Source organism: Nonomuraea sp. MG754425, assembly GCF_021699195.1.
Classification (GTDB): domain Bacteria; phylum Actinomycetota; class Actinomycetes; order Streptosporangiales; family Streptosporangiaceae; genus Nonomuraea.
Genome location: NZ_SSXE01000060.1, coordinates 1 through 47,394 on the forward strand (window position 1 = coordinate 1; position 47,394 = coordinate 47,394).

Here is a 47,394-nt window from a genome sequence, read left to right on the forward strand (position 1 = left end):
GCTCGGGACCGGTGGTGTCTGGGCGAACGTGGGGGCCACCGTGCTGGGCGCGGTGGTGGCACTGGTCGTGGGCGGGGCCGTCATGGCCTTGGTTGACCGGGACGACGCGGCGGCGGTCACCGGGCTGCTGCGGCGGGGCGCGAATGCCTGAGGCCCGCGGGCGGGCTCGCTGGGCGGGCTCGTGCGGACAGGCTCGTCCGGGCAGGCTCGCCGGGCGGGCTTGCGCGGCCGGGCTCGCCGGATGGGCTCGCCGGGCGGGCTGGTGCGGACGGGCTCGTCGGGCGGCGCGGCGGAGGCGTTCGGGTGGCTGACGGGGCGTCGCGGCCGAGCCGGGAGGGTGGCGCCGATCGCGTGTCCACGGGTCATGGGGCTGGAAGGTCGCCGGTGGTCCGGAGCTGTGGGCCCGGAGCGGTCAGGGGCGGCTCGTCCGCCCGCCGATCCGGGCCGGATCTGATGGCGGTACGAGGAAGGAGCGGGGCGTGCGGGTGGCTTTCGTGCTGGGCACCACGTCGGGCGGCACCGGGCGGCATGTGCTGATGCTGGTGGACGGGCTCGTGCGGCGAGGGCACCAGGTGGTCGTGATCGGCCCGGGGAGCGTCGAGGAGCAGTTCTCGTTCGGCGGGGCGGGGGCCAGGTTCGCCGAGGTGCCCGTCTCCGATCGGCCGCATCCGGTCAACGACCTGCGGGCGGTGCTGGCGATCCGGCGGCTGACCCGGGGAGCCGACGTCGTGCACGCCCACGGGCTGCGCGCCGGGTCGCTGGCGGCGCTCGGCCGGCGGGGGCCGGTGGTGACGCTGCACAACGCGCTGACCGCGGGCGGTTTCGTGGGCCTCGTGTACGGCGTGCTGGAGCGGATCGTGGCGCGGCGGGCCGGGCACGTCCTGGTCGTCTCGCCCGACCTCGGCACGCGGATGGAGCGCCTCGGGGCTCGTGACGTGCGCGCGGCCGTGGTGGCGGCACCCGTGCCGCGTGCTGCCACGCGGACGCGTCGCGAGGTCCGCGATGAGCTGGGAGCCGGGGACCGGCCGATCCTGCTCACCGTCGCCAGGCTCGCCCAGCAGAAGGGACTGGAGACGCTGCTCGATGTGGCGGCCGGTCCGTGGGGGGCGGGCGATGACGGTGGGCGTGGTGGTGAGCCGTTGTTCGTGGTGGCGGGCGAGGGGCCGCTGCGGGAGGAGTTGCAGCGCAGGATCGACGACGAGGGCCTGCCCGTGGTGCTGCTGGGCAACCGCGACGACGTGCCCGACCTGCTGGGGGCCGCCCTGGCGTTGCTGATGCCGAGCCGGTGGGAGGGCCAGCCCCTCACGCTCAGGGAGGCGCTCATGACCGGAACCCCGGCCGTCGCCTCCGATGTCGGAGGGATTTCGGAGATTCTCGGGGACGCCGGGAGGCTGGTGCCGTACGGGGACGCGCAGGGGTTCCGCGCGGCCGTACGGGAGCTGTTGGAGGTGCCCGGAACTGCGAGAACGCTGGCGGCGGCGGCCGAGCGGAGAGGGCGGGAGATGCCCGGAATCGACGAGGTCCTGGCGAACGCGCTCGCGGTGTACCGAGCGTGAGGCCTTGAGGATGATTACGCGCGCTGGACACGTTCTCATATACTGCCTGGGTTAGGGAGGGGAGTATCCCTTCGCGACAGCCTCGTCATCACGGTGCAGCCCCACTCCACGGGGCCCCCGGGGCTGCCGGTCCGTGGCTCGCACGGGCGGGAGAGACCTCCGGCAATGAAGCATGCATGCCGGAGGGTCTGAGTGACTGAACCCCTGTGGGCCTGGATCGCCGTCATCGGCGGTCTCCTTGTCGTCCTCGCCATTGACTTGTGGATCGTCGACCGCGGAGAAGCCCGCGAATTCTCCATGCGGCAGGCCGGATATTGGGTGACGTTCTACGTCGCCCTCGCGGTGGCCTTCGGATTGTTGCTGTGGAGCACCTCCGGAGCCGACCGGGCCGGGGAGTTCTTCGCCGGTTACATCACCGAGTACAGCCTGAGTGTCGACAACCTGTTCATCTTCTTCATCATCATGAGCCGGTTCGCCGTCCCGAAGGCGTACCAGCACAAGGTGCTGCTCGTCGGCATCCTGCTCGCGCTCGTGATGCGCGGTCTGTTCATCGCGCTCGGGGCCGCCGCGCTCGAGCGGTTCAGTTGGCTGTTCTACGTCTTCGGCGCCTTCCTCGTCTATACGGCGGTCAACATCGTCCGCCAGCACCTCAAGGGCGATGAAGACGAGTTCAACGAGAACGTCCTGCTCCGGTGGGTGCGCCGGGCCTTCCCGACCACCGAGGGCTACGTCGGCTCCAAGATCACCGTCAAGATCGACGGCAAGCGCATGGTGACGCCGATGCTCATCGTGATGGTCGCCATCGGCAGCACCGACCTGCTGTTCGCGCTCGACTCGATCCCGGCCATCTTCGGGCTCACCCAGGACGCCTTCATCGTTTTCACGGCCAACGCGTTCGCCCTGATGGGGCTGCGTCAGCTTTACTTCCTGCTGGGCGGGCTGCTACAGCGGCTGGTGTACATCAGCTATGGTTTGGCGTTCATCCTGGGGTTCATCGGGGTTAAGCTCGTATTGGAGGCGTTGCACTCCAGCCATGTCTCCTGGGCGCCCGAAATTCCCATCTGGGTGTCGCTCTCGGTCATCGGCGCCACCATGGTCATCACCACGGTGGCGAGCCTGGTCAAGGCCCGCATGGACGCGCGTAAGGGCGAGGAGCCGCACCCGGAGCAGGTCTAGCGGAACGGGGCTTGGAGGCGCTTTGTTTGTGTAGTTTTGCCGTGGAATTGTCGCGGGTTCTGTAACATCGCGGCAAAGCGCCCAGTCCAGTCCACCACCAAAGGTTGTACGTGTCAGACGATTCAGCTAAGCCGAGCCGTATGAGGCTCGCGCGCGGGGTCTCCCCGTGGCTCCTCCCGACGGCGGCCGCGGCGGCCGCCTCTGCTCTGCTGACGCGCCGGGACCGGCGATGGACGCTCGCGGCGGTGCCGCTGAGCGCTCTGACCGGGGCCATGCTCTGGTTCTTCCGCGACCCCGACCGCACGCCGGGTGCGGGGCGCGTCCTGTCGCCGGCCGACGGCGTGGTGCAGAGCATCGACCCGTGGCCGGACGGCCGCACCCGGGTGGCGATCTTCATGAGCCCTCTGAACGTGCACGTCAACCGTGCCCCCCTTGCGGGAAATGTCACCTCCGTGCAGCATGTCGCAGGTGGGTTCCTGCCGGCGTTCAACAAGGACAGTGACCAGAACGAGCGCGTGGTGTGGCATTTCGAGACCGCGCTGGGCGACATCGAGATGGTGCAGATCGCGGGCGCCGTGGCGCGCCGGATCGTGCCGTACCTGAGCGCAGGGGCGAAGGTCGAGCAGGCCGAGCGGATCGGGCTCATCCGGTTCGGTTCGCGGGTCGACATCTACCTTCCCGAACGGATCTCTCCCGCGGTGTCCGTGGGCGAGAAGACAGTTGCGGGGGTGACCAGAATTGACCGCGGCTGACGCCGGCAGTTGGCAGGCGGATGAGGACGAGCCCCGCGGGCCCGTGGGCAAGGCGTTCCGCCTGTCCGCCGCGGACTCCCTCTCGCTCGGCAACGCCGTCTGCGGGTTCCTCGCGGTGTGCGTGCTGGCCTACTCCGCCATCCAGCAGCTCCAGGTCGACGGCGGCCGGTTCACGCCCGCGCCCAGCTATTTCGCCACCGCCATCGTGCTGCTGCTCATCGGCGCGACCTGCGACCTGTTCGACGGGCTCGTGGCGCGGCGGTTCCGCGCCTCGGCGATGGGCGCCGAGCTCGACAACCTGGCCGACGTCATCAGCTTCGGGTTCGCGCCCGCGTTCATGGTCGTGATCTGGGGTGGTTTCACCGGGCAGGTGCCGTTCATGGCGGTGCTGGCCGCCGCGGCGACGGTGCTCGTCGCGGGTGTGGTGCGCCTGGCCAGGTTCGCCTGCGTCAAGACCAAGAGCGGCGACTTCATGGGGCTGCCCATCCCGATGGGCGCCATGACCGTGATCTCCATCGTGCTGCTGTTCCAGCCGAGTATCTGGTCCCTGCTGGCCGTGCTGGGCGTGGCCTGGCTGATGGTCAGCCGCATCGAGTACCCCAAGCCGAAGGGGCAGCTCGCCGCGGTCGTCCTCGGCTGGATCCTGGTGAATGTGGCGTTCCTCACCTTCTGGGTGGCCTGGCCCGAAGGTGGCGACCTGCCCATCAAGATCGGGGCGACCATGCAGATCGCGCTCGTGGCGGCGATCCCGCTGCGGATGCTGTTCTACAAGCGCGAGCAGCGCAGGGAGTCCCAGCGGGTGGGGCACTACAAGGGCTGACCCGCGGCGCTCCGCAAGTGACGGGATTTTTCGTCATATTTCGGCTTTGATGGAGCCATGTCGGCTACGCCGCGCGAGCACACGCGTACGTACTACCTCGGCAAGCTGGCCGCCGAACTGGAGCAACGCGGGCTGACCACCCTGCTGCGGCCCTATCCGCCCGCGTTGCGCGTCAACCACCCCGACGCGGTCCTGCTGGCCGAGACCGTGGACTGCGTGCCGGCCGCCGACGGGTGGTTCTACCGGTGGTCGTGGGGCGAGCTCGTCGGACTGGCCGACGACCCCGCCCTCGCGGCCGAGCGGATCGTCCGCGTGCTGGCCGCGCGCCGATGAAGCCTGACGTGCCCGGCTTACCAGCCCCTGGCCTGCCACTGCGGCAGTGAGGGGCGCTCCGCGCCGAGCGTGGTGTCCTTGCCGTGGCCCGGGTAGATCCAGGTCTCGTCGGGCAGCCGGTCGAAGACCCGCTCCACCACGTCGGTGTAGAGCTGGGCGAAGCGCTCGGGGTCCTTCCAGGTGTTGCCGACGCCGCCGGGGAACAACGAGTCGCCGGTGAACAGGTGGTGGCCGGCCGGGCCGCCGTCGTACAGCAGCGCGATCGAGCCCGGCGTGTGCCCGCGCAGGTGGATGACCTCCAGGGTGATCGCGCCGAACGTGATCGTGTCGCCGTGCTCGACCGTGCGGCCGGCGGGCAGGGGCAGGGCGGGCGCGTCGAGCGGATGCGCCACCACCTGCGCTCCCGTCACCTTGGTCACCTGCTCCAGCGCCTGCCAGTGGTCGCCGTGCTGGTGGGTGGTGACGATCGTGGAGACCGGCCGGTCGGCCATGAGGGCCAGCAGGCGGTCGGAGTCGGCGGCGGCGTCGATGAGCAGGCTCTCACCGGTCTCGGCGCAGCGCAGCAGGTAGGCGTTGTTGTCGTACGGGCCGACGGCGAGCTTGGAGATCGTCAGCGCGGGCAGCTCACGCACGTCGGCGGGGCCGCCGACCTGGACGTCACCTGTGTAGGTCATGGATAGTCCTTCGGGGGCGTCGCGGGTAGATCAGCGGGGGCCGTCAGCGACAGCCACGGTGGCGGCTCGGGAAGACTCGCGCCTCCGGGATCTGACGTGTGCGACTGCCCCACGGGCAACAGACTAACGCCCTCGCCCCCCGACCGGCCGGTGAGCCAGGCGAGCAGGTCATGTGGTGTGCCCTCGACGGCCGGGCCGTCCGCGATGAGCTGCCTGAGCCGGCCGATCCCGGCGTGTCCCGGCGGCCACGTGCGGACGCAGTCGTGCAGCTCCCGGCGTACGAACGAGTCCGGCCAGTCGGCGGGGCCGTACCCGGCGGCGAGATCGACATGGTGGAAGCCGACCTCGCGCAGGCGGCGCACCAGGACGTACCAGGCGGGGTGGGGCGGCGGGCGCAGCCCCTCGACCGTCGCCGACCAGGCGGGCGCGGACATGTCGCGGACGGCGGCGGCGAAGCGGGCGGCCCCGTCCTCGAGATCGGCCAGGAGCCAGGCCGCCGGGCGGGCCGCGGTGGCCTCGATCTCGGCCGCCCTGGCCTCGGAGGAGGCGTACTGCGGGGTGCGGACGCCGGTCCTGGCCCAGGTCAGGAGGTTGACGTAGGAGTCGCCGCTCCTGGCGACGTGGGTGAGCACGTGCCCTCTGGTCCAGCCGGGCAGGAGTGACGGAGCGTGCACGTCGGAGTCGGAGAGTGACGCCGCCGTGGCCAGCAACTGGTTCGTCGCGGCGGACAGCTCGGCCTGCAACGCGGCAAGGACGGTCATGTCTGCAGATTCTGTCATCTCGGGCGGCAGGGCCAGGGTGGGCATAAAAGAGCAGGTCAAGAGGTTGAATCTGGAACAGGTCCGTCCTGCGGGGAAGTTGGCCGTAACCTGTGAGGGACGGATTTTCGGGGACGCGAAGCTGCTCACCGAAATTGTCGGAGCCGCCGTCTACCATCCCCCGTGGACCTATCCGCCCTTTCGACTTCCGGGAACGCCGTGGCAGACCGCCTCATCGTGCGTGGTGCACGAGAACACAACCTCAAGGACGTCTCGCTCGACCTTCCGCGAGACTCGCTGATCGTCTTCACCGGCCTATCCGGCTCGGGCAAGTCGAGCCTGGCCTTCGACACGATCTTCGCTGAGGGCCAGCGGCGTTACGTAGAGTCGCTGTCGGCGTACGCCCGGCAGTTCCTCGGCCAGATGGACAAGCCGGACGTCGACTTCATCGAGGGACTGTCACCGGCGGTCTCCATCGACCAGAAGGCCACCAGCAAGAACCCCCGCTCGACCGTCGGCACGATCACCGAGGTCTACGACTACCTGCGGTTGTTGTGGGCGCGCATCGGGAAGCCGCACTGCCCGGTGTGCGAGCGTCCGATCGCGCGGCAGATGCCGCAGCAGATCGTCGACCGGGTGATGGACCTTGAAGAGGGCACCCGGTTCCAGGTGCTCGCGCCGGTCATCAGGCAGCGCAAGGGCGAGTACGCCGAGCTGTTCCGCGAGCTGCAGACCAAGGGCTTCGCCAGGGCCAGGGTCGACGGCACCGTCGTGCGGCTGGAGGAGCCGCCGACGCTGAAGAAGTACGAGAAGCACGACATCGAGGTCATCGTGGACCGCCTGTCGGTCAAGGAGTCGGCGCGGCGCCGGCTCACCGACTCGGTGGAGACCGCGTTGCAGCTCTCCGGCGGCACGATCACGCTGGAGTTCGTCGACCTGCCCGAGGGCGACCCCAACCGCGAGCGCTTCTACTCCGAGCACCTCTACTGCCCGTACGACGACCTGTCGTTCGAGGAGATGGAACCGCGCTCGTTCTCGTTCAACTCGCCGTTCGGCGCCTGCCCCGAGTGCACCGGCCTGGGCACCAAGATGGAGGTCGACCACGACCTGGTGGTCCCCGACCCCGAGCGGACGCTCGGCGACGGCGCCCTCCACCCGTGGTCCGGCGGCCACACCAGCGAGTACTTCGCCAGGCTGATGGAGGCGCTCGGCCACACCGTCGGGTTCACGCTCGACACGCCGTGGGACCGGCTGCCGAAGAAGGCGCAGAAGGCGCTGCTGTACGGCCACGACGAGCAGGTGCACGTCCGCTACAGCAACCGCTACGGCCGTCAGCGCTCCTACTACACGACCTACGACGGCGTCATCCCCTGGGTGCAGCGCCGGCACGCCGAGGCCGAGAGCGACGCGACCCGCGAGCGCTTCGAGGGCTACATGCGCGAGATCCCGTGCCCGGCCTGCAAGGGGGCCAGGCTCAAGCCGGTCAGCCTCGCGGTCACCGTGGCCGGCAGGTCGATCGCCGAGGTGTCGGCCATGTCGATCGGCGAGTGCGCCAGGTTCCTGGCCGAGCTCAAGCTGTCCGACCGTGACATGCAGATCGCCGAGCGGGTGGTCAAGGAGATCAACGCCCGGATGGGCTTCCTGCTCGACGTCGGTCTCGACTATCTGACCATGAACCGCGCCGCCGCCACCCTGGCGGGCGGCGAGGCGCAGCGCATCCGGCTGGCCACGCAGATCGGCTCCGGCCTGGTCGGCGTCCTCTACGTGCTGGACGAGCCGTCCATCGGCCTGCACCAGCGCGACAACATGCGCCTGCTCGACACGCTCGTGCGGCTGCGCGACATGGGCAACACGCTCATCGTGGTCGAGCACGACGAGGACACGATCGCGGCGGCCGACTGGGTCGTGGACATCGGTCCGGGGGCGGGCGAGCACGGTGGCCAGGTCGTGGTCTCCGGCACCGTCCAGGACCTCCTCAGCAGCGAGGAGTCGTTGACCGGGGCGTACCTGTCGGGCCGCAGGAGCATCCCGGTGCCCGCCAAGCGCCGCAAGCGCGACAAGAAGCGGCAGATCACGGTCAAGGGGGCGCGCGAGCACAACCTCAAGGGCGTGGACATCGAGTTCCCGCTCGGCGTGTTCACCGCCGTCACCGGGGTGTCGGGGTCGGGCAAGTCGACGCTGGTCAACGACATCCTGTACAACGCGCTGGCCAAGGAGCTCAACGGGGCCCGTACGGTGCCGGGGCGGCACTCGCGGATCAACGGCATGGACCAGGTGGACAAGGTGGTCCACGTCGACCAGTCGCCGATCGGGCGTACGCCGCGCTCCAACCCGGCCACCTACACCGGGGTCTTCGACCACGTGCGCAAGCTGTTCGCGGCCACGGCCGAGGCGAAGGTGCGCGGCTACCAGCCCGGACGCTTCAGCTTCAACGTCAAGGGCGGGCGCTGCGAGGCGTGCGCGGGCGACGGCACCATCAAGATCGAGATGAACTTCCTGCCCGACGTCTACGTCCCCTGCGAGGTCTGCCACGGCGCCCGATACAACCGGGAGACGCTGGAGGTCCACTACAAGGGCAAGACGATCTCCGAGGTGCTCGACATGCCGATCGAGGAGGCCCTCGGCTTCTTCGAGGCGATCCCCGCGATCAAGCGGCACCTGCAGACGCTCAACGACGTCGGGCTCGGTTACGTGCGGCTGGGCCAGCCGGCCACCACGCTGTCCGGCGGCGAGGCGCAGCGGGTCAAGCTCGCCTCCGAGCTGCAGCGGCGGCAGACCGGGCGGACGATCTACGTCCTCGACGAGCCGACCACCGGGCTGCACTTCGAGGACATCCGGCGGCTGCTCGGCGTGCTGGGGCGGCTGGTGGACGGCGGCAACACGGTGATCGTCATCGAGCACAACCTCGACGTGATCAAGACCGCCGACTGGCTCATCGACATGGGGCCCGAGGGCGGGTCGCGTGGCGGCACGCTCGTGGCCAACGGCACGCCGGAGGAGGTGGCGCTGGTGGACGACAGTCACACCGGGCGTTTCCTGCGCAAGATCCTCGCCCACTGAGCGCTTCGAGCGCCTTCGGCACCTGAGCGGCCAGGCCCGCCCGGCCTTGACGGCGGGGCGGGCCTGAGGCTTTCGGGTGTGCGGCCGGGCATGGCCCGGTGCGGCCACCGGTGCGGCGCGGTGCGACAGCGCCGCGCGCCGGTCTGTGCGGGCCCGCCCTGTGCGTGCCTGGTCGGCACGGCCTGGTCTGTACGGGCCTGGTCTGCATGGCCCGGTTTGTGCGGGCCGTTCAGCATGGCCCGTTCGGTGTGGGCCTGGTCTGTCTGGGCCGTTCGACACGGCCCGTTGAGTGCGGGCCCGTTCAGTGCGGGACCGGTCAGCGCGGGGCGGTTGGCGGTGGGCTGGTCAGCGGGGGGTGGTGCGGCGGCGGCGTTTGGCGGCGTCGCCGCGCTCCAGCCACCACTCCGCCGCCAGGAGCGGCAGTGTCCAGCCCAGCCAGGCCGCCGCCGACCCCGTGGTGTTCGCCAGGAGCACCTGGTCGCCGTGGAAGGTGGTCTCGAACTGCGGCGTCAGCGCGATCGTGTACAGCATGCCCCACAGCCGGTTGGTGATGATGGACATCGTCAGGGCGAAGCTGCGCACCATCCACCGGCGGTGGTCGACGAACCTGCGCTGCCTGGCCATCCGCCAGCCGGCCATCGTGCAGCCCACCCAGAGCAGCGCCAGGATGACGTCGCTGGCCATCGCGACCGGACCGAACGGCGTCGCCAGGCCCACCACCAGCCCCAGCAGCCCGCCCGGCAGGCAGCCGGCGAACACGTACGTCCGGCCGAGCAGCCGGTGCGCGCGCGGGTATCGTCCGCGGAACCACGGCCAGATCTGCAGGCAGCACGTGATCATGGCGATCGAGCCGAACACGACGTGCAGCGAGAGCACCACGAAGTGCGGCGGGAAGAAGTCGGGGGCGGGCACTCGGGACTGCCCCGGGTCCAGCGACAGGTACGGCGGCAGCGAGAACGCCACGAACGCCACGGCCACCACCATCAGCGGCGCCACCCACGGCCGTCGCCACCACCGGGGACCGCCGGGCGGGGTGGGCGAGGCAGGGGGCCGTTCGGTCGAAAGAGTCATGACCGCAGCGTGGAGTCGGCCGCTGACCACGCGCCTACCACCCGCTGACCGGACCGGGCGATGTCGTCAATACGCTGGTATCGGCCGCATCCGCGAGGGGCAGCAGGCGACACGGGGTGCGGGCCTGAATGACAGGAGTCGGGGGCAGAGCCATGTCGGACAACGGGCTGGGACGTCGTGAGTTGCTGGGCGCGACCGGTGTCGCGGCCTGCGGGCTGGCGCTGACCGCGTGCGGCAGCGGAGGGGCGGCCGGGGACAAGCCGAGCCTCAAGGGCAAAGTTCTGGCCAAGACCTCCGAGGTGCCCGTGGGCGGCGGAAAGCTGATCGGTGACCTGAAGGTCGTGGTGACGCAGCCGACGGCGGGCGTCTACAAGGCGTTCAGCGCGTCCTGCCCGCACAAGGGCTGCACGGTCAGAGCCCCGGAGGAGAACGTGATCAGGTGCGCCTGCCACGGCAGCGAGTTCGCCGCCGACAGCGGGCAGGCAACCAAGGGGCCGGCCACCGGCCCGCTGGCCTCGTTCCAGGTCAAGGTCGAGGGCGACGGGATCGTGGTGGTCTGAACCGGTAATTGTGCGTAGTCACCCGGATTGGGCTCGGGCACGCTGAACCGGCCATGGGGCACCGGCCGTACCTCAAAGCGAGAGCCGATCTGGGAGGACGCACAATGACGGAAACGACGCGCCGCGCGGTGATGTTCGGTGCCGGCGGCGCCGGGCTCGCGGCCGTACTGACGGCCTGCGCGAGCTACGGCGTGCCGACCACGCAGGCGGAGGTCGAGCAACCGGCGCAGGAGCCGTCGTCCGACGCGCCGGAGAGCGACGCGCCGAAGAAGCAGGGCGAGTCGAAGGCCAAGGCGCTGGCGGACACGAGCGACATCCCGGAGGGGGGCGGCAAGGTCTTCGAGAACCAGAAGATCGTGGTGACGCAGCCGACGGCGGGCGAGTTCAAGGCGTTCAGCGCGGTCTGCACCCATCAGGGCTGCACGGTGGCCGGCGTCTCCAACAAGACGATCAACTGCCCCTGCCACGGCAGCAAGTTCAGCATCGCCGACGGCTCGGTGGCCGCCGGCCCCGCCGGATCGCCGCTGGAGGAGAAGCCGATCAACGTGGACGGCGGCAAGATCAGGCTGGCCTGAGAGAAGTCTCATGAATTTCTCACCTTGGTTCGTTTGGGTGAGTACATGGCAGATGACCTTCAGAGCCGCAGAGCGGTGTTCGCCGGCGTCGGAGCGGGTGGCCTGGCGCTTGCGATCACCGCGTGCAGCGGCGGCACCGACACGACCACGGCGGGCACCGCCACGGAATCGAGCGCGCCGCAGCCCGACGCGAGCACGTCGCAGTCCGGCGCACCGCAGGCGGGCGGCGCCCTGGCCAAGACCGCCGACATCCCCGTCGGCGGCGGCACGGTCTTCAAGGATCAGAAGGTCGTGGTGACGCAGCCGACGGCGGGCGAGTTCAAGGCGTTCAGCGCGATCTGCACGCACAAGGGCTGCCCGGTGGGCAGCGTCGAGGGCGACGCGATCGTGTGCCCGTGTCACAACAGCAGGTTCGCCATCACCGACGGATCCGTCACCGGGGGCCCGGCGGAGAAGCCGCTGTCAGCGCAGGAGATCAAGGTCGAGAACGACGAGATCCTGCTGGCCTAGCAGGCGCGCCCGCCGTGCTTTCGCGCAGAGAGTACGGCGGGCAACCTTGTCGGTGCGGGCTACTAGGCTGGCAACGTGGCGAGATCAGCGGGCAGCACCTTGAGTTTCCGGCCCAAGCCGGGTTCGATCCCCGAATCCCCGGGGGTCTACAGGTTCAGGGACGCGCACGGCCGGGTGATCTACGTCGGCAAGGCCAAGAGCCTGCGCCAGCGGCTCAACTCCTACTTCGCCGACTTCTCCGCGCTGCACCCGCGCACCCAGACGATGCTGACCACGGCCACCGGCGTCGACTGGACGGTCGTCGGCACCGAGGTGGAGGCGCTGCAGCTCGAATACTCCTGGATCAAGGAGTTCGACCCGCGCTTCAACGTCAAGTACCGCGACGACAAGTCCTACCCCTACCTCGCGGTCACCATGGGCGAAGACTTCCCGCGCGTGCAGGTCCTGCGTGGCGCCAAGCGCAAGGGCACCCGCTACTTCGGGCCCTACTCCCACGCCTGGGCCATCCGCGAGACCGTCGACCTGCTGCTGCGGGTCTTCCCCGTGCGCACGTGCAGCAGCGGGGTGTTCAAGCGGGCCGGGCAGATCGGCCGGCCCTGCCTGCTCGGCTACATCGACAAGTGCTCGGCGCCGTGCGTCGGCCGGGTCACCCCCGAGGAGCACCGCGCGCTGGCCGAGGACTTCTGCGACTTCATGGCGGGCAACACCGGCCGCTTCATCAGGCGGCTGGAGAAGGAGATGCGCGAGGCCGCCTCCGAGCAGGAGTACGAGCGGGCGGCCCGGCTGCGCGACGACATCCAGGCGTTGCAACGGGCGCTGGAGAAGCAGGCCGTGGTGCTCGGCGAGGGCACCGACGCCGACGTGGTCGCGCTGGCCGAAGACCCGCTCGAGGCCGCCGTCCAGGTCTTCTACGTCCGCGGCGGGCGCATCCGCGGCCAGCGCGGCTGGGTGGTCGACAAGGTCGAGGAGAGCACGCCGGGCGAACTGGTCGAGCAGTTCCTGCTGCAGATGTACGCCGAGGCGCCCCCCGAGGCGATGCCCCGCGAGGTGCTCGTGCCCGCGCTGCCGCCCGACCACGAGGCGGTCGCCGAACTGCTCACCGAGCAGCGCCGGGCCCGGGTCGAGGTGCGCGTGCCGCAGCGCGGCGACAAGCGCTCGCTGATGGAGACCGTCGAGCGCAACGCCAAGGAGTCGCTCGCCCAGCACAAGATCCGCCGCGCCGGCGACCTGACCACCCGCAGCAAGGCGCTGCAGGAGATCGCCGACGCGCTCGACCTCGACCAGGTGCCGCTGCGCATCGAGTGCTACGACGTCTCCCACCTGCAGGGCGAGAACGTCGTGGCGTCGATGGTGGTGTTCGAGGACGGCCTGGCGCGCAAGAGCGAATACCGGCGCTTCGCGGTCAAGAGCAAGGAGGGCGACGTCGCCTCGATCCACGAGGTGATCACCCGCCGGTTCCGCCGCTACCTGGAGGAACGCTCCGCGACCGGCGAACTGGCGGCCGACGACGGCGGCGACGGTGACGGCGAGGGCGGCCACGGGCCCATCGACCCCGAGACGGGCCGGCCGCGCAAGTTCGCCTACCCGCCCAACCTCGTCGTGGTCGACGGCGCGGGCCCGCAGGCGGCGGCGGCGCAGCGGGCGCTCGACGAACTCGGCATCGACGAGGTGTCGGTGTGCGGGCTGGCCAAGCGGCTGGAGGAGGTGTGGCTGCCGGGCGACGATCAGCCGGTCATCATGCCTCGTTCAAGCGAAGGTCTCTACCTGCTGCAACGCGTGCGAGACGAAGCACACAGGTTCGCCATCACCTACCATCGTTCCAAGAGGTCCAAGACGGTGAGGGAGAGCGCGCTCGACGGCGTGCCCGGCCTGGGGCCGGCGCGCAGGCAGGCGTTGCTCAAGCACTTCGGCTCCGTGAAGAGGCTACGCGAGGCCACTGCCGCCGAGATCTGCGAGGTTCCCGGCATCGGCCCGTCCATCGCCGAGGTCATCGTGTCCACGCTGAAGGGAGAGTCACCTTGATCTCGCCAGAATGCCAAGGTAAACGCGTCCGACGTCCATGCCCGAGTGCCGGGGTGGGGCGATGAGCACCGAGCCGGCGTTCGTCATCGTCACCGGCATGTCGGGGGCCGGGCGCAGCACCGCCGCCAAGGCGCTCGAGGACCTGGGCTGGTTCGTCATCGACAACCTGCCGCCCGGGCTGCTGTTCGCGATGGCCGAGGAGGCGGGCAAGGTCAAGCTGGCGGCCGACAAGGTCGCGGCCGTGGTCGACGTGCGCAGCCTGGCCTTCACCACCGACCTCAACGCGGCCATCGAGGAGCTCGAAGGGCGCGGCGTCCGCGTGCGGGTGGTGTTCCTCGAGGCCAGCGACGAGGAGCTGGTGCGCAGGTTCGAGAACGTCCGCAGACCTCACCCGTTGCAGGGCGAGGGGCGGCTGGTCGACGGCATCACCCGCGAGCGGGGCATCCTGCGCGAGGTGCGCGCCAACGCCGACCTGGTGATCGACACCTCCGCGCACAACGTGCACGACCTGCGCAACAAGATCGTCGCCTACTTCGGCGGCGAGGACCGGCCGGGGCTGCGGCTCAACGTCGTGTCCTTCGGCTTCAAGTACGGCCTGCCGGTCGACGCCGACCTCGTGGTCGACTGCCGGTTCCTGCCCAACCCGCACTGGGTGCCCGAACTGCGGCCGATGAACGGCCTCGACCCCGCGGTCAGCGACTACGTGCTCGGGCAGCCGGGGGCCAAGGAGTTCCTCGACGCCTACGAAGAGGTCCTGCAGGTGGTCGCCACCGGCTACGCGCGCGAGGGCAAGAGCTACGCGACACTGGCGGTGGGCTGCACGGGCGGCAAGCACCGCAGCGTGGCGATGGCCGAGCAGGTGGCCGCTCGGCTGCGCGACCGCGGCATGGAGGTCCAGGTCAGCCATCGGGATGTGGGGCGGGAGTGACGGATGAGAACGTCGGAGCCGCTTCGCCGTACCCGGTAGAGGGGGTGCGCGCCGGGTTCGGGCCGCCGGTCGTGGCGCTGGGCGGCGGCCACGGGCTGTACGCGTCCCTCTCGGCATTACGGATGGTGACCGACCGGTTGACCGCCGTGGTCACCGTCGCCGACGACGGCGGGTCCAGCGGCCGGCTGCGCCGTGAGCTCGGCGTGCTGCCGCCCGGCGACCTGCGCATGGCGCTGGCCGCGCTCTGCGGCGACGACGAGTGGGGCAGCACCTGGAGCGAGGTCGTCCAGCACCGTTTCCGCAGCGAGGGCGAGCTGCACGGGCACGCCGTCGGCAACCTGCTGATCGTCGCGCTGTGGGAGCTGCTCGGCGACCCCGTGGCCGGGCTCGACTGGGTCGGGCGGCTGCTGGGCGCGCAGGGCCGGGTGCTGCCGATGGCCTCGGTGCCGCTCGACATCCTGGCCGAGGTGGAGCTCGACGGCGTCATCTCGACCGTACGCGGGCAGGTGGCGTGCGCCCTGACCCCCGGCCGGGTGCAGGCCATCTCGCTGGTGCCGGAGGATCCGCCCGCGCGTCCCGAGGCGGTCGCGGCGGTGCTGCGCGCCGACTGGGTGGTGTTCGGGCCCGGGTCGTGGTTCACCAGTGTGCTGCCGCATCTCAAGGTGCCCGAACTGGCCAGGTCGCTGCACGAGACCAGGGCCAGGCGGCTCGTCACGCTCAACCTCGCCCCGCAGCCGGGCGAGACCGATGACTTCTCCCCCCAGCAACATCTGGAAGTGCTCCGACAGCACGCACCCGATCTGTCGATCGACGTGGTGCTCGCCGACACCGGGATCGTCGACGACCTCGACGCCCTGGAGAAGGCCGCCGCGGCGCTCGGCGCGCGCCTGGTCATGGCCGACGTCGCGGCCGGTGACGGCTCCGCGAGGCATGACCCACGACGTCTTGCCTCCGTCCTGGACGAGATTTTCCTCCAGAAGCGTTGATCCTGGTCGGCGTGGCGCGAAGGTGCGAGAGACTCGGAGGTGCCGGTCTGAATGGGGGAGAGGACTCACGCATGGCGATGACAGGTGTGGTGAAAGACGAACTGAGCCGCCTGCCGGTGCTCAAGCCGTGCTGCCGAAAGGCGGAGGTTTCGACGCTGCTGCGGTTCGCCAGCGGCCTGCACCTGGTGGGCGGGAGAATCGTGATCGAGGCCGAACTCGACACCAACGCCACCGCACGGCGGCTGATCAAGGACATCGGAGAGGTGTTCGGGCACAAGGCGGAGGTGCTCGTGCTCGCGCCCGCGGGGCTGCGCAAGGGCTCCCGCTACGTCGTGCGCGTCTACCGCGACGGTGAGGCGCTGGCCCGGCAGACGGGTCTCATCGACAACCACGGCCGTCCGGTGCGCGGGCTGCCCCGCCAGGTGGTGGCGGGCGCCTCGTGCGACGCCGAGGCCGCCTGGCGCGGCGCCTTCCTGGCGCACGGCTCGCTGACCGAGCCCGGACGGTCCATGTCGCTGGAGGTCACCTGCCCGGGGCCCGAGGCGGCGCTGGCCCTGGTGGGCTCGGCGCGGCGGCTGAAGATCCACGCCAAGGCGCGCGAGGTGCGCGGGGTCGACCGCGTCGTGGTGCGCGACGGCGACGCGATCAGCGCGCTGCTCACCCGGCTCGGCGCGCACGACAGCGTGCTCGCCTGGGAGGAGCGGCGGATGCGCCGCGAGGTGCGGGCCACCGCCAACCGGCTGGCCAACTTCGACGACGCCAACCTGCGGCGTTCGGCCCGCGCCGCGGTGGCGGCCGGCGCGCGGGTGCAGCGGGCGCTGGAGATCCTCGGCGAGGAGGCGCCCGACCATCTGGTGGTGGCCGGGCGGCTGCGGGTGGAGCACAAGCAGGCGTCGCTGGAGGAGCTGGGGCAGATCGCCGACCCGCCGCTGACCAAGGACGCCATCGCCGGGCGGATCCGGCGGCTGCTCGCCATGGCCGACAAGCGCGCCTCCGACCTGGGCATCCCCAACACCGAGGCCAATCTCACGGTCGACATGCTCGCACCGTAGGCGGGGGCTCGGCCGTCACACGCGGCCGGGCGCCGTCCGGGTGGTTCTGACGTCGTCACGGCGGAGCGCGGCAGGCTCCGCCCGCCGCACGTGAACCGGGCTCCGTCCAGGGGGACGGAGCCCGGTTCACGTGCGGGACACCGTCGTGGCCGGGTGCGCGGCGGGTCAGTCGTCGGCTGGTTTACGGGGGGTGAACAGGTCGGCCGTGGTCTTCGGAGTGGGTTGCTGGGCGGGCTCGAACGGGGCCCGGTACTCCGGCTCCCGCGTTTCCGGCGCCTGCGCGTCGGCCTCGGCCTCGGCGCGCCGGGCGCGGCGGACGCGCAGGACCCGCAGGGTGATCAGGGCGAGGGCGGCCAGGGCGGCCACGGCGATGGACAGCCAGGCGGCCCACGAGTCGGCCAGCGGGGCGCGGTACATCGACAGCGCGTCCGGCAGGCCGGCGTTGAGGGTGTCCAGGCCGACGTCGCCCACGCCGGCGGGGGAGCCGTCCGGTGCGCGCAGGTCGGCGCCGACCAGCATGGCCTTGCCGGTGACCTGGCCGGCCACCACGGCGCCGCCCGCGTACAGCGTGGCGATCGGGAGCAGCGCGAGGCTGCTCGGACGTGCGGCGCCCGTCGCGAGCGCCACCACGACGGCGATCAGCAGCGACAGCGCGAGCGAGATCGGCAGGCCGCCCCCGAACGACATGACGGCACCCGGCAGGCTCTGCTGGAACAGGATGGCCGCCCCCAGGCCCGCCGCGCAGACGAGCGCGGCCGGCAGGCCCATGAAGAGTCCGGGCAGCAGGCCGGACCGCTTATGTGACATCTCAGCCCCCAGAGAATGCACGAATTTACTCCGACGAGTCGGGCACTTTACTCGAACCTCGCAAAACGTGCCTCATGAACAGCGATTCACAGTGCCGGTACCTGTAGTGGTCTAAACCAATTTGGGTCCGATAAGGTTCGTGGTTGAGGTTTCAGCCCGCCATCTGTTCGAGGAGATTCGGTTCCCGTGAGCATCCGCGTAGGCGTCAACGGCTTCGGCCGCATCGGTCGCAACTTCTGGCGCGCTGTCGCCGCCAGCGGCAAGGACATCGAGATCGTCGCGGTCAACGACCTGACCGACACCGCGACGCTCGCGCACCTGCTGAAGTACGACAGCATCCTCGGCCGGCTGCCCTACGAGGTGAAGGCCACGAGCGACGAGATCACCGTCGACGGCAAGGCGATCAAGGTCTTCGCGGAGCGCGACCCGGGCAAGCTGCCCTGGGGCGACCTGGGCATCGACGTCGTGCTGGAGTCCACCGGCCTGTTCACCGACGCCACCAAGGCCAAGGCGCACGTCGACAACGGCGCGAAGAAGGTCATCATCTCCGCTCCGGCGAAGAACGAGGACGTCACGATCGTGATGGGCGTCAACGAGGGCTCCTACGACCCGGCCAAGCACACGATCGTCTCCAACGCCTCCTGCACCACCAACTGCCTGGCGCCGATGGCCAAGGTCCTTCATGACACCTTCACGATCGAGAAGGGTCTGATGACCACGATCCACGCCTACACCCAGGACCAGAACCTCCAGGACGGCCCGCACAAGGACCTGCGCCGCGCCCGCGCCGCCGCGCTCAACGTGGTGCCCACCTCCACCGGCGCCGCCAAGGCCATCGGCCTGGTCCTGCCCGAGCTCAAGGGCAAGCTCGACGGCTTCGCCATGCGCGTGCCGATCCCCACCGGCTCGGCCACCGACCTCACCGTCGAGGTCGGCCGCGAGGTCACCGTCGAGGAGGTCAACGCCGCGGTCAAGGCCGCCGCCGATGGCCCGCTCAAGGGCATCCTCAGCTACACCGAGGACGAGATCGTCTCCTCCGACATCGTGACCGACCCCGCGTCCTGCATCTTCGACGCCGGTCTCACCAAGGTCATCGGCGACCAGGTCAAGGTCGTCGGCTGGTACGACAACGAGTGGGGCTACTCCAACCGCCTCGCCGACCTGATCGAGCTGGTGGGCCGCGACCTCTGACCGTCCGCGACGACGAAAACAGGAGCATGAGCATGCGCACGCTCGATGATCTCGACGTGAAGGGGCGGCGCGTGCTTGTGCGCGCCGACCTCAACGTCCCCCTCGACGGGGAGACGATCACCGACGACGGCCGCATCCGCGCGTCGGTGCCGACCATCAGGACCCTGGTGGAGCGGGGCGCGAAGGTCGTCGTCTGTGCCCACCTGGGCAGGCCCAAGGGCAAGGTGGCCCCGGAGTTCTCGCTGCGGCCGGTGGCGGCCCGCCTCGGCGAGCTGCTCGGCCAGGAGGTGGCCTTCGCCGCCGACGTGGCCGGGCCGAGCGCCCGCGAGACGGTCGAGGCCCTCCACGACGGCCAGGTGGCCCTGCTGGAGAACCTCCGCTACGAACCCGGCGAGGAGTCCAAGGACGACGCCGTGCGCGGCGAGTTCGCCGCGAAGCTGGCCGCGCTGGCCGAGCTGTACGTCGGCGACGGCTTCGGCGCGGTGCACCGCAAGCACGCCAGCGTCTACGACGTGCCCAAGCTGCTGCCGCACGCGGCGGGCGGGCTGGTCGAGGCCGAGGTCGAGGTGCTGCGGAAGCTGACCGAGGACACCGCGCGGCCCTACGTGGTCGTGCTGGGCGGCGCCAAGGTCTCCGACAAGCTCGGCGTCATCGCCAACCTGCTGACCAAGGTCGACCGGCTGCTGATCGGCGGCGGCATGGCCTACACCTTCCTCGCGGCCCAGGGCCACGAGGTCGGCAACTCGCTGCTCCAGAAGGACCAGCTCGACCAGGTCCGCGGCTTCCTCAACGAGGCCGCCCAGCGCGGCGTCGACCTCGTGCTGCCCGTCGACGTGCTGGCGGCGGTCACCTTCGCCGCCGACGCCGAGCACGAGGTGGTCGAGGCGACGGCCATCCCGGCCGACCGGGAGGGCCTGGACATCGGGCCGAAGACCCGTGAGCTGTTCGCCGCCAAGCTGTCCGACGCCCGTACCGTCTTCTGGAACGGGCCGATGGGCGTGTTCGAGTTCGACGCGTTCTCCGGCGGCACCAGGGCGGTGGCCGAGGCGCTGATCCGCTCCGACGCCTTCACGGTGGTCGGCGGCGGCGACTCGGCGGCGGCGGTACGCAGGCTGAAACTTCCCGAGGACGGCTTCTCGCACATCTCCACCGGTGGCGGGGCCAGTCTCGAATATCTCGAGGGCAAGACCCTGCCCGGACTCGCGGCGTTGGAGGACTGAAGGTTGACGCAGCGCAAGCCGCTCATCGCCGGCAACTGGAAGATGAACCTCAACCATTTCGAGGCCATCAAGCTGGTCCAGAAACTGGCCTTCGCGCTCAACGACAAGGTCTTCGACAAGGTCGAGGTGGCGGTCCTGCCGCCGTTCACCGACCTGCGCAGCGTCCAGACCCTGGTCGACGGCGACAAGCTCAGGATCGTCTACGGCGCCCAGGACCTGTCGGAGCACGACGCGGGCGCCTACACCGGTGAGGTGTCGGGCGCCATGCTGGCCAAGCTCGGCTGCACGTACGTGACCGTCGGGCACTCCGAGCGCCGCCAGTACCATCGCGAGGACGACGAGGTGGTCAACGCCAAGATGCTGGCCGCCGTCCGGCACTCGCTGACGCCCATCCTGTGCGTGGGCGAGGCCCTGCAGGTGCGTCAAGAGGGCCGACACATCGCGCATTGTTGTGCCCAACTCGACGGGGCGCTGCGCAAAATCACCGCCGAGCAGGCAAAATCGATAGTGGTGGCCTACGAACCGGTGTGGGCGATCGGCACCGGCGAGGTGGCCACCCCCGAGGACGCCCAGGAGGCGTGCGGTGCTCTGCGAGGCAGACTCGCCGAGCTCTACGACTCCGAAGTGGCCTCCGGGGTCCGTATCCTTTACGGTGGCTCGGTCAAGTCAGGCAATATCAAGGGGATCATGGCGCAGCCGGATGTCGACGGCGCCCTGGTGGGTGGTGCCAGCATCGATCCCGACGAGTTCGCGAGGATCTGCCGATTCTCCGATATGCCCGGCTAACTGAGCCGTTCCGGGGGTGCGACTTGACATCAGGCCGTACCCTCAAGAGGCAAGTCTGAATCGTCACGCGTAACAGAGCATTGAAGGAACAGGCATACCGTGGAACTCGGAATCTCTATCGCCCTCATCCTGGCGAGCCTTCTCATGATCCTGCTCGTCCTGCTCCACAAGGGCAAGGGTGGTGGCCTGTCTGACATGTTCGGCGGCGGTTTCTCGTCGAACTTCGGTGGTTCCTCGGTGGTGGAGCGCAACCTCGACCGGCTGACCGTCATCACGGGCACGGTCTGGTTCGTCTGCATCATCGCTCTCGGCCTGCTCATGAGGCCCTGAGCAACAAGTCAACGCGTGACAGTGATTCTCCCCCCGTGTCTGTACGCGGGGCGATCGAGCGAGGAGTTCATCCGTGGGTAGTGGCAACGCGATCCGTGGCAGCCGAGTCGGCGCCGGCCCTATGGGGGAGGCCGAGCGCGGCGAGGCGGCTCCGCGAGTGCGGGTCTCGTTCTGGTGCGCCAACATGCACGAGACGCGCCCCAGTTTCGCCAGCGACGCGGCGGTCCCCGAGACGTGGGACTGCCCCCGTTGCGGCCTCCCTGCCGGACAGGACGAGGCGGCGCCGCCTGCCCCGCCGAAGAACGAGCCGTACAAGACGCACCTCGCTTACGTGAAGGAGCGCAGGAGCGACAAGGACGGCAAGGCAATCCTCGAAGAGGCACTGGAACGCTTGCGCAACAACAAGTCCCCCTGGTAGTCGGTACGCCCAGGAGCGGCCGGAGGGGCCCCGGAGAGTCGTTCTCCCCGGGGCCCCTCCGTCATGGTCAGGCCCGTTCGTGCACCGGCTCGCCGTCGACGAACGTCATCCGGGCCCGCGTCGTCCAGATCTCGCCCGGCGGCAGCTCGAACGGGTCGCGGTCGAGCACCACCAGGTCGGCCGGCCGGCCCGGCTCGACGGCCCCGGCCGGGGAGCGGTTGATCCAGGCCGAGCCCTCCGTGTACGCGGTCATCGCGGCGGCCAGGCCGATGCGCTGGCCGGGCAGGAACGGGGTCTGCGCGGTCGGGTAGCCCGCGTGCACCGAACTGCCCGGTTCGGTGCGGTTGACGGCGACGTGCATGCCCTGCAACGGGTCGGCGTTCGAGACCGGCCAGTCGCTGCCCGCGCAGCACCGGGCGCCGTGCGCCAGCAGGTCGGCGAACGGGTACTGCCACGACGAGCGGGGTTCCCCGAGGTAGGGCAGTGTCAGCTCGTCCATCTGGGCGTGGTGGGTGGCCCACAGCGGCTGCAGGTTGGCCGTGACGCCCAGGGCGGCGAAGCGCGGCACGTCGGCGGGCTCGATGATCTGCAGGTGGGCGATGTGGTGCCGGTTGGCCGGGTCGGTGCCCTCGAAGCTGTCCAGGGCCTCGCGCACGGCCCGCTCGCCGATGGCGTGGAAGTGCACCTGGAAGCCGTGCCGGTCCAGTTCGGCGACGTACCCGGTGAGCTTGGCGGGGTCCACGTACGACAGCCCGGTGCCCCCGCACAGGCAGTACGGCTCCAGCGTCGCGGCCGTGAAGTTCTCCGTGATGCCGTCCTGCATGATCTTGACCGAGGTGGCGCTGAACCGGTCGAGCCCCTCGGCCAGGGCCCGGCGCGCGAGCAGGTCCTCGATCTGCTCGGCGCCCCGCGTGCGGTCCCACCACAGGGCGCCCACCACGCGCGCCTTCAGCCGTCCCGAACCGGCCGCCGCGAGGTAGGTGGGCAACTGGTCGTCGGAGCCCGCGTACGAGCCGACGATGGCGTCCTGCCAGCCGGTGATGCCCAGCGAGAACAGGTGCCGCTGGGCGTCGGCCAGGGCGTCGTCCAGGTCCTGGGCGGTCGGGCGCGCGGTGAGCAGGCCCACCAGGTCCATGGCGCCCTCGTGCAGCACGCCGGTGGGCTCGCCGGCGGCGTCGCGCTCGATGCGGCCGTCGGCGGGGTCGGGGGTGTCGCGGGTGATGCCGGCCCTTTCGAGGGCGCGGGTGTTGACCCAGGCGGCGTGGTGGTCGCGCTGGATCAGATAGGCGGGACGGTCGAGGAAGTCGATCTGGTCGCGATGGGGAAGGCCGGCGGGGAATGCCGACATGTCCCAGCCGCCGCCGTCAATCCACTCTTTTTCAAGATTCTTCGCGGCATAGTCAGCGATCTTTTCTCTGTATTCGTCAAGACCGAATATTTCTGACAAATCGCACTTTGCTCGTTCGAGGCCCGCCTGAACCGGATGCAGATGAGCGTCCGTGAAACCCGGCGTCAGCAGAGCGCCGTCGAGATCCACCGTCTCGTGGGGCTGCCGCGCCAGCTCGCGCTCCGGGCCCACGGCGGCGATCACGCCGTCGCGCACCAGCACGGCCGAGGTGACGACGCCCCGCGGGGTGAAGACGCGCCCGCCTCGGAAGAGGATGCTCATGGGTGTCCCTTCTGGTGTCCGGTCTAGTGCCCGGTGATCAGGTCGGCGAAGCGGGCCAGCGCCGAGGTGCGCGGCATCGTGCGCTCCCGGTGGTCGGCCACCCGGTACAGGCGGTACATCGCGTGCACCCCGAGCCACCGCAGCGGCTCCGGCTCCCACGCGCGCACCTGACGGCCCACCCACGGCAGCGACGTGAGCTCGCTCTCCTCGCCCAGTATGAGGTCGCGCAGCGTGCGCCCGGCCAGGTTGGTCGTGGTCACGCCGTGGCCGGTGTAGCCGCCCGCCCAGCCCAGGCCGGTGGCACGGTCCACGTGCACGGTCGAGCACCAGTCGCGCGGCACGCCGAGCACGCCCGACCATGCGTGCGCGACCGAGGAGGAGCGGGCGGCCGGGAAGAACTCGGTCAGCAGCCGCCACAGGGCCTCGACGGTCTGCCCGTGGGTGTGGCCGCGCGCGTCCACGCGCGAGCCGTACAGGTACGGGCGTCCGCGCCCGCCGAAGGCGATGCGGTCGTCGGCGGTGCGCTGGGCGTACATGTAGTAGTGGGCCAGGTCGCCGAGCAGTTCCGCGCCCTGCCAGCCGACCTCGTCCCAGAACGCGGCGGGCAGCGGGTCGGTGACGATCATGGAGCTGTTCATCGGCAGCCACTGCCTGCGCAGGCGGGGCAGGCGGGCGGTGAAGCCCTCGGTCGCGCGGATCACGTGGCCCGCCGTCACCGTGCCGTACGGGGTGAGCGCCCGGTGCGGGGTGATCGAGGTCACCGGCGTGCGCTCGTAGATGGGCACGCCCAGCCCGCGTACGGTCCTGGCCAGGCCCTGGGCCAGCTTGGCCGGCTGGATGCGGGCGCAGTGGGGGCTCCAGGATGCCGCCAGAGCCCCGGCGACGCGTACGTGGTGTGCCGGGTCCACCAGGCGCAGATCGGGCTCCTCGATGCCCCAGGAGCGGGCGGAGGACACGCTCCGGCGCAGGCGGGCGGCCTGGGCGGGGGTGCGGGCCACGTTCAGCACGCCGCCCTTGACCAGGTCGCAGTCGATCGACTCCTTCTCGCAGACCGCGATGACCTCGTCGATCGAGGCGTACATCTCGCGTTGCAGCCGCCGGGCGTCCGCGCCGTAGCGCTCGTGCGAGCCCGCGAGGTCGCCGGTCAGCCAGCCGCCGTTGCGTCCGGACGCGCCGAACCCGGCGAACTCCTGCTCCAGCAGCACGACGTTCAGCGACGGACGGGCGCATTTGAGGTAGTACGCCGTCCACAGGCCGGTGTAACCGGCGCCGACGATGGCCACGTCGGCCTGGAGGTCGCCGTCGAGCCGGGGGCCGGGGGCGGGCAGGCCGCCGGAGCGGTACCAGAAGGAGACGTCGCCGTTGACGAACTCCGGCGACAAAGGAACACGCACGTTCATGGCGACATATCCTCCTATACCGGGATAAGTCGGCGCATCTTGCGACGAAATACGCAATGAAACACGTCGTTAGCGGCCGTGTAACAGCCACCGGGCATGCTCGTGTCCATGGGATTCTTGCGCATCCGCACCACGGTGGACGAGCGACCCGGCCGCCTCGCCTCCCTGGCCTCCGCCCTGGCCCACAGGGGCGGCAACATTCTCGGCCTGAGCGTGCAGTCCGACGCCGGCGGAACCGTTGACGAGTTCGTCGCCGACATCCCCGCGGCCCCCGAGACGGTGCGCGAGGCCCTCGAAGCGGCCGGGGGCCGCGACGTCGTGGTGGTGCCCGCCACCGCCCACGAGCTGACCGACGAGCCCACCAGGGCGCTGCTGCTGGCCTCCAGGCTGCGGACGATGCCGTGGCGGCTGCCCGAACTGCTCGCGGAGTTGCTGCGCGCCGACGACGCCCGCTGGGTCTATGGTGAGGCGGTGAGTGATCTTCCCGACCCGACCCGGCTCATCGTGCCCGTGGCGCCCAAGCGCGCGGTCCGGCTGCGCCGCTCCGAACTGCCGTTCACGCTGACCGAGGCGGCCAGGGCGGCCTCGTTCGCGCGGCTCGCCCAGCCCGCCACCGAGCAGAGCGGCGGGGCCGAGCGCGCGATCAAGCTCAGCGACGGGGTCGAGATCACCGTCCGGCCGCTCACCTCGATCTACCGCGAGGCCGTGCGCGACCTGCACGACCGGTGCTCGCCGGAGTCGCGCAGGTTCCGTTACTTCACCTCCATGCCGGCGCTGCCGCCGCGCGTGTTCGACCGGCTGTGCGACCGGAACAGGGGACACTCGCTGGTCGCCGGGCACGACGGGCAGGTGGTGGGCATGGCCAGCCTCATGTTCACCCCCGACCCGGGCATCGCGGAGATGGCCTTCCTGGTCGAGGACCGCTGGCAGGGGCGCGGTCTGGGCACGGCGATGGCCAAGCTGCTCGTGACCACGGCCCGCGACCTCGGGTACGCCGAGGTCAGGGCCACCATGTTGTCCGACAACGCGCGGATGCGCCGGCTGCTGCTCTCGCTGGGCGCCACGCTCGGCTACACCGAGGACCCCGGCGTGGTCGAGGCCAGGCTGCCGGTGGGCGCGATGGTGTCAGCCTAGGGCCCCGCTCTCGCCGTCCGCGGGCCTGTCGTCCGGCGGCTGCTCCCGCCGGATGCCCAGGTGGCGTTCGATACGGTCGAGGCTCTCCTCGATGCGGGTGAGCCGCTCGCTCAGCGCGGAGCCGCCGGCGAACATCATCTCGGGCGGGCGGTCCCTGGGGCCGCGGCCCACGCGGTCCGCCACCCGCTGGCGCACGTCGGCGAGGTCCGCGCCCGCGTCGGCGAGCGCCTGGGCGGCCAGGCCCTCGCCCTCCCTGACGATCCCGAGCAGGATGTGCTCGGTGCCGATGTAGTTGTGCCGCAGTTGCAGCGCCTCGCGCAGCGACAGCTCCAGGACCTTCTTCGCCTGCGCCGTGAACGGGATGTGCCCGCCGGGCGTCGTGGCCGACCGGTCCGCCTCCCGCTCGACGAACACGCGCACGCGGTCGAGATCCACGCCGCAGCCGTCGAGGACCAGCGCGGCGAGCCCCTCACCCTCGCGGATGAGGCCGAGCAGGACGTGCTCCGTGCCGATGTGGCTGTGGCTCATCATCCGCGCCTCTTCCTGGGCGAGGACGATGACCCTGCGCGCACGGTCGGTGAAGCGTTCGAACACCGGGGGCCTCCGTTCGGCGGGCGCTGTCTCCACTATGCGCTACGAAACCGGGCATGTGGGGTATTTGACCTGTGTGGATCTTGACGAGGTGGCGGACCGGCTCTACGCGTTGCCGCCGTCCGAGTTCACCGCCGCGCGCACGGCAGAGGCGCGCGCGGCCAAGGACGCGGGCGAGGCGGGGCTGTCGCGGGAGATCGCGAAACTGCGCAGGCCGACGGTGTCCGCCTGGGCGGTGAACCGGCTCGCCCGCGAGCACCCCGGCGAACTGGCCGAACTGCTCGACGTGGGCGAGCGGCTGCGCGCGGCCTGGCAGGAGCAGGACGCCGGCGCGCTGGCGGAGCTGACCCGGCGAAGAGGCGAGGTCGCCGGGAGGGCGGGCCGCCTGGCCCGGCAGGCGGGCGAGTTGTCGGCCGCGGCCGGGACCGAGGTGGACCAGACCCTGGACGCCGCGCTGGTGGACGCCGGGGCCGCGGCGGAGGTGCGCCGGGGCCGGCTGGTCAAGCCGCTGCGCTACAGCGGCTTCGCGCCCGCGCCCGTCACCCGCGCCCCGGCCGTCCGCAAGCGGGCCGACGCCGACGGCGAGGCGGACGCGGCGGCCGAGGCGCGCCGGCGGGCGGAGGACGAGGCCAGGAGGGCCAGGGAACGCCAGGAGGCCGAGGCCGCGCACCGCGAGTGGCAGCGGGCGCTGCGCGAGGCCCAGGCGGAGCACGACGACCGGGCCGAGAAGGTCGCCCGGCTGGAGCGCAAGCTGGCCAAGGCCCGCAGGAGCCTGGACGACGCCCGCCAGCGGCTGGAGGTGACGCGGCGGGAGGAACGACAGGCCCGGCACCGCCTGGACCGCTAGACACACCCCTCGTTAAGGTGCACGAGACACTTTTCCGTACAGGTGGAGCGGCGATGACGACGTGGACCCCCGCCTCCATGCCGGATCTGACCGGCAGGACGGCCATCGTGACGGGCGCCGGCAGCGGCATCGGCCTGCCCACGGCCCTGGAACTGGCCCGGCACGGCGCCCACGTCATCGTGGCGGCGCGCGACCCGGACAAGGGCGCGCGGACCGCCGAGCGGATCGCCGAGGCGGTGCCCGGGGCGCAGGTCGAGCCCGGCCTGCTCGACCTGGCGGACCTGGCCTCGGTGCGGCGGTTCGCGGCCGGGGTGAGCGGTCTCGACCTGCTCGTCAACAACGCCGGCATCGCCATGGTCGCCAAGCAGGTGACCGAAGACGGCTTCGAACTGCAGTTCGGCACCAATCATCTGGGGCACTTCGCGCTCACGGGATTGCTGCTGCCGCTGCTGGCGGCCCGGCCGGGCGCGCGGGTCGTCACCGTGTCCAGCGACGCGCACGCCGCCGGGCGGATCGACTTCGACGACCTGGGCCTGGAGCGCCGCTACGGCCGCATGGCCGCCTACGGGCGCTCCAAGCTCGCCAACCTGCTGTTCGCGCTGGAGCTGCAACGGCGGGCCGACAGGGCGGGCGTGGACCTCAGGAGCGTCGCCGTGCACCCCGGCGCGACCGCCACCGGCATCGTCAAGGTGGGGCGGCTCCAGCCGCTGGTGGGGCTGGTGCTGAAGCCGGCCGCCGCCGGGGCCGTGCCCTCGCTGTACGCCGCGACCTCGCCGGAGGCGCGCGGGGGCGCGTACTACGGGCCGAAGGCCAAGCTGCTGCGGCCGTCGGCGACGGCCCGCTCGGAGGAGCTCGCCGCGCGGCTGTGGGAGGTCTCGGAGGAGCTGACCGGCGTGCGCTTCGAGGAGTTCGCCGGCCGCTGACGGACGCGCGGGCAGGTCGCCTGGTGGCCCGGACGCGCGGGCGGCTCACCTGAGGACCCCGGGCGTGCGGGCGGCTCACCCGATGCCCCCGGCGCGCGGGTGGCCTATCGGGTGGCCCGCGCCAGGTAGGCGCAGACCGGGAAGCCCTCCCGTGCGTACGGCGCCGCGAGTCGCAGGTAGTGCTCCCTGATGCGCTCGGCGACCTCCGGCGGCTGGTAGCCGATCATCCCGAACCTCGGCCCGCCCGACTCGACCACGCCCGTCCACCACTCGGTGAGATCGACCCGGTGCCGCCAGCGGAGCGCGTCGACGGCCGGCTCGCCGAAGCCCGCCTCCTCCAGCAGCGCGGTGAACGACGGCGGGGAGTCGTGGGCGCTGAAGGGACGGGCCGGGGGGTCGTAGGGGACCCGGGCGGCGGCGATGGCGTCGGCGAAGACGCTCGTGGCCGTCATCTCGTCGGACTTCCACCAGGTCAGGGAGAGTGTGCCGGCCGGGCGCAGCACGCGGCGCAGTTCCCGCAGCGTCCTGGAGGTGTCGGGCACGTGGTTGATGACGAAGTTGCCGACCACGGCGTCGAAGCGCGCGTCGTCGAAGGGCAGGTCGGGGAGCGTGGCCTGCCGGATGGCGGCGTACGGGTGGCGGCGGGCGGTCAGCTTCAGCATGACCGGATCGCAGTCGACCGCCGTGACCTCGGCTCCTAAGGCCAGCGCCGCAGCCGTCACCACGCCGGTGCCGCAGCCCACGTCGAGCAGGCGCGGAGCGCGGCTGTCGCGCGCCGAGGCGAGGAGGGGGCCGACGGTGTGGGAGCTGAGGTGGGCGAAGCCGCGATCGTACGCTTCGGCGTTGGTCACCGATTCAGCGTAACCTAGCGAGTGAACCTGACAATCTCCTGTGAGATTTTGCCGCAAAGCCTATTCTTTCGTGAAATATCGCCTCTAAGGTCGTCCGCATGACCCTCGACGCCTTCATCGACGCCCTCCCCAAAGCCGAGCTGCACGTCCACCTGATCGGCTCGGCCTCGATCGACACCGTGCTGGAGCTGTCGCGCCGCCACCCCGGCAGCGAGGTGCCCGCCACCGAGGAGGAACTGCGGCGGTTCTACACCTTCGTCGACTTCCCGCACTTCGCCCGCGTCTACCAGGCCGTCAACGCGCTCGTCCGCGAGCCCGAGGACGTGGCCACCCTCGTCACCGGCCTGGCCCGCGACCTCGCCCCCCAGGGCGCCCGCTACGTGGAGCTGCAGGTCACGCCGTACGCCCACCGCAGGGTCGGCATGCCCATGCGCGAGGTCACCGAGGCCCTGGACCTGGCCGCCCGCCGCTCGCTGGCCGAGCACGGCGTGGAGATGGCCTACATCTTCGACATCCCGGGCGAGTACGGCGAAGAGGCCGCGAAGGTGACGCTGGAGCACGCCCTCCAGGAACCTCCCGCCGCGCTGGTAGGTTTCGGCATCGGCGGAATCGAACAGGAGCGCGTGAAGTACCGCGACGCCTTCCGCTCCGCCTTCACCGCCGCCCGCGCGGCCGGCCTGCACAGCGTCCCGCACGGCGGCGAGATGTCCGGCCCCGAGACGATCTGGGAGGTCATCGACGGCTACGGCGCCGAGCGCATCGGCCACGGCATCAACTGCCTGGCGGACCCCCGCCTGGTCGCCCACCTCCGCGAGACCCAGCTCCCGCTGGACGTGTGCCCGACCTCCAACGTCTGCACGGGCCAGGTCGGCCGCGTCGAGGACCACCCGCTGCCCCGGATGCTGGAGGAGGGCCTGTACGTGACGCTGAACAGCGACGACCCGCCCATGTTCGCCACCACGCTGGCCGAGGAGTACCGGGTGGCGGCGCGCGCGTTCGGCCTCGGCAGGCAGGAGCTGGCCCGGCTCGCCGGCAACGGGGTGCGGGCCTCCTTCCTCGGGGAGGCGCGCAAGCGCGAACTGCTGGACGAGATCGACGCGCTGGTCAGCGCCGGTTGAGCTCCGACAGGGGCGTGTCGTAGAGCACCCGGCGCAGCCCCGGCTCGTACGGGTCGAGCTCGCCGGGGGCGAACGTGCACAGGCCGGAGGACCACCAGAACCGGCCGTCGGGGTCGCCCTGGTACTTGTAGGTCAGGCCGTCGGCGCTGAAGGCGGCCGAGCCGTCGGGCAGCGGCAGGAGCGTGGCGACCACCTCCTTGCGCACGGTGTCCCAGACGCGGGTGCCGCCGTCGGCGCAGCCCAGGGCGAGATGGCGGCCGTCGGGATGCCAGGCGACGCTCAGCGCGTCGGGGGCCGACTCCTCGAAGACCGGGGTGAGCGCGCCGTCGCCGACCCCGCTCCAGTGGGCCATGCCCAGCGTGCCGATGGTCGTCAGCAGCGTGCCGCCGGGGTGCCAGGCCAGCCCCGACACCGAGCCCACCCGGCTGGAGACGGAGTGCGTCTCCGTGCCGCTCTGGGCGTGCAGGATCCGCAGGCTGAACAGCCCGGCCGAGGCGATCAGCCGGCCGTCGGGACTCCAGGCGATCTTGGTGTCGGCGGTGTCGGGCAGCAGGGTCGTGACCGGCGAGCCGCCGGCGTTGTGGCCGACGGGGCGCAGGTGCAGGCCCAGGTCGTCCACCGTGGCCAGCAGCGAGCCGTCGGGGCTGCACGCGATGTCACGGCAGCGCTCCCGGCCGTTGGCGTGGTCGAGGGTGAGGTGCTTCTGTGCGGGTATCCACTGCGCCATGCTCCCGTCGGCCCCCGCCAGGAACAGCGAGTTGCCGCACCAGGTCAGCGCGTCCACGTAACGCATGCGCTGCTCCCGGCTGACCAGCCGGCCGGTGGCGAAGTCCCACAGGTGCGCGCCGCGCCCGCCCGTGGCCAGGCGTGTCCCGCGGGCGTGCCAGCTCACCGTCTGGACGGCCTGCGGCTGGTCGCTCAGATCGGCGCGGTAGGACGCCCGGTGGATGGTGACGCCGCTGACCGTCGCCGTGGCCAGGGAACCGTCGGTGGGATGCCAGGCGATCGCGTCGCACCGGTGGCCCACCCGGAACCGGGTGCGGGGCGGACGGCTGCCGTCGGCCCGCCACATGTCGATCCTGCCGTCCTTCGAGACGATCGCGATCTCCGCGCCGTCGGGGTGCCAGGCCACCGCGACCGGGTCCTTGGCCCCGTCGCCCACGATGCGCGGCAGCCGCCGGCCGCTGGGATCCCAGAGCCGGACGGTGCGGCCCATCCCCGAGACGGTCACCACGGCGTCGCCGTCGGGGCTCCAGTCGAAGGCCGCGACCTCCGTGGCCTCGTCGCACAGGACCCGGTACCGCGCCGCGCCCTCGACCCTGAGATACAGCGCGCCACCCGCGAGGATGGCCAGCACCTTGTCCCGCGGGTGCCAGGCCACCTGCGCGACCAGGGGCTTGGCGGAGAAGTGGAAGGTCTCCTTGATCCGGCGGGCGGTCGGGTCCCAGAGCCTGATCACGCCGTCGAGGGAGGCGATGGTGAGCAGCCGCCCGTCGGGGTGCCAGGCCACCGCCATGATCCGCTCGTCCTTCAGCGCCAGTGCCGTGACCGAGCGCCCGGCGACGAAGTCCCACAGGCGCACGCCGTCGTTCTCCACCGAGGCGATGATCCGGCCGTCCGGGTGCCAGGCCAGGGACCTCGACCTCTTCGACGGCGCGGGCAGCTCCAGGCAGGGGCTCATGACCCCCGGCAGGGCGGTGCCGAAGCCCGTGCGGCCGTTCAGGCGGAAGTTCCGGTCCAGCACGGCGCCGATGAGCGCGGCGTGCTGCCACTTGGCGTGCTCCACCTTCGCCCCGCGCAGGTCCACGCCCAGCAGCCGGGCGCCGGACAGGTCGGCCGCGCCCAGGTCGGCGTCCGCCAGCGTCGTCCTGGCCTGGCCCGGGACGGAGGTCAGCACGGCGTCGCGCAGGTCGGCCCCGCACAGGTTCGCCGTGCGCAGGTCGGCCCCCGACAACATCGCCTCGCGCAGATCGACGCCCTGCAGGTCCCGGCCGGCGAGCACCGCGCCGTCGGTCAGGTACGAGCCGCGCAGGTCGGCCCCCTCGGCGGGCAGGAACGCCAGCGCGTTCACACCGGCGAGCTCCTTGAGGAACTGCGACAGCAGCCCCGACAGGGATTTGCGCCACAGCTCGGGCAGGGCCCGCTCGCCCGCCGCGATCCGCTCCGCCATGTGGTTGGCGACCAGCCACTCCATGACCGACTGGTGCACGAAGGTGAAGCGTCCGTCCTCCGTGCGCACCATGAGCGTGCCGGAGCCCACCATGTGGGTGGCCTCGTCCTCGGTGATCTGCCGGTCGGCCAGGTCGGACAGCGCCTCGCAGGCCGAGCCCAGCTCCGCCACACCGAGCGTCATCTCGCCCGACTCCCACATCCGCATGGCCAGATGGGTGATCGCGGCCCACCGCTCCTCCACCGACAGGCCGGGCGGGGAGCCGGGGGTGACCGAGCGCTCGTACTCGTAGACGAGCCACTGCTCCAGCAGCTCCCGGTACAGGTCGGCGGCGGTGATCAGGCCGCGCCCGGCCTGGATGTCGCGCAGCCGCGACTCGTCGAGACGCGCGATGAAGTCCAGCATGCGCGGGTTCCTGGACAGCCCGAGCAGGTCGCGCACCCCTTCGAGCAGCTCGAAACGGGCCTGGGCCGCCTCGGCGCTGCCCAGCCGGTTGGTCAGGAAACGCAGGATCTGGTCCTGGTCGAAGTCCAGCACCTTGACCAGCCGCCGCCCCGGCAGCGCCGCCAGCCGCGACGACAACGCCGTCTCCACCTGCTGGTCGGACAGGAAGTGCTGGGTACGGCTGGTCAGCACGATCTTGGCCCGCCCGCCGGCCGCCTGGATGAGGCTCTCCAGGTACTCGGCCGCCCGCTGGTAGGTCACCCGCAACGCCAGCTCGTCGAAACCGTCGAACAGCAGCAGCACCCGCCCGTCGTGGATCAGCGCCCGCAACGTGCGCAGGTCGATGACCTCCTCGCCCGACTTGGCCAGGTGCGCGGCCAGCATCCCGTCGATGCCCTGGGCCTTGTCGAGCTGGCGCAGCTCCACCAGCACCGGGACGATCGGCGGCTCCTGCGAGGCGTGCACCACCTTGGCCAGCTCGCGCAGCAGGAACGTCTTGCCGTGCCCGAAGTCGCCGAGGACCACGACGAACCGGCCGTCGTAGTCCGCCGCCCAGCGGCGCAGCCTGGCCAGCAGGTCGTGCCCGTCGGCGCCGGAGCCCACCACGCTGTAGCGCTGGCTGACGTAGAGCTGGGAGGGGTAGATGCGGTCCCCGGCCAGCGCGGCGGCCTGCCGGTCGGCGTAGGGGCGCAGGTCGTACAGGCCCTGGAACTCCGCCAGCGACTGTATCCGCACGCCCTTGGCCGCGGCCCACTCCCGCAGGTCCGCCGGGGCCGGGCGGCCCTCATGGACGAAGAACGAGGTCAGCGAGGAGTCGCCGGCCCGGTGCTGGGCGTCCACGGTCCGGACGAACTCCTCGACCGCCTCCCGGGTGAGCTCGCCCTCGCACACCCCGATCGGGAACGACGACGTCCAGAGCTCCTCCTGCCTGGTGACACGCAGGTAGCCGCGGCGGCGGGGCGGGCGGACCGCCTCCACCCGGGCGTCCGGCATGCGGGCGGCGCAGATCTCGCCGGTCCTGGCCAGCAGGTCGTCGATGGGCTCGGCACGCGCTCCCGCGAGGTCGCCGGTGAAGACGGGGCCGTAGTTGTCGCGGCCGATCGCGACGGCCCGCGGGCCGGAGGCGGCGATCGGCGGGCCGTCAGGCCGCTCCGCCTCGCCCACCCGGATCACCTCGGGACCCGGGCCGAGTACGGGCAGGTCGCCCAGCCGGGACCGGCCCGGCTCCGCGCACAGCAGCACGTGCAGCAGCCGGCCGGGCAGGCCGCTCAGCCGGGCGGGGGCGTGGTGGGACAGGCCGATCCGCAGCCAGCCCTCGGCCTGGTAGCGGCCCAGCTCGCGCCGGAACCACCGGACCTGCTGGCCGCCCAGCTCCGGCGACTGCTCCAGATGCGTGTGCCCGACGGTCGAGTTGAACGCCGCGACCACCGTCCGCAGCGCCGGGACCTCGAAGAACGACCACCACTGGTCGGGCAGGAACCGCGCGCCCTCGACACCCCGGTAGAACTCCTGGAAGAAGTCGGCGTACGGCCGCCACTTCGGCCAGTACGGCGGCTGCGGCCCCTCCTCCTCGTCCGCCCGCTCCAGGAAGTACGCCCGGCACTTGTTGCGGTTGACGTCACGCTCGCCGGGAACGACGGCCACCCGGTCGCGGTCGAGCCCGAAACGCTCGCACACGCCCGACAGCCGCTCCAGTGCCCGCGCGTAGTCACCGGGCCTGGCCTGCTCGGCCAGGTCACCGGAGACCACGATCAGATCGGGCGGCTCCTCGGAGCGGACCTCGAACAGGGGGCCGGCCAGGTGCAGCACCGCGATGGACCCGTCCGCCATGCCGCAATCCTAGGAGCGGCGCCGTTCACGGGGAGGCTATTCGTCCCAGCTCCGGCGGAATCTTGCCGGCCGCCCCGCGGTCCAGCAGGAACAGCGTCCTGACCCGCCCGCGGGCCCCCGCGGCCGGCACCTGCACCGGCCCGGAGGCCGACAGAGCGAGCCGCACCGCGCCCGCCTTCTCCGCCCCGGCCGCCACCACCCACACCTCGCGCGCGGCCTGGATGGCGGGCAGCGTGAGCGAGATGCGCGTCGGCGGCGGCTTCGGCGAGCCGTGCACCGCCACCACCGGCCGCTTGTCGTACAGCGCCGGCAGCCCCGGGAACAGGGAGGCCACGTGCGCGTCGGGGCCCATGCCGAGCAGCATCACGTCGAAGCCCGGCACCGGCCCGTGGTCCTCGGGACGGGCCGCCGCGCGCAACTCGGCGGCGTACGCGTCGGCCGACTCCTCGGCCGTCATGCCCGCGTCGGGGCCGCGCATGACGTGCACCCGGGCGGGGTCCACGTCCACGTGGTCGAGCAGCGCCTCACGGGCGCCGGTCTCGTTGCGCTCCTTGTCACCGGTGGGCACGAAACGCTCGTCGCCCCACCAGACGTCCAGGCGCCGCCAGTCGACGGCGTCCCTGGCGGGGGTGGCGGCGATGGCCGCCAGCGTGGCGATGCCGACCGTGCCCCCCGTCAGCACGATCGACGCCGAGCCCTTGGCCGACTGCGCGTCCACCAGCCGCGTGATGATCCGCGCGGCCACGGCCTTGGCCAGGACGTCGCCGTCACGGTGCACGACGATGCCCGGAACGTTCATGGCCGTCTCTCCTTGAACTGCCGTCATCCCTTGTACGTCCTCGCGAATCGCTTGACCGCGGCCTCGTAGATCTCGTCGCTGTCGAGCCTGCGCATCTCCTCGGCCATCAGCTCCGAGGTCTGCCGCCTGGCCAGGGCCACGTTCCGGTCGGGCTGGCCGGGACGGGAGAGCGTGGCCAGGCGGGAGTCGGTGCGGACCACCGTCAGCTCGCCCTCGGCCAGTTGCAGGCGCACCGAGGTCAGCCCCGGCCCGCCGGACTCCACGACCCTGATCGGCGCCCCGAGCCGCTCCGACAGCCAGGCGGCCAGCAGCGGCGCGCTCGGATGACCGGCGGCGGCCTCGACGACGCCCTTGCGCACCTTGCCCACCGGCTGGTCGAACGCGGCGGCCAGCAGGCTGCGCCACGGCGTCAGCCGGGCCCAGGCCAGGTCGGTGTCGCCGCGGGCGTACCCCTTGGCCCGGGTGACCAGCGACTTGACGCCGCCGTCGTCGAAGCCCTTGGCGTCGGTGATGCGGCGCTGGGCCAGCGCCCCGATCGCGTCCTTGGACGGCGCGTCGGGGGCCGCGCCCGGCCACCACGCCACCACCGGTGTGTCGGGCAGCAGCAGCGGGCTGACCACGGAGTCGGCGTGCTCGGTGAGCTCGCCGTACAGGCGCAGCACCACCACCTCGCCGGGCGTGTTCTCGCCGATGCGCAACTCGGCGTCGAGCCGGATGGCCTCCTCCGGCTCCCGCTTGATCACGACGATGATGCGCGAGGGGTGCTCGCGGGCCGCCTCGGTGGCCGCGCGCAGCGCGTCGTACTGGTGGCGCTCCTCGCAGACCACGACCAGCGTGAGCACCATGCCGATGGCGGGGGCGCCCATCTGGTGACGGAGGTGGGTGAACTGGGCGGCGATCTTGCCGGCGGTGGTGTCCGTCAGCATGAACGTGGTCATCTAGAGTCTCCTCCACACGCGGCCGTCGCGGGCCATCATCGCGTCGGCCGACTCCGGCCCCCACGAGCCCGCCTCGTACGCCTCGGGCTGGCCCTGCGTGGCCCAGAAGTCCTCGATCGGGTCGAGGATCTTCCACGACAGCTCCACCTCCCGCTGGTGCGGGAAGAGCGGCGGATCGCCGATCATCACGTCGAGCAGCAGCCGCTCGTACGCCTCCGGCGACGACTCCAGGAACGACTCGCCGTAGGCGAAGTCCATGGAGACGTCGCGCACCTCCATCGCCGTCCCCGGCACCTTCGAGCCGAAGCGCACCGTGATGCCCTCGTCCGGCTGGACGCGGACCACCAGCGCGTTCTGGCCCAGGATCTCGGTGTCGTCCTTGCTGAAGGGCAGGTGCGGGGCACGCTGGAAGACCACGGCCACCTCGGTGACGCGGCGGCCCAGGCGCTTGCCGGTGCGCAGGTAGAACGGCACGCCGGCCCAGCGCCGGTTGGCGATCTCCAGCTTCACGGCCGCGTACGTCTCGGTCGTGGACTCGGGCGAGATGCCGTCCTCCTGCAGGTAGCCGACGACCTTCTCGCCGCCCTGCCAGCCCGCCGCGTACTGGCCGCGCGCGGTGTTGAGCCCCAGGTTGGCAGGCAGCCGCACGGCCTTGAGCACCTTCTCCTTCTCCCGCCGCAGCGCGGAGGCGTCGAAGGAGGTGGGGTCCTCCATCGCGACCAGCGCCAGGAGTTGGAGCAGGTGGTTCTGGATCACGTCGCGGGCCGCGCCGATGCCGTCGTAGTAGCCCGCCCGGCCGCCGATGCCGATGTCCTCGGCCATCGTGATCTGCACGTGGTCGACGAAGCCGCGGTTCCAGATCGGCTCGTAGAGGTTGTTGGCGAACCTCAGCGCCATGATGTTCTGGACGGTCTCCTTGCCCAGGTAGTGGTCGATCCGGAAGATCGAGCTCTCCGGGAAGGCCGAGGTGGTGATCTCGTTCAGCTCGTGCGCCGACTGCAGGTCGTGCCCGAACGGCTTCTCGATCACCACCCGGCGCCACGAGCCGTCGGGCGCGTCGGCCAGCCCCGTGCGCTTGAGCTGCTCCACCACCACGGGGAAGAACTTCGGCGGCACCGACAGGTAGAAAGCGTAGTTTCCGCCGGTGCCCCTGGTCTCGTCGATCTCGGCCAACGCCATGGCCAGCGCGTCGAACGCCCCGTCGTCCGAGAACTCGCCCGGCACGAAGTGGATGCCCTCGCGGATCTGCTTCCAGACCTCCTCACGGAAGGGGGTCCTGGCATGCGCCTTGACGGCGTCGTGCGTCAACTGGGCGAAATCCTGGTCTTTCCAATCCCGCCGGGCGAAACCGACCAGCGAGAAGCCGGGCGGCAGCAGCCCCCGGTTGCCCAGGTCGTAAATCGCCGGCAACAGCTTGCGCTTGGCCAGGTCACCCGTCACGCCGAACAACACCATCACGCACGGTCCCGCCACCCGGGGCAGCCGCTTGTCGCGCGGGTCGCGCAGCGGGTTGGCGGCGGCCACCTCCTCGGTGGTGGCGGTGCCCGCGACGGCCGCCGCCACGGTGACGGCCTCCTCCGCGGGTGCTGCCGGGTCTGTCATCTCAAGCCTCCTGTGCGGCCTCGAGCAAACGCGCGACGCCCGCCGCGCGGTCGGTCAAATGCAGTCGTACGGCCGGGCGCCCGCGGGTCTCCAGGGCGCCCAGGTCGCCGAGCGCCTGGGCGAGCTGCAGCCCACCCAGGCCGTAGGGCCTGCCGGGCACGGCGACGTCGTCCGTCACCGCCCCCGTGATCTGCAGGAACACGCCGTTCTGCGGCCCGCCCTTGTGGTACTGCCCGGTGGAGTGCAGGAACCGCGGCCCCCACCCGAACGTCACCGGCCGGTCGGTGCGCAACGCCAGCAGCGCGCGCAACGTCAGCGGATCGGCCATCATCCACGCGTCGGTCATCTGCTCGAAGTCGGCCCCGTCGGGCACGGGGGCGTCGAAGGCCGCCAGCCGGTCCAGGTAGGCCATGACCGCCAGGTAGCCGTCGCCGGGGACCGCGTTCAGCAACGCGGCGAACACGCCGGGCAGGTCCTTGGCCGTGGCCGCGCCGTACACCTCGACGGGGCCGTCCACGAACGCGGGCGCGCCCACCGGCAGGTCGGGCAGGGCCAGCAGGACGGCGGTGTTCTCCTTCGACTCGGCCACGTTCGGCTGGTCGAACGGGTCGACGCCGAGCAGCAGCCCGGCGATCGCGGTGGCGTACTCCCAGACCAGGAACTGCGCGCCCAGCGGCCCGTCCACGCGCACGTCGCCGGCGTCGGACTCGATCGCCACGACCAGTTCGTCGGCGGCCCCGGTGGGGTCGGCGCCCACGACGGGCAGGATGCCCCTGCCCCGCTTGCCGGTCGACTCGGCGACGAGCTGCTCGATCCAGTCGGGCAGCCCGTAGGACGGCGAGAGCTGGTCGTCGAGCACCAGCTTGTCGCGCCCGGCCAGCGCCGCACCGCCGAGCGCGCACCCCAGGTCGAGCCCCGGGTTGCCGCTGTCGAGCGACAGCAGCGGCAGCACCTGCCCGGCGTCGTCGAGCAGCCGGGCCACGTCGGCGCCCGCCAGCGCCGCGGGCACCAGCCCGTACGGCGACAGGGCGGAGAACCGGCCGCCCACGTCGGGCGGCGCGAGCACCACCCGGTGACCGCCGTCGGCGGCCAGCCGCTCCAGCGGCGAGCCCGGGTCGGTGACGACCACGACGCGGCCCGCGGGATCGAGGCCCGCCTCCGCGAAGAGCTCCCGGTAGATCCGCAGCAGGCAGTCGGTCTCCACGGTCGAGCCGCTCTTGCTCGCCACGACCACGACCGTGGCCTCCAGGCGCTCGGCCAGCGCCCGGCGGACCTGGCCGGGGTCGGTCGTGTCGAGCACGGTGAGCGGCACGTCGAAGGTGGCGCAGATGACCTCCGCCGCCAGCGACGAGCCACCCATCCCGGCCAGGACCACGTTCGTCAGGCCCTCGGCACGGGCCCCCGCCGCGAGCTCGCCCAGGGCGGGCAGGAGCTCGCGGGAGGAGCGGGGCAGCGTCAGCCAGCCGAGCCTGACAGCCGCCTCCGCCTCGGCGTCCTCACCCCACAACGTGGGGTCGCCGCCGGCGAGCCGCGCGGGCACGCCGTCGGCGACGAGGCGCCCCGCGACGGAGGAGGCGGCCGAGGCCACCCCCTCCTCGCGGAAGGAGACCTCCATCACGGAACCAGGTTCTTGGTGACGCTCTCGAGCAGCTCGTTCCAGGACGCCTCGAACTTCTCCACGCCCTCGTCCTCCAGGACCTTCACCACGTCGTCGTAGTCGACGCCGGCGTCCTTGAGCGCGGCCATGGTGTTCCACGCCTGCTCGTAGAAGGGACGCACGGTGTCGCCGGTCACGTTGGCGTGGTCGGCCGTGGAGTCGAGCGTCTTCTCCGGCATCGTGTTGACGGTGCCGGGGGCCACGAGCTGGTCGACGTAGAGGGTGTCGGAGTACTCGGGGTTCTTCACGCCGGTCGAGGCCCACAGCGGACGCTGCGGACGGGCGCCCGCCGCGCGCAGGCGCTGCCAGCGCTCGGAGTTCACCACTTCCTCGTACGCCGCGTACGCCAGGCGCGCGTTGGCCACGCCCGCCTTGCCCTTCAGCTCGGGCTTGCCCAGCCGGTCGAGGCGCTTGTCGATCTCGGTGTCGACGCGGCTGACGAAGAACGAGGCCACCGACTCGATCGTGGCCAGGTTGAGGCCCTTGGCCTGCGCCGCCTCGAGACCCGCGAGCCAGGCGTCCATGACCGCGCGGTAGCGCTCGAGCGAGAAGATCAGCGTGACGTTGACGCTGATGCCCTCCGACAGCGCCTGCGTGATCGCGGGCAGCCCCTCCAGGGTGGCGGGGATCTTGATGAGCAGGTTGGGCCGGTCGACCGTCCACCACAGCGCGCGGGCCTCGGCGATCGTCTTCTCGCTCTCGCGGGCCAGCCGCGGGTCGACCTCCAGCGACACGCGGCCGTCGACGCCGCCCGTGGCGTCGTAGACCGGGCGCAGCACGTCGGCGGCCCAGCGGATGTCGTAGGTGGTGATGGCGCGCACGGCCTCGCCCACGTCGACGCCGCGTACGGCCAGGTCGTGGAGCTGGGCGTCGTAGGCGTCGCCCTTGCTGAGCGCGTTGGCGAAGATCGTCGGGTTGGAGGTGACCCCGACGACGTTCTTGTCCCGGATCAACTGCTCGAGGTTGCCGCTGCGCAGGCGCTCACGGCTGATGTCGTCGAGCCAGATGGCAACGCCCTGGCCGGACAGCTTGTTGAGGATCTCGCTCATCTTGTCTTCAGTTTCCCGTCGTCTCGCCCTTGTCCTGACCCAGCTTGGCCAGGCTCGCCTTCGCCGCCGCCGCGACGCGGTCGGCCGTCAGCCCGAACTGCTCGTACAACGTCTTGTACGGGGCAGAAGCACCGAAGTGCTCGAGGCTGACGACCTCGCCGCATTCGCCGACGTACTCGTGCCAGCCGAGCGCGATGCCCGCCTCGACCGCCACCCGAGCCCGGATCGACGAGGGCAGGACCGTCTGCTTGTATGCGGTCTCCTGCCCGTTGAACCACTCGACACACGGCATCGAGACCACCCGCGTCGGGATGCCCTGCGCCTCCAGCAGCTCCCGGCCGTCGAGCGCGATCTGCACCTCGCTGCCGGTGGCGATGACGATGACCCTGGGCTGGCCGTCGGACGCCTCGCGCAGCACGTAACCGCCGTGGGCCACGCCCTCGGCGCTGGTGCCCTCGAACACCGGAAGGTTCTGCCTGGTCAGCGCGAGGGCGGCCGGGCGGTCGGTGTGCTCGAGCACGGTCTTCCACGCGTGCGCCGTCTCGTTGGCGTCGGCGGGACGCACCACGTCGAGGCCGGGGATCGCGCGCAGCGCCCACAGGTGCTCGATCGGCTGGTGGGTCGGGCCGTCCTCGCCCAGGCCGATCGAGTCGTGCGTCCAGACGTAGGTGACCGGCAGCTTCATCAGCGCGGCCAGCCGCACCGACGGGCGCATGTAGTCGGAGAAGACCAGGAACGTGCCGCCGTACGGGCGGGTGCCGCCGTGCAGCGCGATGCCGTTCAGGATCGCGCCCATGGCGTGCTCGCGGATGCCGAAGTGCAGCGTGCGGCCGTAGCGGTTGCCGGGGAACTCCTTGGTCTGGTGCTCCTCCGGGATGAAGGACGGCTCGCCCTTCATCGTGGTGAGGTTGGAGTCGGCCAGGTCGGCCGAGCCGCCCCACAGCTCCGGCAGCACCGGCGCCAGCGCGCTGAGCACGTCGCCGCTGGCCTTGCGGGTGGAGACGGAGGCGTCCTGCTGGAACGACGGCAGCGCCGTGGCCCAGCCGGCGGGCAGCTCGCGCCGGGAGATGCGGTCGAGCTCGGCGGCCCGCTCGGGGTTGGCCAGCCGCCACTCGGCGTACGACTTCTCCCACTCGGCGTGCCCGGCGCGCCCGCGCTGGGCGATGCCGCGGGCGTGCGCCAGCACCTCGGCCGGCACGTCGAAGGTCTTGGCCGGGTCCATGCCCAGCACCCGCTTGGTGGCGGCCACCTCGGCCTCGCCCAGGGCGGAGCCGTGGATCTTGCCGGTGTTCTGCTTGTTCGGCGCGGGCCAGCCGATGATCGTGCGCAGCCGGATGAACGACGGGCGGCCGGTCTCCGCCTTGGCCGCCTCCAGCGCCTTGTACAGGGCCGGGACGTCCTCGACGTACTCGCCGGAGGCGGTCCAGTCGACGCTCTGGGTGTGCCAGCCGTAGGCCTCGTAACGCTTGACGACGTCCTCGGACAGCGCGATCTGCGTGTTGTCCTCGATGGAGATGTGGTTGTCGTCGTAGATGACGATGAGGTTGCCCAGCTTCTGGTGGCCGGCGATCGAGCTGGCCTCGTGGCTGATGCCCTCCTCGATGTCGCCGTCGCTGACGAAGCACCAGATGTGGTGGTCGAAGGGGGAGGCGCCCTGCTCGCTCTCGGGGTCGAACAGGCCGCGCTCGCGGCGGGCGGCCATGGCCATGCCGACCGCGTTGCCCAGGCCCTGGCCCAGCGGGCCGGTGGTGGTCTCCACGCCGGCGGTGTGGCCGTGCTCGGGGTGGCCGGGCGTGAGGCTGTCCCACTGGCGCAGCCGCCGCAGGTCGTCCAGCGTCAGGCCGTAACCGGAAAGGTAGAGCTGGATGTAGAGGGTCAGGCTGCTGTGGCCGCACGACAGCACGAACCGGTCCCGTCCGATCCAGGTGGGATCGGTCGGGTCGTGGCGCATCACCCGCTGGAACAACAGGTAGGCGGCGGGGGCCAGGCTCATGGCGGTGCCGGGGTGACCCGAGCCCGCCTTCTCCACTGCGTCCATCGCCAGGGCTCGAACGACATCGACCGCCTGCTTGTCGAGGTCGGTCCATTCAAGGGCTGGCACGAGTTCGGTGCTCAAGTGCTCGATCTCCGGAATCTAGTTGTCATCGGGTTGTGCCGGTCGGCTGTCCCGCCCGCGGCGGACCGCGTCCGGCGGCCGCCCGCAGGTTGCGCGGCCCGCGCCTACACGGACCCTAACCGAGTGGAGACGACGATCGATTCCCATTCCACCCGCGCGTGTCCATGTACGGCGCAAGCCCCCCATTGGCCGGACCGGCCGCCTCTGCGACTACAGTTTGTTTGTTCGCAGGGGCGTCACGGCGCCCGCCCATGGATCCGCTCTTATCAGAGGTTACGCGTTGACTTCCGACAGGCTGGAAGCGCCTTGACGGTGCTGACAAACAGGCAGGCGACGGCCCCGTCACCCCGTGTGGAGGCGCCGCGCTCGTTCGCCACGACGGTGAAGGCCTACATCGCGCTCACCAAGCCGCGGATCATCGAGCTGCTGCTGATCACGACGCTGCCCGTGATGTTCCTGGCCGCGGGCGGTCTGCCGCCGCTGTGGACGTCGATCGCGGTCATGGTGTTCGGCACCCTGTCGGCGGGCAGCGCCAACGCGCTCAACTGCTACGTCGACCGCGACATCGACCAGAAGATGCGCCGCACCCGCCGCCGTCCGCTGGCCAGGCACCAGGTCTCGCCGCGCGGCGCGCTCGTCTTCGGTCTCGTGCTGGGCGCGCTGTCCACGGCGGGCCTGTGGCTGACGACCAACTGGCTGGCCGCGCTGCTGTCGCTCGGGGCGATCCTGTTCTACGTGCTGGTCTACTCGATGCTGCTCAAGCGGCGCACGGCCCAGAACATCGTGTGGGGCGGCATCGCGGGCTGCATGCCCGTCATGATCGGCTGGGCCGGCATCACCGAGCGGCTCGACTGGGCGCCGCTGGTGCTGTTCGGGGTGGTGTTCTTCTGGACGCCGCCGCACACCTGGACACTGGCCATGCGCTACAAGGAGGACTACGCGGCGGCCAAGGTGCCGATGCTGCCGGTGGTGGCCACCGAGCGGCGGGTCGTGCTGGAGTCCATCGCCTACACCTGGGCCACCGTGCTGTGCTCGCTGGCGCTGTGGCCGGTGGCGGGCACCACGCTGTTCTACCCGGTGGTGGCCGCGGTGCTGGGTTTCATGTGCCTGTGGGAGGTGCACCGCCTGCTGGCCCGGCTCAACGCCGGCAAGAGCGGCGTCGACCTGCGGCCGATGCGGTTCTTCCACTGGTCCAACGCCTATCTGGCGCTGCTGTTCCTGGCCGTGGCGATCGATCCGCTGCTGGCCTGAGCGACACGCGCGTCTCGCGGAGGGCCCGGCCGTTGCGCCGGGCTTTTTCCGGTCCATATCATGCACACATGAACAGTTCTTCAGGTGTGGTGGCCGGTCTGCACGGGTGCGCCGTGCAGGAGCCGGACGCGGCCCGTGTCGCGGCCGCCCGCGACCGGCTCGTCACGCCTGAGGAGGCCACCCGGCTGGCCGAGCTGTTCCGCCTGCTCGGCGACCCGACCAGGGCCCGGCTGCTGTACGCGCTGCTGGAGGCGGGGGAGCTGTGCGTGTGCGACCTGTCGGACGCCGTCGAGGTGAGCGACACGGCCGTCTCCCACGCGCTGCGCCTGCTGCGCACGGCCGGGATCGTGGCCGGCCGCAGGTCCGGCCGGATGATCTACTACCGGCTGGCCGACGCCCACGTCCGCCTCCTGCTCGACCTCAGCCGGGAGCACCTGAAGGAGACCGGATGAGCGCGGGCCACGGGCACGGGCACGGTCATGGGCACGGTCATGGGCACGGGGTGCGCCCGGACGCGGACCGCCGCTACCTGATCGGCGCGCTGGCGCTCATCGTCGGCTACATGGCCGTCGAGGTCGTCGCCGGCGTGCTCGCCAACTCGATCGCGCTGATCTCCGACGCCGCCCACATGCTGACCGACGCCAGCGCCATCGTGCTGGCGCTGGTCGCGATGCGCTTCGCCGCCCGGCCGGCCAAGGGGGCCTACACCTTCGGCTACAAGCGGGCCGAGATCCTCTCGGCGCAGCTCAACGGGGTGACGCTGCTGCTGCTGGTGGCGTACTTCGTCTATGAGGGCGTGCGCCGCCTGGTCGAGCCGCCGGCCGTGCACGGGCCGGTGGTGCTGGTGACGGCCCTGGCCGGCATCGCCGTCAACGCGCTGGCCGCCTGGCTGCTGTCCAGGGCCGACCGGCGCAGCCTCAACGTCGAGGGTGCCTTCCAGCACGTGCTCAACGACATGTACGCCTTCATCGCCACGGCGCTGTCCGGCCTCGTGGTCTGGCTGACCGGCTTCCGCCAGGCCGACACGATCGCCGCCCTGGTCGTGGCCGCGCTGATGCTCAAGGCCGGCTGGGGGCTGCTGCGCGACTCGAGTCGCGTGCTGCTCCAGGCGGCGCCCCCGGGCCTGGACCCCGACGAGATCGGCCGCCTGCTGGCCGCCCAGCGCGACGTCGAGGAGGTGCACGACCTTCATGTCTGGACGGTGACGAGTGGCTATCCGACGCTGTCGGCCCACGTGATCGTGGCGAGGGGCGCCGACTGCCACAGCGTGCGCACGCGGCTCGCCGACCTGCTGCACGACCGGTTCGAGATCGGCCACACGACGCTCCAGGTCGACCACGGCAGCCCTGGCCTCGACCGGCACTGCGAAGACCCGCACGGACCCCGGCACTCTGATCCGTTAAAGTCACCCTATGGCGACCCGTGATCCACGCTGGGTGTTGAAGGACCGCCCGTCGTTCACGTTGATCATCGGGCTGGTCCTCACCGGCTTGTGCGCGCTGGTCTCGTTCTCCTTCGACGTGTTCAACGGCGCGCCGGTGCAGTTCTTCATCGCCCTTGCCCTCGCGCTCGCCCCGGTGCCGCTGCTGCTCGCGGCGGTGCTGGCGCTCGACCGGATGGAGCCGGAGCCGCGCAGCAACCTGATCTTCGCCTTCGCCTGGGGCGCGGGCATCGCGGTGCTCGTGGCCGGTGTGATCAACTCGCTCAACCTGCACTACATCATCGACACCGCCAACCTGTCGGAGGCCAGCGCCCGCAACCTCGCGGCCACCTTCGGCGCGCCGGTGGTGGAGGAGACGATGAAGGGCCTGGTGCTGCTGGGCCTGCTGAGGTTCCGCCGGGCCGAGCTGGACGGGCCGACCGACGGCGTCATCTACGCCAGCATGGTCGGCCTCGGCTTCGCCATGAGCGAGAACGTCAGCTACTACCTGGGCGCGCTGTCCACCTCGGGCGTCAAGGGGCTGGCCGTCACGGTGGTGCTGCGCGGCATCCTGTCGCCGCTGGCGCATCCGCTGTTCAGCTCCATGATCGGGGTCGCCGTCGCGTACGCGGCCCAGCGCCGGGGGCCCGAGCGCACCACGTACGTGCTGGCGGGCTGGACCGGGGCGATGCTCCTGCACGGGTTGTGGAACGGTCTCGCCTCCTACGGCGGCTTCCCCGGGCTGATCGTGGCCTACCTGGTGCTGCTGGTCGTGCTGGTGGTGCTCATCGGCGTGGTGTTCAAGGACCGGCGGCGCATCGTGGCGCTCATCCAGCGTTACCTGCCGCCGTACGAGCCGACCAAGCTGGTCAGCCAGGCCGACATCTACATGCTGTCCACCTTCCCCCGGCGCCGCCAGGCCAGGCAGTGGGCCCGCCTGCGCGGCGGCAAGCGCGGGCTGCGCGCCATGCGCGACTACCAGCTCGCCGCCACCGAGCTGGGGCTGCTGCACGAGCGGGCGGCCCGCCACATGGTCGACGAGCACGCCTTCCACGAGGAGCAGCGGGCGCTGCTGGAGTGCATGAGCACCGCGCGCGCCGACTTTCCCAGCTCCGAGCCGCACGCCAGGTCGGTGGCCAGGGGGTCGCCGCCGCCCGGCTACGCGCCCGGCGCGCCCGGCTGAGCTGCGGGCCGGTCCAGGACACGGGTGAGCGAGACCTCGCGCGGGCCGGGGAAGACCGGGTCGGAGTGCAGGATCATCGCGTCGGCGAACGCCTTGGCGGTGGCGAACAGCTCGCGGGCGGCGGACACGTACGTGGTGGCGGCCCAGCGCCTGGCCGAGTCGTCGCCGGCGCCGAACGCCTCCAGCCCCGCCGTCCGGCACAGCGTCACGGCCCTGGGAAGGTGGAACTCCTGGGTCACCACCGTCACCCGCTCGGCCCCGAACACCCGGCGCGCCCGCACGCACGAGTCCCACGTGTCGAACCCGGCGTAGTCCAGCACCATCACCGCGTCGGGCACGCCCCTGGCGCGCAGGTAGTCGCGCATGGCCGTCGGCTCGTCGTACTCCTCGCGGCCGTTGTCGCCCGACAGCAGCAGCGCCCGCACCTTGCCCGATCGGTACAGCTCGGCGGCGATGTCGAGCCTGCGGGCCAGCATGGCGCTCGGCCGACCGGCGTACAGGCCGGCGCCGAGCACCAGCGCGGCCTGTGTCTCGGGCATCCGGCGCACCCAGCCGTCGTCCTCGGCCATCGCCCGGTGGCCCGAACTGCCGAGCCAGGCCCACGTCATCGGCGCCAGGGCGAGCACGCTGGCCAGCACCAGCCCCTGGTACGCCCGGCGCAGCGTCCTGCGGGAAGGGGCCTGCACCAAGGAACGGATTTTTCCCCGCAAATCGCACTCCTGCTCGGGTGGGGGAGTGGCGTACCTAACCCCACATACCCTTGCATATCCGCTCAGACGGCGGCGGCGGCTTCGGTGGGGGAGGGGCTGACGGGGGT

General features: G+C 71.4%; 41 protein-coding genes and 1 pseudogene. 26 read left to right on the forward strand and 16 right to left on the reverse strand.

The annotated features are described in order from the left end of the window. Positions 1-479 precede the first annotated feature (479 nt). The 5 genes from FAF44_RS21450 (at position 480) to FAF44_RS21470 (ending at position 4,637) form a co-directional block, all read left to right on the forward strand. The gene (locus FAF44_RS21450) at positions 480-1,556 is read left to right on the forward strand and encodes a glycosyltransferase family 4 protein (protein ID WP_237105007.1); all 1,077 of its coding nucleotides are present in this window, start codon (positions 480-482) and stop codon (positions 1,554-1,556) included. Positions 1,557-1,748: 192 nt separating this feature from the next. Next, positions 1,749-2,732, forward strand: a complete 984-nt coding sequence (locus FAF44_RS21455; protein WP_237105008.1) for a TerC family protein — start codon at positions 1,749-1,751, stop codon at positions 2,730-2,732. A gap of 140 nt (positions 2,733-2,872) precedes the next feature. Further along, positions 2,873-3,484, forward strand: a complete 612-nt coding sequence (locus FAF44_RS21460; protein WP_237105009.1) for a phosphatidylserine decarboxylase — start codon at positions 2,873-2,875, stop codon at positions 3,482-3,484. Continuing rightward, a complete protein-coding gene (gene pssA / locus FAF44_RS21465; RefSeq protein WP_237105010.1) occupies positions 3,471-4,304 on the forward strand; it encodes a CDP-diacylglycerol--serine O-phosphatidyltransferase in 834 nt (277 codons plus the stop codon). The genes FAF44_RS21460 and pssA overlap by 14 nt, the downstream gene beginning before the upstream one ends. Before the next feature lie 57 nt (positions 4,305-4,361). Then, a complete protein-coding gene (locus FAF44_RS21470; RefSeq protein WP_237105011.1) occupies positions 4,362-4,637 on the forward strand; it encodes a hypothetical protein in 276 nt (91 codons plus the stop codon). Between the two features lie 17 nt (positions 4,638-4,654). Here the strand turns inward: FAF44_RS21470 and FAF44_RS21475 are convergent, their stop codons facing one another. Further along, positions 4,655-5,311 (reverse strand): MBL fold metallo-hydrolase, encoded by a 657-nt coding sequence (locus FAF44_RS21475; RefSeq protein ID WP_237105012.1) that lies wholly within the window; start codon positions 5,309-5,311, stop codon positions 4,655-4,657. Beyond that, positions 5,308-6,072, reverse strand: coding sequence for a maleylpyruvate isomerase family mycothiol-dependent enzyme (locus FAF44_RS21480; protein ID WP_237105013.1), 765 nt, complete (start codon positions 6,070-6,072; stop codon positions 5,308-5,310). The genes FAF44_RS21475 and FAF44_RS21480 overlap by 4 nt, the downstream gene beginning before the upstream one ends. Positions 6,073-6,288: 216 nt before the next feature. Here FAF44_RS21480 and uvrA point away from each other — a divergent pair, with 216 nt between their 5' ends. Beyond that, a complete protein-coding gene (uvrA, locus tag FAF44_RS21485) occupies positions 6,289-9,129 on the forward strand; it encodes an excinuclease ABC subunit UvrA (RefSeq protein ID WP_237105014.1) in 2,841 nt (946 codons plus the stop codon). A gap of 345 nt (positions 9,130-9,474) precedes the next feature. On the opposite strand, the gene FAF44_RS21490 is transcribed toward uvrA, so the two are convergent. Further along, the gene (locus tag FAF44_RS21490; RefSeq protein WP_237105015.1) at positions 9,475-10,200 is read right to left on the reverse strand and encodes a DUF2306 domain-containing protein; all 726 of its coding nucleotides are present in this window, start codon (positions 10,198-10,200) and stop codon (positions 9,475-9,477) included. A 152-nt stretch (positions 10,201-10,352) separates the two neighbouring features. Between FAF44_RS21490 and FAF44_RS21495 the strand changes: the two genes are divergently transcribed. The 7 genes from FAF44_RS21495 (at position 10,353) to whiA (ending at position 16,833) form a co-directional block, all read left to right on the forward strand. After that, positions 10,353-10,760 carry a Rieske (2Fe-2S) protein gene (locus FAF44_RS21495; RefSeq protein WP_237105016.1) on the forward strand — a complete coding sequence of 136 codons (408 nt, stop codon included), beginning with the start codon at positions 10,353-10,355 and terminating at the stop codon, positions 10,758-10,760. A 104-nt stretch (positions 10,761-10,864) separates the two neighbouring features. Continuing rightward, on the forward strand, positions 10,865-11,335 hold the full coding sequence (locus tag FAF44_RS21500) for a Rieske (2Fe-2S) protein (protein WP_237105017.1): 471 nt from the start codon (positions 10,865-10,867) through the stop codon (positions 11,333-11,335). 45 nt (positions 11,336-11,380) lie between these two features. Next, the gene (locus tag FAF44_RS21505; RefSeq protein ID WP_237105018.1) at positions 11,381-11,845 is read left to right on the forward strand and encodes a Rieske (2Fe-2S) protein; all 465 of its coding nucleotides are present in this window, start codon (positions 11,381-11,383) and stop codon (positions 11,843-11,845) included. A 75-nt stretch (positions 11,846-11,920) separates the two neighbouring features. Then, entirely contained in the window at positions 11,921-13,867 is a 1,947-nt protein-coding gene (gene uvrC / locus FAF44_RS21510) for an excinuclease ABC subunit UvrC (protein WP_237105019.1), read from the forward strand. A gap of 61 nt (positions 13,868-13,928) precedes the next feature. After that, complete coding sequence (rapZ, locus tag FAF44_RS21515; RefSeq protein ID WP_237105020.1) at positions 13,929-14,795, forward strand: RNase adapter RapZ; 867 nt, start codon at positions 13,929-13,931, stop codon at positions 14,793-14,795. Positions 14,796-14,839: 44 nt separating this feature from the next. Continuing rightward, on the forward strand, positions 14,840-15,781 hold the full coding sequence (gene yvcK, locus FAF44_RS21520) for a uridine diphosphate-N-acetylglucosamine-binding protein YvcK (RefSeq protein ID WP_308193355.1): 942 nt from the start codon (positions 14,840-14,842) through the stop codon (positions 15,779-15,781). 71 nt (positions 15,782-15,852) lie between these two features. Continuing rightward, the gene (gene whiA / locus FAF44_RS21525) at positions 15,853-16,833 is read left to right on the forward strand and encodes a DNA-binding protein WhiA (RefSeq protein WP_090764931.1); all 981 of its coding nucleotides are present in this window, start codon (positions 15,853-15,855) and stop codon (positions 16,831-16,833) included. Positions 16,834-16,998: 165 nt separating this feature from the next. Here the strand turns inward: whiA and FAF44_RS21530 are convergent, their stop codons facing one another. Beyond that, positions 16,999-17,640 (reverse strand): hypothetical protein, encoded by a 642-nt coding sequence (locus FAF44_RS21530; RefSeq protein ID WP_237105021.1) that lies wholly within the window; start codon positions 17,638-17,640, stop codon positions 16,999-17,001. Between the two features lie 186 nt (positions 17,641-17,826). Here FAF44_RS21530 and gap point away from each other — a divergent pair, with 186 nt between their 5' ends. From gap to FAF44_RS21555, 5 genes are all read left to right on the forward strand, one after another. Then, positions 17,827-18,831 (forward strand): type I glyceraldehyde-3-phosphate dehydrogenase, encoded by a 1,005-nt coding sequence (gene gap / locus FAF44_RS21535; RefSeq protein ID WP_237105022.1) that lies wholly within the window; start codon positions 17,827-17,829, stop codon positions 18,829-18,831. 32 nt (positions 18,832-18,863) lie between these two features. After that, positions 18,864-20,051, forward strand: a complete 1,188-nt coding sequence (pgk, locus tag FAF44_RS21540; protein ID WP_272894824.1) for a phosphoglycerate kinase — start codon at positions 18,864-18,866, stop codon at positions 20,049-20,051. Between the two features lie 3 nt (positions 20,052-20,054). Further along, positions 20,055-20,837 carry a triose-phosphate isomerase gene (gene tpiA, locus FAF44_RS21545; RefSeq protein WP_237105024.1) on the forward strand — a complete coding sequence of 261 codons (783 nt, stop codon included), beginning with the start codon at positions 20,055-20,057 and terminating at the stop codon, positions 20,835-20,837. Positions 20,838-20,936: 99 nt separating this feature from the next. Then, positions 20,937-21,167: a preprotein translocase subunit SecG gene (gene secG / locus FAF44_RS21550; protein ID WP_138714321.1), complete on the forward strand. Its 231-nt coding sequence runs from the start codon at positions 20,937-20,939 to the stop codon at positions 21,165-21,167. A 73-nt stretch (positions 21,168-21,240) separates the two neighbouring features. Continuing rightward, entirely contained in the window at positions 21,241-21,585 is a 345-nt protein-coding gene (locus tag FAF44_RS21555) for an RNA polymerase-binding protein RbpA (RefSeq protein ID WP_148433012.1), read from the forward strand. A gap of 67 nt (positions 21,586-21,652) precedes the next feature. Here the strand turns inward: FAF44_RS21555 and FAF44_RS21560 are convergent, their stop codons facing one another. Both FAF44_RS21560 and FAF44_RS21565 read right to left on the reverse strand, forming a co-directional pair. Next, the gene (locus FAF44_RS21560; RefSeq protein ID WP_237105025.1) at positions 21,653-23,254 is read right to left on the reverse strand and encodes an amidohydrolase; all 1,602 of its coding nucleotides are present in this window, start codon (positions 23,252-23,254) and stop codon (positions 21,653-21,655) included. 23 nt (positions 23,255-23,277) lie between these two features. Next, a complete protein-coding gene (locus FAF44_RS21565) occupies positions 23,278-24,654 on the reverse strand; it encodes an FAD-binding oxidoreductase (protein WP_237105026.1) in 1,377 nt (458 codons plus the stop codon). 108 nt (positions 24,655-24,762) lie between these two features. On the opposite strand from FAF44_RS21565, the gene FAF44_RS21570 reads away from it, so the two are divergent. After that, positions 24,763-25,788, forward strand: coding sequence for a GNAT family N-acetyltransferase (locus FAF44_RS21570; RefSeq protein ID WP_237105027.1), 1,026 nt, complete (start codon positions 24,763-24,765; stop codon positions 25,786-25,788). A 180-nt stretch (positions 25,789-25,968) separates the two neighbouring features. Here FAF44_RS21570 and FAF44_RS21575 read toward each other — a convergent pair. Beyond that, positions 25,969-26,382 (reverse strand): annotated as a pseudogene (locus FAF44_RS21575) (Clp protease N-terminal domain-containing protein); the annotation flags it as partial. A gap of 73 nt (positions 26,383-26,455) precedes the next feature. Here FAF44_RS21575 and FAF44_RS21580 point away from each other — a divergent pair. Continuing rightward, on the forward strand, positions 26,456-27,226 hold the full coding sequence (locus FAF44_RS21580; protein ID WP_237105028.1) for a hypothetical protein: 771 nt from the start codon (positions 26,456-26,458) through the stop codon (positions 27,224-27,226). A 53-nt stretch (positions 27,227-27,279) separates the two neighbouring features. Next, entirely contained in the window at positions 27,280-28,149 is an 870-nt protein-coding gene (locus FAF44_RS21585; RefSeq protein WP_237105029.1) for an oxidoreductase, read from the forward strand. Positions 28,150-28,253: 104 nt separating this feature from the next. Here FAF44_RS21585 and FAF44_RS21590 read toward each other — a convergent pair whose 3' ends face one another. Further along, a complete protein-coding gene (locus FAF44_RS21590) occupies positions 28,254-29,000 on the reverse strand; it encodes a class I SAM-dependent methyltransferase (RefSeq protein ID WP_237105030.1) in 747 nt (248 codons plus the stop codon). 98 nt (positions 29,001-29,098) lie between these two features. On the opposite strand from FAF44_RS21590, the gene add reads away from it, so the two are divergent. Beyond that, positions 29,099-30,118: an adenosine deaminase gene (gene add, locus FAF44_RS21595; protein WP_237105031.1), complete on the forward strand. Its 1,020-nt coding sequence runs from the start codon at positions 29,099-29,101 to the stop codon at positions 30,116-30,118. Here add and FAF44_RS21600 read toward each other — a convergent pair. From FAF44_RS21600 to tkt, 7 genes are read right to left on the reverse strand one after another with little or no spacing between them, the layout of a single operon-like run. Further along, positions 30,105-34,562 (reverse strand): pentapeptide repeat-containing protein, encoded by a 4,458-nt coding sequence (locus tag FAF44_RS21600; protein ID WP_237105032.1) that lies wholly within the window; start codon positions 34,560-34,562, stop codon positions 30,105-30,107. The two genes, add and FAF44_RS21600, sit on opposite strands and share 14 nt — an antisense overlap. A gap of 25 nt (positions 34,563-34,587) precedes the next feature. Next, positions 34,588-35,361: a 6-phosphogluconolactonase gene (gene pgl / locus FAF44_RS21605; protein ID WP_237105033.1), complete on the reverse strand. Its 774-nt coding sequence runs from the start codon at positions 35,359-35,361 to the stop codon at positions 34,588-34,590. A 23-nt stretch (positions 35,362-35,384) separates the two neighbouring features. Next, the gene (gene opcA / locus FAF44_RS21610) at positions 35,385-36,299 is read right to left on the reverse strand and encodes a glucose-6-phosphate dehydrogenase assembly protein OpcA (protein WP_237105034.1); all 915 of its coding nucleotides are present in this window, start codon (positions 36,297-36,299) and stop codon (positions 35,385-35,387) included. Further along, entirely contained in the window at positions 36,300-37,901 is a 1,602-nt protein-coding gene (zwf, locus tag FAF44_RS21615) for a glucose-6-phosphate dehydrogenase (protein ID WP_237105035.1), read from the reverse strand. It lies immediately after the preceding gene. Position 37,902: 1 nt separating this feature from the next. After that, positions 37,903-39,516 (reverse strand): glucose-6-phosphate isomerase, encoded by a 1,614-nt coding sequence (locus FAF44_RS21620; RefSeq protein WP_237105043.1) that lies wholly within the window; start codon positions 39,514-39,516, stop codon positions 37,903-37,905. After that, positions 39,516-40,607 carry a transaldolase gene (gene tal, locus FAF44_RS21625; protein ID WP_237105036.1) on the reverse strand — a complete coding sequence of 364 codons (1,092 nt, stop codon included), beginning with the start codon at positions 40,605-40,607 and terminating at the stop codon, positions 39,516-39,518. The genes FAF44_RS21620 and tal overlap by 1 nt, the downstream gene beginning before the upstream one ends. Positions 40,608-40,614: 7 nt before the next feature. Further along, entirely contained in the window at positions 40,615-42,708 is a 2,094-nt protein-coding gene (gene tkt, locus FAF44_RS21630) for a transketolase (RefSeq protein WP_308193354.1), read from the reverse strand. Between the two features lie 321 nt (positions 42,709-43,029). Here tkt and FAF44_RS21635 point away from each other — a divergent pair, with 321 nt between their 5' ends. The 4 genes from FAF44_RS21635 (at position 43,030) to FAF44_RS21650 (ending at position 46,577) form a co-directional block, all read left to right on the forward strand. Then, positions 43,030-43,974 (forward strand): heme o synthase, encoded by a 945-nt coding sequence (locus tag FAF44_RS21635; protein ID WP_237105037.1) that lies wholly within the window; start codon positions 43,030-43,032, stop codon positions 43,972-43,974. A 68-nt stretch (positions 43,975-44,042) separates the two neighbouring features. Further along, a complete protein-coding gene (locus tag FAF44_RS21640) occupies positions 44,043-44,426 on the forward strand; it encodes a helix-turn-helix transcriptional regulator (protein WP_237105038.1) in 384 nt (127 codons plus the stop codon). Further along, positions 44,423-45,400, forward strand: a complete 978-nt coding sequence (locus FAF44_RS21645; RefSeq protein WP_237105039.1) for a cation diffusion facilitator family transporter — start codon at positions 44,423-44,425, stop codon at positions 45,398-45,400. Before FAF44_RS21640 ends, FAF44_RS21645 begins: the two co-directional genes overlap by 4 nt. After that, complete coding sequence (locus FAF44_RS21650) at positions 45,387-46,577, forward strand: PrsW family intramembrane metalloprotease (protein ID WP_237105040.1); 1,191 nt, start codon at positions 45,387-45,389, stop codon at positions 46,575-46,577. Before FAF44_RS21645 ends, FAF44_RS21650 begins: the two co-directional genes overlap by 14 nt. On the opposite strand, the gene FAF44_RS21655 is transcribed toward FAF44_RS21650, so the two are convergent. Beyond that, positions 46,553-47,266, reverse strand: coding sequence for a vancomycin high temperature exclusion protein (locus FAF44_RS21655; protein WP_237105041.1), 714 nt, complete (start codon positions 47,264-47,266; stop codon positions 46,553-46,555). The genes FAF44_RS21650 and FAF44_RS21655 overlap by 25 nt on opposite strands. Between the last annotated feature and the right edge of the window lie 128 nt (positions 47,267-47,394).

Bases quoted from the DNA above. Each gene is read 5' to 3' on its own strand.
- FAF44_RS21460 (WP_237105009.1), top strand. From the start codon at position 2,873: ATGAGGCTCGCGCGCGGGGTCTCCCCGTGGCTCCTCCCGACGGCGGCC.
- FAF44_RS21470 (WP_237105011.1), top strand. From the start codon at position 4,362: ATGTCGGCTACGCCGCGCGAGCACACGCGTACGTACTACCTCGGCAAG.
- FAF44_RS21475 (WP_237105012.1), bottom strand. From the start codon at position 5,311: ATGACCTACACAGGTGACGTCCAGGTCGGCGGCCCCGCCGACGTGCGT.
- FAF44_RS21480 (WP_237105013.1), bottom strand. From the start codon at position 6,072: ATGACCGTCCTTGCCGCGTTGCAGGCCGAGCTGTCCGCCGCGACGAAC.
- FAF44_RS21490 (WP_237105015.1), bottom strand. From the start codon at position 10,200: ATGACTCTTTCGACCGAACGGCCCCCTGCCTCGCCCACCCCGCCCGGC.
- FAF44_RS21495 (WP_237105016.1), top strand. From the start codon at position 10,353: ATGTCGGACAACGGGCTGGGACGTCGTGAGTTGCTGGGCGCGACCGGT.
- FAF44_RS21500 (WP_237105017.1), top strand. From the start codon at position 10,865: ATGACGGAAACGACGCGCCGCGCGGTGATGTTCGGTGCCGGCGGCGCC.
- FAF44_RS21505 (WP_237105018.1), top strand. From the start codon at position 11,381: ATGGCAGATGACCTTCAGAGCCGCAGAGCGGTGTTCGCCGGCGTCGGA.
- rapZ (WP_237105020.1), top strand. From the start codon at position 13,929: ATGAGCACCGAGCCGGCGTTCGTCATCGTCACCGGCATGTCGGGGGCC.
- whiA (WP_090764931.1), top strand. From the start codon at position 15,853: ATGGCGATGACAGGTGTGGTGAAAGACGAACTGAGCCGCCTGCCGGTG.
- FAF44_RS21530 (WP_237105021.1), bottom strand. From the start codon at position 17,640: ATGTCACATAAGCGGTCCGGCCTGCTGCCCGGACTCTTCATGGGCCTG.
- pgk (WP_272894824.1), top strand. From the start codon at position 18,864: ATGCGCACGCTCGATGATCTCGACGTGAAGGGGCGGCGCGTGCTTGTG.
- FAF44_RS21560 (WP_237105025.1), bottom strand. From the start codon at position 23,254: ATGAGCATCCTCTTCCGAGGCGGGCGCGTCTTCACCCCGCGGGGCGTC.
- FAF44_RS21565 (WP_237105026.1), bottom strand. From the start codon at position 24,654: ATGAACGTGCGTGTTCCTTTGTCGCCGGAGTTCGTCAACGGCGACGTC.
- FAF44_RS21570 (WP_237105027.1), top strand. From the start codon at position 24,763: ATGGGATTCTTGCGCATCCGCACCACGGTGGACGAGCGACCCGGCCGC.
- FAF44_RS21585 (WP_237105029.1), top strand. From the start codon at position 27,280: ATGACGACGTGGACCCCCGCCTCCATGCCGGATCTGACCGGCAGGACG.
- add (WP_237105031.1), top strand. From the start codon at position 29,099: ATGACCCTCGACGCCTTCATCGACGCCCTCCCCAAAGCCGAGCTGCAC.
- FAF44_RS21600 (WP_237105032.1), bottom strand. From the start codon at position 34,562: ATGGCGGACGGGTCCATCGCGGTGCTGCACCTGGCCGGCCCCCTGTTC.
- pgl (WP_237105033.1), bottom strand. From the start codon at position 35,361: ATGAACGTTCCGGGCATCGTCGTGCACCGTGACGGCGACGTCCTGGCC.
- opcA (WP_237105034.1), bottom strand. From the start codon at position 36,299: ATGACCACGTTCATGCTGACGGACACCACCGCCGGCAAGATCGCCGCC.
- zwf (WP_237105035.1), bottom strand. From the start codon at position 37,901: ATGACAGACCCGGCAGCACCCGCGGAGGAGGCCGTCACCGTGGCGGCG.
- FAF44_RS21620 (WP_237105043.1), bottom strand. From the start codon at position 39,516: ATGGAGGTCTCCTTCCGCGAGGAGGGGGTGGCCTCGGCCGCCTCCTCC.
- tal (WP_237105036.1), bottom strand. From the start codon at position 40,607: ATGAGCGAGATCCTCAACAAGCTGTCCGGCCAGGGCGTTGCCATCTGG.
- FAF44_RS21640 (WP_237105038.1), top strand. From the start codon at position 44,043: ATGAACAGTTCTTCAGGTGTGGTGGCCGGTCTGCACGGGTGCGCCGTG.
- FAF44_RS21645 (WP_237105039.1), top strand. From the start codon at position 44,423: ATGAGCGCGGGCCACGGGCACGGGCACGGTCATGGGCACGGTCATGGG.
- FAF44_RS21650 (WP_237105040.1), top strand. From the start codon at position 45,387: ATGGCGACCCGTGATCCACGCTGGGTGTTGAAGGACCGCCCGTCGTTC.